A 57263-nucleotide genomic window follows, 5' to 3' on the forward strand; every position below is an offset into this window, starting at 1 on the left:
TTGAACCAGGGTTTAGCTCTGGCCTGCTGCAAGAACTGGCCGATCGCGTAATCGGTGTACTTCACCGCGCCTTCACGACCCTCGCCGGACGGGATGTCGATGCGCCCATCGGGATAGGTATAAGGCCGGTGGTTGGAGGTGGTCATCAGTTGCAGGAAGAAGGGTTTGCCCTGAGCATGGTCTGCATCGGCGACCTTGAGGGTTTGCTGATAAAGATCCTCATCGGACATGCCCCAGGCGTTCTTGAAGGTCATATCGCCTTCCGCCACGCTGCTCTGGTCGACAACGCGGTAACCATTGCCGCTGAAGAAGGCATTCATGTTGTCGAAGTAGCCGCGCCCGCCGTAGATAAACACGCTGTCATAACCGCGGGCATTGAACTGCTGACCCAGGCTGCCATAACCGGATTCACGGCCAATGCGCTTGACGATTGAACGGCCAGGCGTGGGCGGTATGGACAAGCTAATCGCTTCCAATCCGCGGTCGGTACGTGTGCCCGTGGCGTAGAAGTTACTGAAGCTCAGGCTCTGCTGACGCAGGGCATCCAGATTGGGCGTCAGGCCTCGCACATCGCCGAAGCTGCCCAGGTATTTGGCACTGAGGCTTTCGATGGTGACCAGCACCACGTTCATCACCTGTGGCTGACCGGGGTTATCGATCAACCGGCGAATGTCCTGAGGGTCGTGACCGATAAAGCGGGCATTGGCTTCGCTCACCTCCTCGCGCAACAGGCTGGCCACTTCCGGCGCCGGCAACGTTGCATAGAACTGCGGGTAGTCCAGTTCGTTATTACGAAAAGCCGCGAAGAACTGAAACGGCCCGTTGCTGGCCAGCTCCCGCTGATAGGTATTACCACCCAGGCCACGCGGGCTGTCCTGACCAACCGACAGACCATCCAACCCGACCAGCACGCACAGCGCTACCAGGGCTGCATAGGCACGGCCGCGGGGCATGAGTGGTGCTTGAAGCGCAGCTTCCACCGGCCGATACAATGCAACGCTGACCCCCATGGCGATCACCGCGAGCAACGCAATCAGCGGATAGATCGGGTACGACTCGAGGATGTTGTTGATCACCTCTTCCGAGTAAACCAAGTAGTCCACGGCGATAAAGTTGAACCGCACGCCGAACTCATCCCAAAACAGCCATTCGGCAACCGCCGTAAACAGCATCGCAAACACGCTGACGCCGACCAGGCCAAGCAGCAGGCGTTGATGCCAGCGCCGACACCATAGACGGGCCGGACACACCAGCAGGTAAAGCGCCAGAGGCAACGTGGCATACAGCAAAAAGCTCAGGTCGTAGACCAGACCAACCCCGAAGACACCGAACCATTGCAGCAGGCTGACATCCGCAGCGGCCAGGTGACTGAGCAGCAGTACACTGCGCGTCAGGACGAACACTGCCAGCCAGGCCAGCACGATGATGGACAGGTAGCGCAGTTGGGCGTAATGAAGCTGAGGCATCGTATGATCCTTGCTGGATGAACGAGCCGCAGTCTGTGGCGAGGCCTGTGAGCCAGGCGTCAACGGGATGTGAAGAAAGTGTCAAAACCAGAGAAAGAGTTCTATCTGTGCGCATCCTAGTGATCGAAGACAACCGCGACATCCTCGCCAACGTGCTCGACTACCTGCAGCTCAAGGGGTTCAGCGTTGACTGTGCACAAGACGGCCTGAGCGGTCTGCACCTTGCCAGTACCGGACACTATGACCTGATCGTGCTGGACATCATGCTGCCAGGCATTGACGGCTATCAGGTGTGCAAACGGCTGCGTGAGGACGGCCGCAATGAGGTACCGATCCTGATGCTCACCGCCCGCGACGCCCTGGATGATCGGCTACAAGGTTTGCAGGCCGGGGCTGACGATTACCTGATCAAACCGTTTGCGCTGTCTGAGCTGGTGGCACGGATTGAGGCGATCCTGAGGCGCAGCCAGGGCAGCCGCAAGCGCCAGTTGAAAGTCGCCGACCTTGTCTATGACCTCGACACCCTGCATGTCAGCCGGGCGGGACAGCCGCTCAAACTCAACCCACTGGGCCTCAAGTTACTGGCCGTACTGATGCAGAAAAGCCCCGCAGTGGTTCGTCGCGAAGCCTTGGAGGATGCACTGTGGGGCGATGATTGCCCGGACAGCGACAGCCTGCGTAGCCACATTCATCAGCTGCGTCAGGTCCTCGATAAACCGTTCGCGTCCCCATTGCTACACACCCTGCATGGCGTCGGTTATCGACTGGCGGAGCAGACCGATGGTGTCTAAACAGCCTTTTTCCAGGCGCATTCTGATTGCCTTCGTGCTGATGACCACCTTGGTCAGCGGCCTGTTTTCGCTGAGCATCGTGGCCGTGGTGCACTTCATTGAAGAGAACCTGGTTTCCGAGGAGTTGAACCGAGAACTGGGCAAGGTGCTTGAGGAAGATATTCAGCATGGGCGCCCGCCCAGGCTCGACTCCATGACCCATTTTTTCAGCTCCGAACAGCCGCAGTACCCGATACCCGCGCGGTTCGCCGATTTGCCGGCCGGCTTTACCGAAGTGGTTGATGGCACCGCCGCGTTCTACGTCTACAGCCGCAAAATGAATGGCCAGACCCATCTCCTGGCGCAGGAACAGCACGAATTCGAAGCCCATGAGCAAGCCCTGTTCGACGTCGTGTTAGCGGGTTTTCTGCTCACCGTGGTCGGTGCTTGGGGGCTTGGGTTGATCATGGCTCGAAAGGTGATGGCCCCGGTGAGTCGGCTGGCACAGCAGGTGCGCCACCGCGACCAGCTGCATGTGCTGGCACCACCACTGGCTCCCGAATACCCCGACGATGAAGTGGGTCAACTGGCGGCGGCCTTCGACAGCACCCTGGGCCAGGTGCGCCAATCGCTGGAGCGCGAGCGGCTGTTCACCAGTGATGTCAGCCACGAACTGCGCACTCCCTTGATGATCATTGCTACCTCCTGCGAATTGTTGGCCGAAGGCCATTTGCCGCCGCGTGAGCGCGAGCAGATTGAGCGCATCAGCCGGGCCAGTGAAGAAATGCGCGACCTGGTGCAGACCTTCCTGCAACTGGCGCGCGATAAAGCCAACGCAAGTGCCTTTGTGGCGAACAGCAGCCTGACCGATGTGGCGACGGAACAAGCCAACCGCTGGGGACCGCTGCTCACTGAAAAGGGCCTGGATTTCCAATGCCTACAGGAGGGGCCGGATTCGGGCCTCTACAACCCGGTTTTGCTCAACACAGTCATGGCTAACCTGCTGCGCAATGCCCTGCATTACACCGAGCGAGGCTTTGTGCACCTGGTGCTGACCACCGGCGGTTTTCGCGTGGAAGACAGCGGCATGGGCATTGCCCCGGAGCAACATGAGCAGATCTTTCAGCCTTTTGTACGGGGTGCAGAGGCGCGCGGGGAAGGACTTGGCCTGGGCCTCTCTCTGGTGAAACGAATCTGCAGCAAACAGGGCTGGATGATCTCGGTACGCAACCTGGAGGAAGGCGGCAGCTGTTTTACGGTGGCATTCAACCCTGACGCCTAAACCCGACCATCGGGCGCACGACTGCTTCGTGCGCCTTACGGCATCAATGCCACAGCCACAGCCTTGGCTGCATCCTCAATGGCGCGCTCATCGTAAGGCGTAAAATCCAGCACCCGCCCCGCGGGCATCAGCCAACAGCGGGGCAGCGGAATTGGCTGACCACGTGCGGGAACGGCCTTATCAAGCGGCCATCAGGCCCAATGCGCCGATGCAGACAAATACGGCAATCACGGGGATCAGTACCGTCACCACAAAGATGTCCTTGTAAGCCTGTTTATGGTTCAGCCCCATGATCATCAACATGGCAATCACCGCGCCACAATGTGGCAGCGAGTCCAGGCCGCCAGCGGCAATGGTGGCGATACGGTGCAGCACCTCAGGCTCCACGCCCATTTCCAGATATTTGGGGGCCAGGGTTTGCATGAAGATCTGCAGGCCGCCGGAAGACGAGCCGACAATGCCTGACACCACGCTGACCGAGGCGAAAATGGACAACAGCGGCGGCATGTCCACCGACAGTACCCAGTTAACGAACTGGCCGAAGCCCGCGGTCTGGGTGACCACGCCCCCAAAGCCGATCACTGCAGCGGTATTGAGCAGCGGCATGATGGAGTCATCGGCGCCCTGCCCCAGCATCGCCACTGTATTACGCCGTAACGCCGGGAACAGCAGAATGGCCGTCAGCGTGGCGATTGTCAGGGCCAGGCTTGGCCAGATAATGGGCTGACGCTGACTGAAGTTCAGCACTTGGCCGAGCATGCCCTCACCCGCCGTCACCCCGCCGCTGAGCAACAGCAAACGTGGCAACATGATGACGCCCAGCACCACGAGAATCGGCAGCAAAGCCATGCCCCAATGCGGGCCTGTACCGGGTTCCCCTGCCAACTGCTGCATGCGCAGATCCTGAGCATTGCTCTCAAAGCCCTCGCCCCGGGCACGGGCCATACGCCACTCACGCTGCACATAAGCCATACCCAGGATAATCATCACCGCGCTGGCCAACAGGCCAAGCCAGGCACCGGCGAACAGATCGGTGCCAAGTGCGCTGGAGGCGATCACGTTGTGGATCGAGGGCGAACCCGGCAATGCGGTCATGGTAAATGTGCCGGAGCCCAAAGCCGTCGCCGCGCAGAACAGCCGTTTGGGTAAGTTGGCCTCGCGCATCAAGGTAATGCCCAGTGGGTACATGGTGAAAATCACCACAAACACCACCACACCGCCATAGGTCAGCAGAGCACAGACCACCATACTCACCCATAGGGTGCGTTGAATTCCCAGGCTCCGGGTAATCGCTTGAGCAATGCTGCTGGCCGCTTGGCTGGCAGCCATGACTTTGCCGAAGATCGCGCCACAAAGAAAAAGTACAAAGAACTTGCCGGCGAAAGTGAACGCCCCTAACGGCCCGAAGGGAAAATATTCGAGCAAAGCCTTGGGGGCTTCCAGCTCGTTGGTCAACGCCACCACCAACGAACACAGCAGCGCGGCAATTAAAATATTGACGCCGCGCAACGCCATCCAGATGAGCAACGCAAGCCCAACAAACAGCCCTAAATCCCCCAACATAACTGCGCTCCTTATTATTTATTGTTGTCGTGCCACAGCATCACACAGTAAGCAGCGCGAGTAACAGTGCCGTTAAATCAATAGCGATAGCGCTGCCTATTTTTCAGCAGGTCACGTTTACGGCTGTATATAGCGCTGCACAATCCGCTCATAACGGCCATCCGCTACCAATTCGCGCAGCGCATCGGCATAGGCCTGGACAAAATCAGGCCCGATTGAGCGCTTGCTGAATGCAATCTCGGCGGCATCGCTGGACACCACCACAGCCGTGGGCTTGATCCGCTCGCTGAGGCCCAGTTGCTGGATTTCGTAGGCGCCGGTGTTTTCGTCGGCAATCACCCCATCGATACGGCCCTTGCCAACCATGCGCCAAAGGTTGTTGCGGTTGGCCACCTGCACCACCCGCGCGGCAAACGCCGGATCATCCATCAGTTGTGCGTAGTCTGCGCCGTAGACCACGTTGATCTGTGCGCCCAGGCGGAATTCGCTGTGCTGCAGTTCCAGCAGCTGAGTGATGGGCCAGCGCTGCAGTGCTGGGGCATGCATAAACAGAATATTGCGTGAGGGCGGCAGCACCGGGCCGGAGAAATGCGCATAAACCTCGCGCTCTGGCCGGCGAAAGGCGCCAGGCAGAATATCCAGGCGGCCCAGCTCCAGCTCCTTGAGCGCCCGCGCCCAGGGCAGTTTGCGCAGTTTGATCTGGCAGCCCAAACGGGCCAGCGCCGCACGATTGATTTCAACGTCGATGCCAACCACCGCGCCATCCGCCGTTTGCATGCTGAACGGCGGGTCATCGTCCCAGCGCAGCGTCTTCTCACAGGTGGCTGCCGCCAGACCCGGCCAACAGGCGAGCAGCAACAGGGCAAGCAAAAAGCGGAGGCGCAGTAAGGACGAGCGGCGTACATCGACTGCAATCAAGATCATCACTCACGCGGGCACGACGGGATGTGGCCTGAGTCTAGCAGTACCTTCCGGTGATCAAGCAAGCCGCCGATTCAGGCCAATGCTAGAGGGGCGCTTAAGCTTCGATGCTGCTCCACTGCTTGCTCAGACGCTTGTCGGAGACTGGCAGCTTGGTGCCCAGCTGCTGAGCGAACAGCGAAACGCGGTACTCCTCCAGCAGCCAGCGGTACAGCACCAGCTGCGGGTCGCGTTTGCCTTCCTGGCTGTGTTTGCCCAGGCGTGCCTGGTACTGCTCCCAGTAACCCGCCAGCTCGCTGCTCCACACGCGGTCGCGCTGCACCTGGCCGGCGATCTTGTCCAAGCGTTGTTCGATTGCCTTGAGGTAGCGCGGCACTTCTTTGAGCCACTGCGCCGGGGTTTCGCGGACGAAACCGGGATACACCAGATTGCTCAGCTGCAGCTTGATGTCATTCAGCGCCATGGCCTGAGCCAGGTCGATCTTGCCTTTGAAGCGCTTCTGCAGGCCGTGCCAGAGTTTGAGGATTTCCAGGGTCAGCTTGGCCAGGCGTTCGGCCTCGCCGGTCCAGTCGCCGCGCTTACGCTCGGCCAGAGCCGCCAGGCCCGCACCGTCGCGCGGCAGCGGCTCGCTGCCTTCAAGGATGCAGCTGTCGAGGCTGGCCAGCAGAATATCCTCAACCAGCGCATCGACCCGGCCCATGTCGCGGTAAAGCAATGCCAGCTCGGTCAGCCCCGGCAGCTTGCCGCGCAGGAACTTGGCTTGATCGCTCAGTTGTTGCAACAGCAAGCGCTGCAGCGCACGGCGATGCTGAAACTCGGCTTCGGCCAGGGTCGGGAAGCGCCCTTCCTTGACCACACCCGCCTCTTCCACCAGCGCCGGGTAGACGGTCATGGACAGGCCAGCGACCTGTTGCTGGGTCTTCGCCGCCACTTCACTAAAGGCCTTGGCCTCTACCGGTTGCTGGCTCTTGGCGGTTTTCGGCAAGGCCAGGCCCGCCTGGGTCGCTTCGCTGAAACGCGCGGTCAGCTCGGCCAGGTCGCGGCCCTCGCCCAGGGGCTTACCCTGGTTGTCGACGACTTCGATATTCATCCGTAGATGGCCTTCGAGCTGCGCAGCAGACTCGGCCCAGGCTTCCTCGCTGACCCGCGTACCGGTCATACGTGTCAGCTCGCGCCCCAGGGCCTCGGGCAGGCTGCCGTCGGCAAAGCTGATCTTGCCCAGGGCGGCACCGACAAAATCCGGCACCGGCACAAAGTTCTTGCGCAGCGCCTTGGGCAGGCCGCGTACCAGGGCCATGCACTTGGCTTCCAGCAGCCCCGGCACCAACCATTCCAGGCGCTCAGGCGGCAGTTGCGGCAACAGCGGCGCAGGCACACGCAGGGTCACGCCGTCACGCGGGTGATTAGGCTCGAAGTGATACGAGAGCGGCAGGGTCAGTTCGCCCAGGCGCAGGGTGTCCGGGTACTGCGCAGCGGTGACTTCCTTGGCATCGCGGGCGAGCACGTCTTCTGCGCGCATGATCAGCAGCTGCGGATTTTTTGCGCTCTCCGTTTTGTACCAGCTGTCGAAGGTGGCGCTTTGGTAGATGTTCGCCGGTAGGCGCGCCTCGTAGTAGGCGAACAGGGTTTCCTCGTCGGCGAGAATGTCGCGACGACGTGCCTTGGCTTCCAGTTCGTCGAGTTTTTCCAGCAGCTGACGGTTGGCAGTCAGGCACTTGGCGCGCGAGTTGATTTCGCCACCGACCAGGCCCTCGCGGACAAACAGCTCACGCGAGGCCACCGGATCAATAGGACCGAAGTGCACCGCACGGCGGCCGACCACGATCAGGCCGTACAGGCTGATTTGTTCATAGGCCACGACCTGGCCGCGCTTCTTCTCCCAGTGCGGCTCCAGGTGGTTTTTCTTGATCAGGTGGCCGGCCAACGGCTCGATCCAGTCTGGCTCGATCTTCGCCACCATGCGCGCAAACAGCTTGGTGGTTTCCACCAGCTCGGCAGCCATTAGCCAGCTGGGTTTCTTGCGACCGATCACCGAGGACGGGTGCACCCAGAAGCGCCGCTGGCGGGCACCGAGGTAGTCGCCGTCTTCGGTCTTCTGGCCGATCTGGCTGAGCAAGCCAGCGAGAATCGCCTTGTGCACGGCGGCGTAGCCTTTGGCGCGCTGCGCGGCCTGGTCTTTTTCGGCCAGCTCTTTTTCTTTCTGGGCCGCTGATAGTTGTGGTCCGGCATTCCGGCGGTCCTGGGTAGTAGGCGTCTGCTCTTTAGCGCGCGGCTCGCCCCTACCCGCCTCGCTCGCCGGTTTGCCGAGCTGCAAATCACGGGTAATCAGGACCAACTGGCGATGCGCATCGCGCCACTCACGCAGGCGTAAGTAATTGAGGAAGTTCTTCCGGCACCAGCTGCGCAGCGCGCTTGACCCCAAAGCCTGGCGCTGTTCTTCAAAGCCGCGCCACAGGTTGATCAGCGCGGCGAAATCGGAATCGACGTCCTTCCACTGCGCATGGGCCTGGTCGGCAGCCTGCTGACGGTCGGACGGTCGCTCGCGCACATCCTGCACCGACAGCGCACTGGCGATGATCAGAATCTCGTCCAAGCTGCCCTGCTTCGCCCCTTCAAGCACCATGCGGCCCAGGCGTGGGTCCACCGGCAGGCGCGCCAACTGACGGCCCAGCGGCGTCAGCTGGCCTTCGCGGTTAACCGCCGAGAGTTCCTGCAGCAGGTTGAAACCGTCGCTGATGGCTTTGCCATCCGGCGGCTCGATAAAGGGGAAGGCGTCGATCTCACCGAGACGCAGATGCAGCATCTGCAAAATCACCGCCGCCAGGTTGGTACGCAGGATTTCCGGGTCGGTAAAGGCCGGACGGCCGTTGAAATCTTCCTCGCTGTACAGGCGAATGCAGATGCCCGGCTCGACGCGCCCACAACGGCCTTTACGCTGGTTGGCGCTGGCCTGGCTGATGGCCTCAATCGGTAAGCGCTGCACCTTGGCGCGGTAGCTGTAGCGGCTGATGCGCGCCGTGCCACTGTCGATCACATAACGGATGCCCGGCACGGTCAGCGAGGTTTCCGCAACGTTGGTGGCCAGGACGATCTTGCGCGCGCCCATGGGGGCAAAAATCTTCTGCTGCTCGGCCGGGGTCAGGCGCGCATACAGCGGCAGCACTTCGGTCAGGCGCAGGTTGGCCTTGCGCAGCACTTCGGCGGCATCGCGAATTTCACGCTCACCGGGCAGGAACACCAGAATGTCGCCAGGGCGTTTGCCTTCGCTCTTCTCGAAGGCGCTGATTTCATCCAGCGTGGCGAGAATCGCCTGATCCACAGACAGGTCTTCTTCGACGCGGTTGCCGTCTTCGTCCTGCTCAGCCGCCAGCGGCCGGTACCAAGTGTCCACCGGAAAGGTACGCCCGGACACTTCAACAATCGGCGCGCCGCCGAAGTGCTCGGAGAAGCGCTGCAGGTCGATGGTCGCCGAGGTGATGATCAGCTTCAGGTCAGGGCGACGCACCAGCAGGGTTTTCAGAAAGCCCAACAGGAAGTCGATGTTCAAACTGCGTTCGTGGGCTTCGTCGACGATGATCGTGTCGTACTTTTCCAGATAGCGGTCGTGCTGGGTTTCGGCCAGCAAGATGCCGTCGGTCATCAGCTTGATCAGGCTGCGTTCGTTGCTCTGGTCCTCAAAACGCACCTGATAGCCGACCAGCTCGCCCAGCGGCGTGCCAATTTCTTCCGCTACTCGGGTGGCCACGCTGCGCGCGGCCAGGCGCCGTGGTTGGGTGTGGCCGATCAGCCCATGTACGCCACGACCCAGTTCCAGGCAGATCTTCGGCAACTGAGTGGTCTTGCCTGAACCGGTTTCCCCGGCGATCACCACCACTTGGTGCGCGGCGATGGCGGCTTTGATTTCATCGCGCTTGGCGGCAATCGGCAATGCATCGTCGTAACGCATCGGCGGCACGCTCAAACGGCGCGCCTCGACCTTGGCCACCGAGGCTTCAAAGCGCTGCAGCCACTGCGCCAGCTTGGCTTCGTCCACCGGCGTCTGCTTGCGCAGCTCATGCAACTGGCGGCGCAGGCGATGACGGTCGCCCAGCAGGGTCTGGTCGAGGTTTTTCAGCAGTTGGTCAACGGCGGGCGTGGCGTCGGTCATCGTGTAATCGCGGGATGGGGTCAAGGGGACGAGCAGGAAGGCGGCGATTGTCGCATTTTTGCCTAGGGGAAAACGACCAAAGGACAGAAAGCAAAAAGCCCATCGGTGATGGGCTTTTCTACTGCGGGAGAGGGCTTAAACGGCGGACACGTCGTCAGCCTGCAAGCCTTTCTGGCCCTGGGTCACGGCGAACTCGACCTTCTGCCCTTCGAGCAGGGTGCGATGACCTTCGCCACGGATCGCACGGAAATGCACGAACACGTCCGCGCCGCTCTCGCGCTGAATAAAGCCATAACCCTTGGAATCATTGAACCACTTGACGGTGCCTGTCTCGCGCTCAGCCATTACCTGTATCTCCAGCGTGCAGTTTTTATTGTGTGGCGCGGCCTGCAGGCGAGTGCCCGGCCATCACCGAAGGCCGAGTATAAAACAGCGTTTATGCCTGAAAAGGACTTTTTGCCGGCAGGCTACAGGCCATACAGGACAAGCTATGCAGCGATATTTACGGAGAAGAAAGCAGGCAACAGGATGGGCTCACCGTGCAACGGATAACCCATCCCCGACTCAGGGCTAGTCGCGCTCAGACCACATCACGCCACCGGTGGCCCAGTCGCCCTTTTTCACTTCCTCGAAGATCACATCCACCGCGCTGGCGTCGCAGCCAAGCACCTTGGTCGAGGCGTCGGTCAGGGCTTTGGCGTACTCGCGTTTGATCTCATCGCTGCGACCTTCGAATATTTTCACCAGGAGGGTAGGCATCTAATTAATCCTCATAACGGATGAAACAGGACTGGTTAGATCGGTCACGGCGATCCGCTTGGCGCATAGGCGCGGGGCATTATCTGACCGGCAGGACAGAAATACAAAGGGCCGCATCAAGCGGCCCTTTGCAGGTACAGGCGAGATCAGCCGTGCTTGCGCCGACGCCACAACCACAGCGCCAGCACGCCGAGGGTCAGCACCAGCGGCACCAGAGCGATATTGAGGAACTTGAGCGTGCTGCCCAGGGCCTCGATATCGGCATTCAACTGGTAACGCACGTCGCGTAGCTCCTTGCGGATCGCCAGCTTCTGCTGCACGAACTGCTGCACGGCGGCCTGCTGCTCAGGCGTCAGTTCCAGGGCCTTGCTCGGATCCTGGTTCTGCTGCAGGGCGGCAAGCTTCTGCTCGGTGTCGGCCAGTTGGGTTTGCAGGGCTTGCTCCTTCTCGCGGAACTGCACCTCGGCGTCACGCTGAATGGCGTCCACCACCTCGAACGGCCGGGTGAAGCGACCGCGCGAACGCACGCTGATCAGCGCTTCGGAGCCGGCCAGGTTGTCCAGGGCGTTGATCGCGAAACCGGCGTTGTCCGCCCAGGGCTGCGGAATACGCTGACCGAAGAAGTCCTGCACCTGCACCCACATGCGGTCGGTGAGCATGTCGGTGTCGGCGACGACGATCACGTTGATATTGTCGGCCTGTTTGAGGCCGTCCTTCTGCCCTTCGATCCCCTCAGGGAAGGCCGTTTGCGCAGGACCGCTGATGCGCGCCGCCAGGGTGTAGCGCTCGCCGGTGGGTTTGAGTTCGCGAATCAGCTCTTCCGGGTTGGCCAGCATGCCGAAGCGCTTGACATCAAACGGCATGGCGTACTGCGAGCTGCGCACCAGCGGGATGAACTGGGTTTTCGCGCCGTCCAGCGGCTCCAGCATGCCGGCGGTGGCCACCGTAATGGTTTCCAGCGAGGCGGTGCTGATGTCGTCCTTGTCCAGGGCATTCTTCGGCAGGCTTAGCCAGGCTGCGTGGCGCACCGGGCGCTGGCCCTCGCCCATGCTTACCGACATGGCATACGAGCCGTCGCCAAGCACCTGATCCGGCACCATGCGCAGGCCCCAGGCCTTGAATAGCGCGGGCAGATCGGAGGCTTTGTCGATGACCATCTCGCCGGGCATTTCGGCCTGGGTATCGGCCTCGCTGAACGGGTCGACAAAGGTCAGCAACTTGCCGCCACGCAGGACGAACTGGTCAATCGCATACAAGGTCTGCTCGGGCAGCTGTTTGGGGTGGATCAGCAGCAGTACCGAAACCTTTTCAGGGATCAGGTCGACATCACGCTTGAGGCTTTCGATCTGGAACAGCTGACGAATTTCCTCGATCAGCATCCAGGCCGGTGTCGGCTGCCGCGCGGCCATGTCGAAACCACCGTTGACCTGTAAGCCAGAAAGCACACCGACCACCGGCCGCTCGGGCTTGGCCAGGCTCTGCACCAGACGGCTGAGTTCGTATTCGAGGAACTCTTCCTGATCCAGAGCGAAGAACGGGATCACCTGGGTCAGGCCTTCGGCATTCTTGCCGGCCAGGCCGAAGTAGATCGAGTCGCCGCCCTGCTGCAGCGGAATGCCCTGCAGGCCGAACTCGGCGGCTTTGTCTTCGTCCTCGGAAAACGGCGCCGGGTCGATAATCGTCAGCTTGAGCTTGTCGCCCGCCTCACGCTGATAAGCCTTAAGCATTTCCTCGACGCGCTTGGCGTAGGTGCGCAGCGCCGGCAGGTCCTTGGTGGCGGTGTCGGAGTAGAAGAAGTTCAGCTCCACCGGCTCATCCAGCTCGGCAAGAATCTGCTCGGTGCCGCTGGAGAGGGTGTAGAGCTTCTGCTCGGTCAGATCCAGACGTACGCCGCTAAGGCTGACGCTGGAGAACAGGTTGAAGGCGAGAAACGCCAGGGCAATGAGTGCAAGCCCGGCGCTGGAAACCATCAGCTTTTTCATGGGCGGCCTCAGTCAGCTTTCTTCAGGTCGATAACCACCGCTGTTGCCGCCAACCAGGCAGCAATCAGGGTGAGGAAATACAGCAGGTCGCGCAGGTCGATCACGCCCTTGCTGATCGCATCGAAACGGGTCAGGAAGCTCAGCGAAGCCACGGCATCCACCAGCCACTGCGGCGCCCAGCCACTGAAACCGTCGAGCACCATGGGGAAGCCGCTGACGATAAACAGGAAGCACACGCTGACCGCCAGGATAAAGGCGATCACCTGGTTCTTCGCCAGGGCCGACATGCACGAGCCAATCGCCAGGTAGGCACCCGCCAGCAGCCAGCTGCCGATATAGCCGGTGATGATCGCGCCATTATCCGGCTCACCCAGGTAGTTGACGGTGATGATCATCGGGAAGGTCAGCAGCAACGCCAAACCGGCAAACACCCAGGCGGCGAGAAACTTGCCAGTGACCGCGTCGAAACGGGTGATCGGCAGGGTCATCAGCAGCTCGATGGTGCCGCTCTTGCGCTCTTCGGCCCACAGGCGCATGGCAATTGCCGGCACCAGAAACAGATACAGCCAAGGGTGGAAGTTGAAGAACGGCGCGAGGTTGGCCTGGCCGCTCTCGAAGAAGCCGCCGAGGTAGAAGGTGAACACCCCGGACAGCACCAGGAAAATCAGGATAAACACGTAAGCCAGCGGCGTGGCGAAGTAGCTCGCCAGCTCGCGCTTGAAGATCACCGACAACTGACTCATACCACCTCCCCACGGGTCAGGCTGCGGAACACTTCGTCCAGCCGCCCGCGTTCGACATTCAATTCCTTGACCTGCCAACCGCGCTCCGCGATCAGCGCGTTGACCTGCGGGAAGATCACTTCACCCGGTTTGGCGAGGATGCTCAGGCTGTGTTCCAGGGTATTTTCTTCCACCCCGGCCACGCCCGGCAGCGCAGCCAGCGCGGCCTGATCGAGCGGCTCGGCAGCCACCAGGGTGACGGCCTGGTGATAACGCGAGCGGCTCTCCAGCTCCAGCGGCGTGCCGTCGGCCAGCAGCTTGCCGTGGGCGATTACCACCGCGCGGGTGCACACAGCGGACACTTCTTCGAGGATGTGGGTGGAAATGATCACGATCTTGTCGTGGGCCAGGCTCTGGATCAGCTTGCGCACTTGGTGCTTCTGGTTGGGGTCGAGGCCGTCGGTGGGTTCGTCGAGGATCAGCACCTTGGGATCATGCAGAATCGCCTGGGCCAGGCCGACGCGACGCTTGAAGCCTTTCGACAGGGTTTCGATCGACTGTTCCAGCACGGCGTCCAGCTCGACTTGAGCCACCGCTTTGGCCACCCGCTGACGCTTCTCGGCGCCTTTGAAACCTCGCACCTCGGCGATAAATTCGAGGAAGCTGCGCACCGTCATATCGCCGTAGCACGGCGCGCCTTCGGGCAGATAACCGATCTGCCGCTGGGCCTTGAGGGTGTCTTTCTGGATATCGAAACCGAGGATGCTGGCACTGCCTGAAGTCGGCGCCAGAAAGCCGGTGAGCATCTTCATGGTGGTGGATTTGCCGGCACCGTTAGGGCCGAGAAAGCCCAGCACTTCACCGGGCTTAACACTGAAGGACAGGTCGTCAACAGCCGTGTGCTGCGCAAAACGCTTGGTTAGGTTTTTTATTTCGATCATGGCCTCTCACCATTGCGGTAACAGACCCTGCTTGCAGCCGGGCAGGCGCAAGCCGGGCGCGCTTAAATGCCGGGGGAATATAAGGAGTCACGCGCAGGCAGCGCAAGCGAAGAACCGGCGGGTCATGTATCTGTTCGCTACAGCGCTGCTCGCCCAAGCGAGCAGCGCTGGTAAGGCCAGAGATTAGAGGGTGCCACGCAGGGCTTTTTCAAACAGCTGACTGTATTGCGCAGCGGTAAAGGCAATCGGGTTGGTGCCGGCAGAGGGGTCGACCTCAGCCATCTGTCCAACCTGCTCGATGCGCGCGTCATCAATGCCAATTTCGCTCAGGCTGTGCGGGATACCGACCTGCTCACGCAGCGCCATCACCCACTCCAGCACGCCCGTAAAACCTGGCTTGGCCAGGTTCAGATAGCGCACCATTTTCTCCATCTGCGGCTCGATACGTTCGCGGTTAGCAACCAGCACGTAAGGCATCAGTACTGCATTGAGCAGGCCGTGGTGGGCGTCGTACAGCGCACCGAGCGGATGGGCCAGCGCATGCATGGCGCCCAGGCCACGCTGGAATGCGGTGGCGCCCATGCTCGAGGCCACCAGCATCTGTAGCCGCGCTTCAACATCGCTGCCCTGCGCCACCGCGCGCGGCAAATACTGCTGCACCAGGCGCATGCCTTCCAGTGCAATACCTTCGGCCATGGGGTGGAACAGCGGTGAGCAGAACGCCTCCAGGTTATGCGACAGCGCATCCATACCGGTGGCGGCGGTGATCTTGGCTGGCAGGCCAAGGGTCAGTTCTGGATCAAGGATTACCAGCGCTGGCAGCATGCGCGCGTGGAAGATGATGCGTTTGATATGAGCATCATCATCGGTGATCACCGAGGCGCGGCCGACTTCCGAGCCGGTACCGGCAGTAGTCGGCACCGCCACCACCGGGGCCATGCCGGCAACATTGACGCGGTTGCAGTTGTCGCCGATGTCCTCGAAATCCCACAGCGGTCGGTCCTGACCGACCATCAGGGCGATGGCCTTGCCGGCATCCAGCGCCGAGCCGCCGCCAAAGGCGATCACCCCGTCATGCTTGCCGGCTTTGAATGCGGCCACCCCGTCCATCACATTCTGCCCGGTGGGGTTGCCCTTGATGCCATGGAACAAGCCGGCCTTGAGGCCATCGTCGCGGCAATGCAACAGCGCGCGGTCGATCATCGGCAAAGTGGCCAGGCCAGGGTCGGTGACCAGCAGCGGTGCGCTCATGCCCAGTTGCCGGCAAGCAGTCGCCAGCTCGCTGATGCGACCCACGCCGACGCGTACCGAGGTCGGGTAATTCCAGTTCATGCGGTAGTGATTCAGGTCCATGGCGCGCCTCACAACTGAGTCTTGAAGTGAAAGGATTTCGGCCGGGTAACGTGCTCGAAGCCGACGCTGGACAGGGTGCAGCCGCGCCCGGAATTCTTCACCCCGGTCCAGGCCAGCGCCGGGTCTAGGTAATCACAGCGGTTGAGAAACACCGTGCCTGCCTGCACCCGGTCAGCCAGGGCCATGGCGGCGTCGACATCACGGCTGAAGATCGCGGCCGTCAGGCCGAACTCGCTGTCGTTCATCAGCGCCAGGGCTTCTTCGTCATCTTTTACCTTCTGAACCCCAACCACCGGCCCGAAGGATTCTTCGGTCATCACGCGCATGCCATGGTGCACGTTGGTCAGCACCTGCGGCGCGAGGTACTGCGAGCCGGGATGGTCCAGGGCAAAGTCGGCCGGCACCAGATGGGCAGTGGCTCCCTGCTCAATGGCATCGTGAATCTGCCCACGGACGAAGTCCGCTGCTTCGGCACGCACCAGCGGGCCTAACGTGGTGTCCGGGTCATCGGAGCGGCCGAGTTTGTACTGTTTGACCAACGCCACCGCCTGCTCGACGAAGGCGTCGTAGAGCGATTCGTGCACATAAATGCGCTCGATGCCGCAGCAGGATTGTCCGGAGTTGAAGAACGCCCCATCAATGGTGGTTTCCACCGCGTGGGCCAGATCAGCGTCGGCCCGTACATAGGCCGGGTCCTTGCCACCCAGTTCCAGGCCGATGCTGAGAAAGCGCCCCACCGCCACCCGCTCCACCATGGTGCCGCCCGGTACCGAGCCGGTGAAGGCCACGTGGGCGATAGTCGGCGCCTGGATCAGCGCCTCGGTTTCACCGTGGCTCAAGTGCAGGTACTGGAATACTCCGTCCGGCAAGCCGGCTTCGTTAAAAGCTTCGACCATGCGTTCGGCACACAGCGGGGTTTGCGCGGAGTGCTTGAGCAGCACTGCATTGCCCGCCAGCAGCGCCGGCATCACCGCGTTCACTGCCGTCAGATAGGGGTAGTTCCAGGGGGCGATCACCAACGCCACACCCAGCGGTTCACGACGGATAAAACGGATAAAACCGGGCTTTTCCGGTACCTGGATATCGGCCAGGGCGCTCTCGGCAATGTCCGCCATATAGCTGGCCCGCTCGACAAAGCCACGCACTTCGCCTGCGGCATAGCGAATCGGCCGGCCCATCATCCAGCACAGCTCTTCAGCCAGCTGAGTTTCCTTGGCGGCGAAGGCGGCAATCGCCTTGCGACCGATGGCGATGCGCTCAGCCAGCGGGGTGGTCTTCCAGGCCTGCTGCGCCAACTCAGCCTTGGCCAGAGCAGCCTGAATTTCAGGATTGGAGGCCAGATGGCGCTCGACATACACCGAGCCGTCGATGGGAGAAATGCATTGCAGTTTGCTCATTGAAAAGACTCCATAAGCCCAATCAGCCGGGGCCGCGCGCTAGATAATTTCGAAGTAGCGATCCAGTTCCCAGTCGCTGACATGCCGGCGGTATTCGCGCTCTTCCCACTCGCGGCTGGCGGCAAAGTGCTCGACAAACTCATCGCCAAACAACTCCCGCGCCGCCGTCGAAGCCTTCAGCCGTTGCGCCGCATCCCACAGGGTGCGTGGCAGGGCCAGCTCCTCGGGGTGCTTCATGGCGTAGGCATTACCCACCACTGGCTCGGTCGGTTCCCACTGCTGCATCACCCCGTACAGACCAGAGCCGAGCGCCACCGACAGGGCCAGAAACGGATTGCCGTCGGCAGCGCCGAGGCGATATTCCTGACGCTGGGACTTGTCACTGCCGGGAATGACCCGCAACGCAGCAGTACGGTTTTCAACACCCCAGGTGGCATCGGTGGGCGCCCAGAAGCCGGGAATCAGCCGGCGGTAGCTGTTCAGCGTTGGCGCCACCATGCAGAGGAATTCCGGCATCAGACGCTGCTGCCCAGCAAGAAAGTGGCGCTGAATCTTGCTCATATTGTGCGCCTGGCTCGGGTCATAGAACGCCGACTTACCGCTGGCCAGATCACGCAGCGACACATGGATATGCCCGCTCTGCCCCGGATATTTGCCCGACCACTTGGCCATAAAGGTGGCCATCAGGCCGTTGCGCTGGGCCAGCACCTTCATAAAAGTCTTGAACAGCGCGCCCTTGTCGGCTGCGGCTTCGGCACGGTCATAGGCAATCGCCGCCTCCAGCACGCCGGGGCCGGTTTCGGTGTGCAGGCCTTCGATGGGAAAGTCCATGCGTTCGGCCATTTCCAGAATCTCGTGGTACAGCTCGGCGTGTACCGAGTTTCGAATCATCGAGTAGCCAAACCAGTCCGGGGTAAAGGGTTTGAGGTTGCGAAAACCCTTCTCGCGGGCCGACTCCGGGGTTTCATCGAACATGAAAAATTCATATTCCAGCGCAGCAAAGGCATCGAACCCCATGGCTTTGCAGCGCTCAATCACCCGGCGCAGGGTGCCGCGTGGGCAAACCTTTTCCGCTGCCTCGGCAAACTCACAGATAAACAGCAGCATGCCGTTCTCGAAGGGTAAGTCGCGGCAGGTATGCGGCAGAACCCGCACCGGCGCATCCGGGTAGCCGGTGTGCCAGCCGGTGTACTGGGCGTTGTCGTAGAGCTGGTCCTTCACGTCCCAGCCGAGCACCACATCGCAGAAGGCAAAGCCGCTGTCGAGCGCAGAGAAGAATTTGCTGCGGCTGAGGTATTTGCCGCGCATCACGCCATCGTTATCGAACACCCCAACCTTGATATGGCTGAGGCCGCGCTCTTCGACAATGCGCTTGGCATCCTGAACGGTTTTCACGTCTCGCGGATTGAGCATAAATGCACCTATCTATTGTTGTTATGGCCGACATCCGGTGTCAGTCTTGCAGGCAACAACAGCGTCTCAAGCGCATCCCAACAACCACTACACAACGCGCCCTGACGACTACCCAACGCCTGTTAGAACACCCGGCAAAAAGCTCCATCAGTGTGGTACAGGTTTGCCAAGTTGGCTGGTCAATTAGGCAAAACAACTCGCACGCGTTGCATCACAGGTGACGGCAGACACTGCTCTGCTGTAAAAGCACAGATCACCGTCCGCCGAACACTTGGCTGCATGCGCCAGGTGGCCGCCAGAAGCCATACCGGAGATTGTTTGAACCCGATGCCCCGCACCCTGCCAGCGCCCGGCCAGACTCGGCATCGCACAGCAGTTGCCGCCGCAGTGGCGCTGGTACTGGCTGCCTGGCTTGCGCCTACGGCCTGCTTGGCACGTGACTGGCTGATCTATACCCACAGCCTGGATAGCCAAGCCGTACTGATCGACGGCCAGTTACGCGGACGCGAACATGCCGGCAAGCGGGCGTTCTTTCTGGAGCTGGTGCGCGAGTTGCTGACTGATATGGCCGAGCAGCAGGCAATCCAGGAAGTGCCCTTGGCACGCGGTCTGGCGCAACTGCAACAGCGTGACGATGTGGTGCTCTTCAACCTTGCCAAAACCCCGGAACGCCTGCCGCTGGCGCACTGGGTCGGGCCCATCTGGGAAGAGACCGACTGGCTCTACGAAAACAGCCAACGGCCCACCGGTATCCACAGCCTGGAGGATGCCAAGAACCTGCCGGTGTGCGTACTCAACGGCAGCTCCCATGATGAACGCCTGACAGCCATGGCGTTCACCCAACTAAAGCGCAACAACACTTACAGCACCTGCTTCAGCATGCTCGCAGCCGGCCGGATCGCGCTGGTTGCCTCGGCTGACTCAGAGCTGGCGCAGAGGCTGCGCGAGGCGGGCGTCGCGGCCGACAAGGTGCGCCCAAGCGCCGTGCAACTGGGCCGCGATGAAGGCTTTATCGCCCTGTCCCGTGGCATGCCGGAGCAGGACATAGCGCGCTGGCGCGCTGCTTTGCAACGTGTGCAGCAGGATGGTCGCTTCCAGGCCCTGCACAATCGCTACGCGCACTGACCGAGCCGCCTGCCTGCCACGCAAAAAAATACGCCCGCATCTTGCGCTGCGGGCGTAGGTTGCAAGCAACACAGCACTAGCCGCGATAGGGCGCGCCGGCCTTGGCCATGAGTGCGTTGTACTTCTTGAAGATTTCCACCACACGGGCGCAGCGTGGGCTGGTCTTGGCGATTTCATCCCAGAACACCTGGGCTTCGGCCTCAACGGTGGCCCACTCCTCGGCCGGAATCGAGGTCAGCTGTAGCTTGCCGCCCTCAACCCGCAGTTGCGCTTCACCGCCCCAGTACCAGTGCTGGCGGTAGTAGTTGGAGCTGTCCATGCACAGTTTGAACAGGGTTTTCAGGTGCTCGGGCACCTCGGCCCATTTGTCCGAGTTGGCAAAGTAGGAACCGCACCAGGCGCCGGAGATATTGTTGGTGAGGAAGTATTTGGTCACGTTGGCCCAACCGACGGTGTAGTCCTCGGTAATGCCGGACCAGGCAATGCCGTCCAGCTCTCCGGTCTGGATCGCCACCTCGACATCTTCCCAAGGCAGGGTCACCGGGATCACGCCAAAGCGGGTGAGGAATTTACCGGCAGTGGGAAAGGTGAAAATGCGCTTGCCCTTGAGGTGCTCAAGCTTGGTGATCGGCTCGACCGTGGCGAAGTGGCACGGGTCCCAGGCGCCGGCACCGAGCCAGGTCACGCCTTTGACCTCGCCATAGGCTTCGGCCCAGATTTCATTGAGCCCGTACTGGTTGAACAGCACCGGAATATCCAGGCTGTAACGGGTGGCAAACGGAAAATAGCCACCGAACACCGAGATATCCACGGGCGCGGCGATGGAGTCGTCATCGCTTTGTACCGCATCGATGGTGCCCTTCTGCATGGCGCGGAACAGCTCGCCGGTGGGCACCAGTTGGTCGGCGTAATAGAGCTGGATTTCCATCTCGCCATTGGCGGCCTTGTTGAAGGCATCAATGGACGGTTTGATCACATGTTCGCCCAAGGCAGCGCCGGCATAGGTTTGCAGGCGCCAGACGATTTTCTTCGGCTCGGCGGCGTAGATATGCGCCGACCCTAGTGCCGTTGCCCCTGCTGCCCCGGTGGCCACCGCGGCGGTTTTCAGAAAACTGCGTCTCGTACTCATGCTGTTATCTCCAGGCTTGTCGATTCAGATGGCATACAACCGCACTGCCTGGCCCACTGGGCGCTGGCAGGGTTTTCAGAGGGGCAACCTGCACCTGATTGCTCAAAAGCCCTTGAGGATTGCGCACGGCATCAGCGGAACGGCGCCGTAGCAATCCTCACTGGCTTTGTCGGTACGACTGCGCTGGCCTACAGCTGAAATTCATGTGCTTATCCGCCGTAATGCCACTGCGGCAACCACAGGGCGATCTGCGGAAAGACCATGACCAGCACCAAGGCCAGGATCATGATCAGCACGAATGGAGTCACCGAAACGTAGATATCGCGCAGCGAGACTTCCGGCGGAGCCATGGCGCGCATCAGGAACAGGTTGTAGCCAAAGGGCGGGGTCATATAGGCGATCTGGCAGGTGATGGTGTAGAGAACGCCATACCAGACCAGATCAAAGCCCAGCGCACCGACCAGCGGGATATACAAAGGAGCGACGATTACCAGCATGGCGGTGTCATCAAGGAACATGCCCATCAGGATGAACGACAGCTGCATCAGGATCAGCACTTCCCATGGCCCCAGGCCGAGACTGTCGAGAAAGAACGCCTCAATCGCCTTGACCGCACCGAGGCCGTCGAACACCGCGCCGAAGCACAGGGCGGCGAGGATGATCCACATGAACATGCAGCTGATGCCGAGGGTCTTGCGCAGGGTTTCTTCCATCACGCTGCGGGTCAAACGCCCCTTGACCAATGCCATCAGGGTGGCCGCCGCCGCACCAACTGCCGAGCTTTCCACCAGACTGGTGATGCCCATGAGAAACAGGCCGGTCATGCAGAAGAAGATAAACAGTGGCGCAAATCCGGCTTTGAGCAGCAGCAGCTTTTCACGCCGACTGATCTGACTGCGCTCCTGCTCAGACAGCGCCGGCCCCAACTCCGGCTGTAAACGGCAGCGAATAGCGATATACAGGATAAACAGCCCGGCCATCAGCAGACCGGGAAACACTCCGGCCAGCCACAACTGGCCAACCGGCTGGCGGGCGATCATGCCGTACAGCACCAGTACCACGCTCGGTGGAATCAGAATGCCGAGGGAGCTTCCGGCCTGAATCACCCCGGTGACCATGATCTTGTCGTAACCGCGGCGCAGCAGCTCCGGCAGAGCGATACTGGCGCCGATGGCCATGCCCGCCACGCTCAGGCCATTCATCGCCGAGATCGCCACCATCAGGCCAATGGTGCCGATGGCCAGGCCGCCATTGAGCGGGCCCATCCAGACATGGAACATTTTGTAGAGGTCTTCGGCCAGCCCCGATTCGGAGAGCATATAGCCCATAAACACGAACAACGGCAGGGTCAGCAGCGGGTACCACTTCATCAGTTTCATGGCCGCACTGAAGGCCATTTCCGAACCACCATCGCCCCATAACAGCAGGGCCGCCGCCACTGCGACAAAACCAATCGCGCCAAATACCCGTTTGCCGGTAAGCAGCAGCAACATCATCGAGGAGAACATCAGCAGGGCGATCAGCTCGTAATCCATTACAGCGGTTCCCCCCGCGCAGCGGCGATGTCCTTGAACAGGGTGGCGATGGCCTGCAGCAGCATCAGGGCGATACCGATGCACATGATGATCTTGATCGGCGCCATGGGTGGCGACCACGACGAGTAACTGGTTTCGTTGTACTCAAGGGCGTACTGAGTTGAAGAAATACCGCCATAGAGCAAAAACACCAGGTAGAAAATCAGAAAGACTATGGTGATCACATCGACGACTGCACGAGTACGTGGCGACCAGTTGCAATAGAACAGGTCCATGCGCACATGAGCATCGAGCTGCATGGAATAGGCGCCGCCAAGCAGGAAGTAGGCGACCATCAGAAACTGCGCCGACTCCAGCGTCCAGGCGGCCGGCACAAAGAAGGTCTTGCTGATGGAGGAGTACAGCAGCACGCCGAGAATGGCGAAGATCAGGTACATGGCGAAGCGCCCGACAACGCGGTTGAGCGCCTCCACTGCGTGCACAAACAGCCTGATGGCCTTGGGCATACTGCACCTGCCGAATAATTGTTATTCCGAGAGCCTAGACCAAGATGGCGCAAAGCCAACCAGCGCTGACAGCGTTAGCACAAAGCACGCCAGCTCTTTTATGCAAGCAATCTCTCTCGAAATATCAGCAGCTTAGTGCGCAGCAGAAAGCCGTCCTAAACCCCGGTTAGCCCTCTAGAAAGCCCATCAGCACCGCCACGGTGCGCGCGGGGTCCTCTTCTTGGGGCACATGCCCCAGGTCGTCGAACAGCACCAGACGGCTGCCCTGGATATCGCGCTTGAAGCGCTCGGCGTTGTCCGGCGGGATCAATTCATCGCGGCCGCCCCAGATAATCAAGGTCGGCACCTTGAGCTCAGCGATGCGCGTGAAGCCCTGCCCGGCTTCGGCCTGGATAAAACGCTGACGCAAGGCTTCACGGTTGCCGGCACGCAAGGTCAGTTCGTAATACCGGTCGATCAGTTCATCGCTGACCTTGCTCGGGTCGCCATAGACGTTGCGAATGCTCGCCTCGATCATCTGCCGGGGCAGCAGGTTGGCCATCAGCGATGCAAGCGCGGGAATCTGCGCCAGGCGAAAACCGATGGGAATGGAGGTGGCATTGCGCGGGTAACCGGCGGCATCCACCAATACCAACCGTTCGACCCGCTGCGGATGGTCCAGGGCAAACTGCCAGGCCAGTTGCCCGCCAAAACTGTTGCCCGCCACCACCGCTCGCGGCACCTGCAACTGATCCAGCACATGGCCGAGAAAGGCGCTGTAGTGGCCCATGCGGTAATCACCATCGGGGAATGGCCCGGTCAAGCCAAAGCCCGGCAGGTCGAGGCTGATTACCCGACGCTTAGTCTGCAGCGCCGCCACCCAGCCTTCCCAGGTGTGCAGGCTGGCCGAGGTGCCATGCAGCAGCACAATCGGCGCGGGATCATCGCGCGGGCCCTGGTCACGCAGGTGCACCAGCATGCCGTCAACCGCCACAAACTGCGACGGTGGCAAAGCCCAGCGCGGCTTGAGGTCGGCCACGGGGCGATCAGGCGCCCAGTTCCAGGCAACCGCAGCGGCCAGGCTGATCAGCACCAACAAGACAACGGATACAGCAATCTGTGCAACACGCTTCATGGTCGATACCTGGTGACGGGGCACTGGCAATACTAGCCAACGACGCGGCGCTTGCCTGCTGAGCGCTCTGCATCAATGCGGGGTGCCCGCGTACAAGCCAAAGCGCAGACGAAAAAAAGCCCCGATGTGCCGGGGCTTGAGGAGTGTTGCGCCGTTTTACGACGCACACGATAAAACGGATATTTAGACCAGGCTGGTCAGCGCATCACGACTAAACGGCAGAATGTCCTGCTCGCGGCCATCGCGTACTTTTACCGCCCAATCCGGATCGACCAGCAGCGCGCGGCCTACGGCTACCAGGTCGAACTCCTGCTTGTTCAGGCGCTCCAGCAGGTTTTCCAGGCTGGCCGGCTGGGCCACCTTGTCGGTGTTGACCATAAACTGGAGGAACTCGCCATCCAGGCCGACGCTGCCGACGGTGATGGTTGGCTTGCCAGTCAGCTTGCGTGTCCAGCCCGCCAGGTTCAGCTCGGAGCCGTCGAACTCTGGCTCCCAGAAGCGGCGAGTCGAGCAGTGGAAGATGTCCACGCCAGCATCGCTCAGCGGCTTGAGGAACGCCCCCAGCTCTTCCGGGGTTTGCACCAGGCGTGCGGTGTAGTCCTGCTGCTTCCACTGCGAGAAGCGGAAGATGATCGGAAATTCCGGGCCCACTGCGGCGCGTACAGCCTGGATCAGTTCGATGGCAAAGCGCGAGCGCTGAGCCAGGTCACCGCCGTATTCATCGGTGCGCTGGTTGCTGCCGGCCCAGAAGAACTGATCAACCAGATAGCCGTGAGCACCATGGATTTCCACGCCGTCCATACCAATGGCTTTGGCATCCTTGGCGGCTTGGGCGAAGGCGGCGATCACTTCCTTGATGTCGTCCTGAGTCATGCCGTGCACAACCACGTTGCCTTCTTTAATCTTCTCACTCGGGCCGTAGCCTGGGACGCTGGCGTCCGGCTCGGTGCCCAGCTTGCGCACATTGCCCACGTGCCACAGTTGCGGAACGATCTTGCCGCCTTCGGCGTGTACGGCCTCGACTACTTTCTTCCAGCCGGCCAGGGCGTCTTCACCATAAAAACGCGGCACGTTCGGGTAACCGTTGGCAGCCTTGTGACCGACGGTGGTGCCTTCAGTAACGATCAAGCCAACACCGGCAGCGGCGCGGCGACGGTAATACTCGATAACCTTGCTGTTCGGCACGCCACCTGGGGAAAAGGAACGGGTCATCGGCGCCATGACCACACGGGTCGGCAGCGCCAGGTTGCCCAGGGTAAAGGGTTGGAACAGCGCTTTAACGGGATCGGTCATCATCATTCCTCTGGGCGGCGAGAGCGCCGCAACTGGTTAAAGGGAGCTTGGGATCAGGCCTGCAACAGCAGCTGCAGGCGTTGGATAAAGTCAGTCAGGGCACGAGTGTTGTTCGCCACCTTGAGCCGGGTCAGCGCGCCTTGCCAGGCATTGGCGATAAAGCTCGCCAGGTTGCGGCAATCTTCATCGGCCGGCAGCTCACCTGCCGCCTGCGCCTGTTCCAGGCAGGCCTGCAGGGTGTCCGCCGAGGCTTGCAAAATCGCATCAACCTGCGCGCCCAACGTCGGCGACAACTCGGCCATCTCGAAACTCAGGCTGCCAATAAAGCAGTGGTATTCCAGGCGTTCCTGGCGAGCGAAGTGCTCCACCAGCTCGGCGTAATAACCGAGGATGCGCTCGCGCGGACTCAATGCAGGATTGGCCAGGGCTTCGGCATAACGCGCCAGGCGTGGCTGATAGACCTGCTGCAAGGCCTGCAGGGCAAAGTCTTCCTTGCTGGCGAAGTAGTGATAGAAGGAGCCTTTCGGCACACCCGCGGCCTGGACGATTTCCTGCACACCGGCGCCGTGATAACCCCGACGGGTCATCACCTCGGCGCCTTTGGCGAGGATCAGGTCACGCTTGTCGAGTCGGATGCTGGAGTTCATGCCGGCAAGAATATGACCGGTCGTCTCGCCTCGCCCAGCACTATTGATTTGCGTGATTATTAGCAAGAAGCACAGTGGGTTTTAGAAACGACAAAGCCGCGAACAGGTCGCGGCTTTGTGGGCAGGCGTAAGCCTTAAATCAGTGCTGTACGGGCTGACTCGATGTTAGCTGCGCGCGGCTTTGATCACTTCGATATAGGGTTCGGCAAAGCGTTGATCCTGGATCAGCGCGATAAAGTCATTGCCCTGAGCATCCTTGGCATTCAGGTCGTAGCCGGCAGCGACGAAGAAGCCGACAAAGCGCTCGAAATCGTCGATACGCAGGCCGCGGTAGGCCTTGACCAGCTTGTGCAGCGACGGCGGCGTGGCATCGGCCGGTTCTACGCTGAGGAACAGCTTGATCGGCTCGTCACCAATCTCTTCGCCAATCACCTGTTTCTTGTCTTTACGCATCACTCACTCCAGCTAACCAGGCCACACGGGGGCGGCAGTGTACCTCCGGGGCGGGCAAGGGCTCAACGGATGCCGGGCAACCACAGGGTTTAACACGCGTTAAGGCTGGCGCACAGCCGACTTAGATCAACACAGCCCACCGTACTCAAACCCTATACTGCACCTATCGAGTTGGGAGTCATTATGTCGCTGCCCTTACCGCCGCTGTTCTCCGCCTGGCGCCAGACCCTACGCGCCGGCTATGGCTGGAAAAACCTGCGCAGCGACCTGAGCGCCGGGGTAACGGTGGGCATCATCGCCATTCCGCTGGCCATGGCCCTGGCAATTGCCGTCGGTGTAGCGCCGCAGCATGGTCTGTATACGGTGCTGGTGGCCGGCACGCTGATCGCTCTGTTTGGCGGCTCGCGCTTTAACGTCTCCGGGCCGACCGCCGCCTTTGTGGTGATTCTGCTGCCGGTCACCCAGCAGTTCGGCCTCGGCGGGTTGCTGCTATGCACGTTGATGGCTGGATTGATCCTGATTGCCCTGGGATTGATGCGCGCCGGGCGGCTGATCGAATTTATCCCCTACCCGGTGACGCTGGGCTTTACCGCCGGCATTGGCATTGTCATCGCTACCCTGCAGATCAAAGACCTGTTCGGCCTGCAACTCAGCAGCCAGCCGAACAACTACATCGAACAGCTCAACGGCCTGCTGCACGCCCTGCCGACCCTGCAACTGGGCGACAGCCTGGTGGCGTTGGTATGCCTGGCGACGCTGCTGATCTGGCCGCGCTGGGTGCCGAAAATACCCGGGCATCTGGTGGCGCTGACTGTCGGCGCATTGCTCGGATTGTTGCTGGAAAGCCTGCAGATTCCTGTGGCAACCATTGGCGAGCGCTTTAGCTACAACCTGGATGGCGTCGAGCACCCGGGTATTCCGCCGTTTCTGCCGAGCTTTATCTGGCCCTGGCACTTACCGGGGGCCGATGGCCAACCATTGGTGGTGAGCTTTGAGCTGTTTCGCCAACTGCTCGCCCCGGCCTTTGCCATCGCCATGCTCGGCGCGATTGAGTCGCTGCTGTGCGCGGTGGTCGCCGATGGCATGACCGGCAGCAAGCACGACCCCAATGGCGAGTTGATCGGCCAGGGCATCGGTAATCTGGTTGCGCCGTTCTTCGGTGGTATCACCGCCACCGCCGCGATTGCCCGCAGCGCCGCCAACGTGCGCGCGGGCGCTTACTCACCACTGGCGGCGATTACCCATGCCGGCGTGGTGCTGATTGCCATCCTGTTTCTCGCGCCCCTGCTCAGCTACCTGCCGATGGCGGCGCTGGCGGCCTTGCTGCTGGTGGTGGCGTGGAACATGAGCGAGCCGCGGCATGTGCGGCATACCCTGCGCATCGCCCCACGCAGTGATGTACTGGTGCTGCTGACCTGCCTGATTCTCACCGTGCTGTTCGATATGGTGCTGGCCGTGGGCGTCGGCCTGCTGTTGGCCGCCGGGCTGTTTATCAAACGCATGAGCGACCTGACAGATACCGAAGCGCTGCCCAAGCATTTTCACCAGGCGCTTAATGACCTGCCCGAACACGTGCTGGCCTACGCCATTCGCGGCCCGCTGTTCTTCGGCGCAGCAGAAAAAGCCCTGAGCGTGCTCAGACGCTTTACCCCTGGAGTGAAGGTGGTGATCGTCGATATCAGCGCCGTGCCGTTGTTGGACATGACCGCCATCGCCGCCCTGGACAATGTGCTGCGCGACTACCGCGAACAGGACGTCGCCCTGGTGCTGAGCGGACCGACGCCACAGGTACGCCTGCAATTGCGCCGCGCCGGCATCGTACGCGTCGAGGGTGAGCTGGCGTATGTACGCGACCTGGCCCAAGCCAGAGAGAAAGCGTTGCGCTGGCTAACGTCCAAGGCCGATGGGGAAAGCACGGACTAAGTAAATTGTGCGCGCATCCAGACCTGGTAGTCGGCAACGCCAGGTTCGCCTTCACGCGGTGCCCAACTGGCCTGCTCGCCCTCCCCCACTGGTTTGTAAGGTCCGGCTTTGCATTCGAAGAGAATGCTGTTGGCTTCCAGCACCACCAGAGCATGAAACACCCCAGGTGGCAGGTCGACGCCGACACACTCGCCAGCGGCCTGTAGCACGCGCTTATCCAACACCTCACCGGCGTCATCAAAGATCAGCAGCCCCAGGCGGCCTTTAAGCACCAGCAGCGCTTCGGCCTTATCCGCCGAGAGATGACGGTGCGGCGGGATGTAGGTGTCCGGCTGCAGCCCCACCGCCATGCGATGGCAAGGCTCTTCCATCTGGTGGAAGTTGTGGTGCTGGCGTTGCCGTGGGCTGGCCGCCGCTTGCTCGGCCAGAGCACCGAACAGGGTCTGATCAAGAAAGCGCGGCCCAGTCATACGTCTTACAACCCTTTAACTGCATAGATACCCGGCGCATTGCGCCAGTAGCCTTTGTAATCCATGCCATAACCAAACACATAGCGATCAACGCAGGACATACCGACGTAATCGGCTTTGAGGTCCGGGCGTGCTTTACGGTCGTGGGTTTTATCTACCAGCACGGCGATGCGCACGTTCTTGGCGCCAGCGTGACGGCAAAAATCGATGATTGCACCGAGCGTGTGCCCTTCATCGAGGATGTCGTCGATGATCAGCACGTCGCGGTCAATAAAGGAGATTTCCGGCTTGGCTTTCCAGAACAGCTCGCCGCCACTGGTTTCATTGCGGTAGCGGGTGGCGTGCAGGTAGGACAGTTCCAGCGGGAAGTTGAGCTTGGGCAGCAGCTTGCCGGAGAAGATCAGCCCGCCGTTCATCACGCAGAACACCACAGGGTTGCTGTCGGCCATCTCGCTGTTGATAGCGGCCGCCATGCTGTCGATGGCCACCTCAACCTCGGCATTGCTGTGCAGGCAATCGGCTTCGGCCATGACTTGGCGGATATGCGCGAGATCGACGGACATGCTGTTTCCTCTTGGGAGCGGGACACTCAGACCAGAAAGCTGATCGATGCGTCAAAATAAAAGCCGGCAAAGGTACGCATCTGCGTCATGCAGAGCAAGCCCCGGGAGACCAACTGCGGCAATTACCCGCAAGCCACGACACGTTAGGCGCTATTTAGCGATATTAGGCCATCTTGGCCCAGCACTTGGCATAGCCAATGCTTTAATCTAGGCCAGTTTTTTACCCGTCCTGCCGGAGACCCCGCCATGCCCATCCTCGAGATCCGCCATCCGCTGATCCGTCACAAACTCGGCCTGATGCGCCGCGCCGATATCAGCACGAAGAACTTTCGGGAGCTGGCTCAGGAAGTCGGTGCACTGCTGACCTATGAAGCGACCAAGGATCTGCCCCTGGAAAACTACGAGATCGAGGGCTGGTGCGGCACCGTGCAGGTTGAAAAAATCTCTGGCAAAAAAATCACTGTGGTGCCGATCCTGCGCGCCGGCATCGGCATGCTTGAAGGCGTGCTCAGTCTGATTCCAGGGGCCAAGGTCAGCGCGGTCGGCGTAGCACGCAACGAGGAGACGCTGCAGGCGCACACCTACCTGGAAAAACTGGTACCGGAAATCGACGAGCGCCTGGCGATGATCATCGATCCCATGCTCGCCACCGGCGGCTCGATGGTCGCCACCATCGACCTGCTGAAAAAAGCCGGCTGCAAGGAAATCCGCGCCATGGTCCTGGTCGCGGCGCCGGAAGGCATCAAAGTGGTCAACGATGCGCACCCCGATGTGACCATCTATACCGCCTCCATCGACCAGCGCCTGAACGAACACGGCTACATCATTCCCGGCCTCGGTGATGCCGGCGACAAGATCTTCGGCACCAAACAGAAGGATGCGTAAGCATGCAGGATGAGTACAACGATCCACTCTGGCGTCAGGGTATTTCCGGCGCGCAGATGCTGTTTGTGGCCTTTGGCGCCCTGGTGCTGATGCCGCTGATCACCGGCATGGACCCCAACGTGGCGCTGTTCACCGCGGGTATCGGCACCCTGCTGTTCCAACTGGTAACCGGTCGTCAGGTGCCGGTATTCCTGGCCTCCAGCTTTGCCTTTATCGCACCGATTCTCGCTGCCAAAGGCGAATTTGGACTACCTGCCGTGCTCGGCGGCATCGTTGCATCGGGCCTGGTGTATATCCTGCTCAGCGCCGTGGTGCGGGTTAAAGGCGCGGGCTTTATTGACCGCCTGCTGCCGCCGGTGGTGATTGCCCCGGTGATCATTTCCATCGGCCTGGCACTGTCGCCAGTAGCAGTGAACATGGCCATGGGCAAAGCCGGCGATGGCAGCGCGCAGTTGGTGCCGTATGAAACCGCCATGCTGATTTCCATGTCGGCGCTAATAACCACCGTACTGGTGGCGGCCATGGGGCGCGGCTTGCTGCGTCTGGTGCCGATCCTCGCGGGGATCATCGTCGGCTGCATCGTCGCGGCGTTCTGCGGGGTGATCGACACCAGCAATATCGCGGCCGCACCCTGGCTGGCGATTCCGGCGTTCGTGACGCCTGAGCTGCACTGGGGCGCGATCCTCTACATCGTCCCGGTCGCTTTGGCTCCGGCGATCGAGCATATCGGTGGCGTGGTAGCGATCGGCAGCGTGACCGGCAAAAACTTTATCAAGAAGCCTGGCCTGCACCGTACCCTGCTTGGCGACGGCCTGGCCACCTCGGCCGCTGGCATGTTCGGCGGCCCGCCCAACACCACCTATGCGGAAGTGACCGGCGCGGTGATGCTGACCAAGAACTACAACCCGAAGATCATGACCTGGGCGGCCTGCTTCGCCATCGGTCTGGCCTTTGTCGGCAAGTTCGGCACCGCGCTGCAGAGCATTCCGGTACCGGTGATGGGCGGCATTCTCTGCCTGCTGTTCGGCTCCATCGCGGTGGTAGGCCTGAATACCCTGATCCGCCATCAGGTCGACCTGTCGGAGGCGCGCAACCTGATCATCGTGTCGGTGACTCTGGTGTTCGGCATCGGCGGCATGGTAATCGGCAACAGCGACTTTGCCCTCTCCGGCATCTCGCTGTGCGCCATCTGCGCCCTGGTGCTTAACCTGGTGCTGCCAGGCGGCCAAGGCTGGCGCAGCAAGACCGTGCTGGAAGAGCCAGACCTGTAACTCGCACCCACTAAAAAGCCCCGCAACTGCGGGGCTTTTTTATTTTTGGGGTACGTCAGGCGGACTGAGCTGACCACTGCTGCAACCGCACCACGCTCTCGCGGTAAGGCTTGAGGCTCATGCTCAGCAGCACAATCGAACTGAACACGGCAATGCTGGTGACGATCAGCAGCGAGTAACGCAGCGCCATGTCATCGGCAAACACATAGTCGGTCACCAGCGCCACCGCCGTCGGGCCGATGCCCAAGCCGATCAGGGTGATGACAAACAGGTAGATTGCCGAGGCTTGGCCGCGCATCGAGTTGGGCATAATTTCCTGAATCGCAGCTGGTGCGACGCCAAATGGCATGCTCAGGAAGAACACCGTCGGCGCTGTCAGAACCGCCGCCCATAGCGCCGTTTCCATAAGCGGGAAGGCCAGCACAAAAGGCACCGCGCCAACGGCCGCATACAGGCCGACGCGCATATTGGCGTCGCTGCTGCCGCGCTTGGCCATCCAGTCCGCCAGACGGCCACCGAAAACAATGCCCAAACAACCGAACACCGCCACGATGCTGCCGTAAACAATACCGACCTGGCCGGCATCCCAACCGTACGTACGAATAAAGAAAGTCGGAATCCAGGCTGCGCTGCCATAACCGGCAAACGCCAGGCCGGCAAAGCCGAAGTTGTGGCAGAGCACGGTACGCCGGTTGGCGCGGATATACCGGCCAACATCCGCCAGCGGTACCGCGACACCAGCCCCGACGCCCCGACGTGCAGGCTCCTTGACCGCCAGCAGGAGCAGGGTGAAAAGAATCCCCGCGCCGCCAAGAATCAGAAAGATCAATTGCCAAGGCCGTACTTCACCCAATACCGGCAGCACCACATCGCCTTGAGCCGAGGCGAACTGAATCACCAGACCACCGAGCAGAAAGGCCAGCCCGGAACCGAGGTAAACCCCCATGGAATATACGCTGATGGCGGTAGCGCGGCGTTCAGCCGGAAAACTGTCGGCAATCAGCGAGTAGGCCGCTGGCGACAACGCCGCCTCGCCAACGCCCACGCCAATGCGGCAGAGCAGAAATTGCCAGTACAGCTTGGCCATGCCGCAGGCGGCGGTGGCGGCACTCCAGAACAGCACGCCAAAAGCAATCAAGCCACGACGGCTCTTGGTATCGGCCAGACGGCCCAGGGGAATCCCGCAAACGGTGTAGAACAACGCAAAGGACAGGCCCATCAACAGGCTCATCTGCGTGTCGCTGATCATCAGGTCACGGCGGATTGGGCCGACCAGCAGATTGAGAATCTGCCGGTCGATAAACGACAGCACATACGCCACCATCAGGATGGCGACAGTCACCCAGGCACGGGTGGAAGAGGGATAGCCGTTATTGTTGTTGAGCACTGGCAGTCTCCTCGGCACCGTTGGTGCGGTGCACGACGGTTGAAAGAACTGCCAGCTTAGGCTGAGTTGCAGGGCGCTGAGTATCGCTCGTAGGTGTTATTAGCCAGGCGAATGCGCAGCATCCTTTCGGGCGAATAACCGTCACAGCATATTTCTCTAGAGCTGAAGCGGTGCACGCTCGCTGAGGGTTTTAAGGGCAGTGACCCAGCTGGGATGATCATTCAGACACGACACCAGCTGCAGGCTTTCGCCGCCAGCCTCAACAAACTGCTCGCGGCCACGATCGCCGATTTCCTCCAGAGTTTCGATGCAGTCGGCGACAAAGGCCGGGCACATCACCAGCAACTTCTTCACGCCCTGCTTGGCCAACTCATCGAGACGTGCCTCGGTGTAGGGTTCGATCCATTTGGCGCGGCCCAAGCGCGACTGAAACGACACCGACCACTGTTCAGGTTTAAGCCCCATGCGCTGGGCAAATAGCTCGGCGCTGCGCAGGCACTGAGCGCGGTAACAACTGGCCAACACCTCAGGTGAGGCCATACGGCAGCAGTCGTCGCCCTTCAGGCAATGGCCAGTGGCGTCCAGCTTGTGCAAGTGCCGCTCCGGCAGGCCGTGAAAGCTTAGGAGCAAATGGTCAAAGTCCTGCTCCAGATAGGGCTTGGCGCTATCCACCAAGGCATCCAGGTATTCCGGCTGATCGTAGAACGGCGGCAGGATGGAAAAGCGAATCGGCAGCTGCTGCTCACGCACCACACGCTTGGCTTCTTCGATCACCGTGGTGGTGGTGCTGTCAGCAAACTGCGGGTACAGCGGCGCCAACGTGACCTGCTTGATGCCCTGAGCAGCCAGGCGAGTCAGCACGGTTTGCAGCGACGGCTCGCCATAACGCATGGCCAGCTCCACCGGACCGTGGGTCCAGGACGCCTTCATCGCCTGATGCAGGCGCTTGCTCAGCACCACTAACGGCGAGCCGTCTTCCCACCAGATCGAGGCATAAGCATGCGCCGAGGCGGCTGGACGCTTGATCAGAATCAGCGAAACCAGCAGCCTCCGCAGCGGCCAAGGCAGGTCAATGACATAGGGGTCCATCAGGAACTGGTTGAGGTAACGACGCACGTCGGCCACATCAGTGGAGGCCGGCGAGCCCAGGTTTACCAACAGCAAGGCGTGATCGGTCATGCAAAGTCCTAATCAGTGGTGGCCGAGCAAATCTGCCAGGGCCACATCCAAATGAGTAAAACGAAAACTGAAGCCAGCCTCCTGCAAGCGCGTCGGCATCGCGCGCTGGCCACCGAGCAGCAGCACCGACAGCTCACCCAGCAGCATGCGCAGGGCAAATGCAGGGGCCGGCATAAAGGCCGGGCGATGCAGCTCGCGGCCTAGGGCCTGGCTGAAGGCGCGGTTACGCTCCGGCGTCGGCGCGCAGGCATTATAAGGACCGCGCGCAGAGTCCTGCTGCAGGAGAAAATCAATCAGGGCGATTTGGTCGCTGAGATGTATCCACGGCATCCACTGCCGGCCATTGCCGAGCGGGCCACCCAGGCCAAGCTTGAACGGCAACAGCAGGCGCTTGAGCAGCCCGCCGTCAGCAGCCAGCACCAGCCCCGTGCGCAGCAACACCACACGGATGCCTAAGTCCTCAGCGCGCAGGGCGGTTTCTTCCCAGGCACCGCACAGTTGGGCGGCGAAATCCTTGCTGACGGGCGGCGAATCTTCATGCAATTCACGCTCGCCACCGTCGCCATACCAGCCAACTGCCGAACCGGACAACAACACCTGCGGCTTGTGCGCGCGGCTTTCCAGCCAGGCCAGCAATTGTTCGGTCAGGCCAATCCGGCTGGCCCATAGCAGTGCCTTGCGTTTACGCGTCCAGGGCCGGTCGGCAATCGGTGCGCCGGCCAGGTTGACCACGGCATCCAGCGGTTCTTCACCCAGTTCTTCGAGCCGACCAATACCGCGCACCGCGTTCCCGCAGAGCGCCGCGACCTGCTCGGGCCTTCGGCTCCACACCGTCAGCTGGTGGCCTTGCTGCAACCAGTGTCGGCACAGCGCCTGCCCGATCAAACCGGTCCCGCCCGTCAGAAGAATGTGCATAGAAATGCCCTCGTATGACCGTGCTCAATAGGTGACCACCGACGGATTAATCGCGTTTGTGGCTTCAATCCGGCTGCAGGTTGTCTTAACTATAGAAAGGCAGGATCGACTTTGGCATAGCTTATACACAAAAACGATATTGTATAGCTTTTGTCTAAAGCGTAGCCTAACGCTTGAAAACACGAGGTAGACCATGACCGCTCTTCACCCCATCGCCATCATCGGCACCGGCATCGCCGGGCTGTCTGCCGCGCAGGCGCTGCATGCCGCCGGGCACCCCGTACAACTGTTCGACAAGAGCCGCGGCAGCGGTGGCCGTATGGCCAGTAAGCGTAGCGATGCCGGCGCACTGGACTTGGGCGCGCAGTACTTCACCGCCCGCGACCGCCGGTTTGTCGAGCTGGTGCAGCAGTGGCAAGCGCGTGGCTGGGTCGCCGAGTGGACCCCCAGTCTCTACAACTTCAACAACGGCCAGCTCAGCGCCTCGCCGGATGAACAAGTGCGCTGGGTCGGCAGCCCACGCATGAGTGCAATTACTCGCGCAATGCTTGGCGCCTTGCCAGTGGCCTTCTCCTGCCGCATTACCGAAGTATTCCGCGGCGAACAGCATTGGCATCTGCAGGACGCCGAAGGCAACAGCCATGGACCGTTCAGCCATGTAATCGTCGCCACCCCCGCGCCTCAGGCCACAGCGCTGCTGTCGAGCGCGCCGAAATTGGCTGGCGCGGCGGCCAGCGTGGCCATGGACCCAACCTGGGCAGTGGCCCTGGCCTTCGACACCCCGCTGGAAACCCGCGTCGAAGGCTGCTTCGTGCAAGACAGCCCGCTCGACTGGTTGGCACGTAACCGCAGCAAACCCAGCCGCGACACCCATCTCGACACCTGGGTGCTGCACGCCACCAGCCAGTGGACCAAACAGCACCTGGATCTGCCCAAGGAAGCCGTCACCGAACACTTGCTAGGCGCCTTCGCCGAGTTGATCGGCTGCGCCGTGCCCGCCCCCGCCTTTAGCCTGGCGCACCGCTGGCTTTATGCGCGCCCAGCCAGCGCGCACCAGTGGGGCGTACTGGCCGATGCTGACCTGGGCATTTATGCCTGCGGCGACTGGTGCCTGTCCGGCCGGGTTGAAGGCGCCTGGCTCAGCGGCCAGGAAGCTGCCCGCCGCCTGCTTGAGCACCTGCAATGACCCCTCACGCGCACAATGCACCGGCGAAGCACCGGCTCAATCCGCGCAAGCTGCTGTTGTCGAAATGGACAGCGGTGCTGCCGCAGAACCGTGAGAAGCACTTTCTTGTCACCGAGCTTTTCTGCGACGAGGAGGGCACGGTGCTGCAGATAGAACTGCAAGCGGTGCTCAATCAACGCTGTCAACGGCTGGACTGGCGCGTGTTGGAAAACCCCGAACACTGGCGCATGGGCTGGACGTAACAGCCTTACACACAAAACCCTACAGTAGTTGTACAAAGATATTGACTTGTACAATTACAAACCTATGATGAAGACAAGTTGTACATCCAACAGGATCTGTACAAGTCGCACATCAGAGGTTGCCCATGAGCCCATCACCACACGCCACTGGCAAACCCAAACTGGGCATTAGCGCTTGCCTGCTCGGCACCGAGGTACGCTACAACGGCGGCCACAAGGAATCACGCCTGTGCAGCCGCACGCTCAGTGAGTACTTCGACTTTGCCCCGCTCTGCCCAGAAGTGGCGATCGGCATGGGCGTACCCCGCGAGCCCATCCGCCTGGTCGGTGATCCTCAGGCGCCACGCGCCGTGGGCACGGTCAGTCGTGAGGTGGATGTCACCGCACCGCTGGCTGCCTACGGTGAACGCATGGCCGGTGAGTTGACCGATATCTGCGGCTACATCTTTATGCAGCAGTCGCCGTCTTGCGGCTTGCACCGGGTCAAGGTTTACCAGGAAAACGGTCGCCCCAGTGAACCGGGGCGCGGCATCTTTGCCCAGGCATTTTGTGCGCGGCACCCTAACCTGCCGGTGGAAGAAGATGGTCGCCTGAATGATCCAATCCTGCGCGAGAATTTCATCACACGCGTGTTTGCTTACTCCGAATGGCAACAGCTGTTACGCGATGGCCTGACGCGCAAAAGCCTGATCGACTTCCACTCGCGCTACAAATACCTGCTTATGGCCACCAACCCGGTGCAGTACAAACACCTGGGTCGCATGCTCGGCAACCTTGGCCAGCAAGACCTCAATGAACTGGCACCGCGCTACTTCAGCGATTTGATGAGCGCTCTGAAAAGCTGCGCCACCCGCCGCACCCACAGCAACGTGCTGCAGCACCTCAGTGGCTACCTCAAGCAATCACTGAGCAGCGACGAAAAGCAGGAAATGCAGCAGCTGATCGGTCAATACCGTCATGGCGTCGTGCCGCTGGTAGTGCCCATGACCCTGCTCAAGCACCACTTCCGTCGCCATCCTGATACCTATATTGCGCAGCAGGTGTACCTGCAGCCACACCCGGAAAACCTCAGCCTGCGTAATGCGCTATGAGCCTTGAACCCATGAATGACGGCGCAGCCGCCGACGACTACCAGGCGGCCATTGCCCAAGGCTTTATGCCGATCCGCGATGTGGCGCGTATCACCGGTGTTAACGCCGTTACCTTACGTGCCTGGGAGCGGCGCTATGGCCTGATCGTGCCGCACCGCACTCCCAAAGGGCATCGCCTGTATGCCGATGAGCACGTCACACGCATCCAGGCGATTCTGACCTGGCTGAATCGTGGCGTGTCGGTCAGCCAAGTCAAAGGCTTGCTACGCGCTGGCCAACCGGCGTTTGCCGAGGCCAGCTCGCAATGGGACGCGCGGCGCCAGCAGCTGCAGGAAGCGATCTGCAACCTCAACGAGCGCCGCCTGGACGACTGTTTCAACAGCGAGTTGGCGCTGTATCCGCCCCATACCCTATGCCAACAGCTGCTTCTGCCGTTGTTTGAGGAACTGGAACTGCGTTGGCGCAACCAGTTCGGCGCACAGGCCGAGCGCGTGTTTTTCTATTCCTGGCTGCGCAGCAAACTTGGCGCGCGCCTGTACCACAACAACCGCCAGTACAACGGCGCGTCGCTGTTGCTGATCAACGTCTCTGACCTGCCGATGGCCCCTGGCCTGTGGCTGACCGCCTGGCTGGCAAGCAGCGCCGGCTGCCCAGTAGAGGTCTTTGACTGGCCACTGCCACCCACCGAACTTGCCCTGGCGGTTGAGCACATTCAACCGCGTGCGGTGTTGCTGTATTCCAGTCAGGCGCTGAACAGTACCCACCTGCAACGCCTGCTCGGCGGTTACGACTGCCCCTGCTTGCTGGTCGGCCAGGTGGTACAGATTCACGCCGAGGAGCTGGTGGCGATCACCGCGCAGAATGCTGAGCTGAGCCTGGCAGCGGACCCTCTGGCTGCACTGCACAGCCTTACCGATCTCAACCTGCTGCACAGCTGATGGGAAATACCATGCTGCAACTGATGTGGTTTCGTACCGACCTGCGCGTGCAGGACAACAGCGCCCTGGCCGCCGCCATGAGCAGTGGGCCAACCGTGGCGCTGTTCCTGATCAGCCCCAGCCAATGGCTGGCGCACGATGACGCACCGAGCAAAGTCGACTTCTGGCTGCGCAACCTAAACGAACTGGCCACCGAGCTGAGCAAACTCAATGTGCCATTGCTGGTGCGTGAGGCTGACGACTGGAGTGCCGCGCCGCAGGTGATCGGTGAACTGTGCCAACAGCTGCAAATTGGCAGCGTGCAGGTCAATGAAGAGTACGGCGTGCATGAAAGCCGCCGCGATCAGGCCGTAGCGAAGACGCTTGATGGCTTGGGTATAAATTTCCGCAGCCACCTGGATCAACTGTTCTTTAAGCCTGGCAGTGTACTGACCAAATCCGGTGGCTACTTCCAGGTGTACAGCCAGTTCCGCAAGGTCTGCTATCAACGCCTGCACACGGCCCTGCCGGCACTGGTCGCCACGCCCAAGGCGCAGGCGCCGCTGGCGATCCAACAGGATGCGATCCCTGAGCACGTTACCGGCTTCGCCCTGCCCCCGACGGCCTTGCGTGACCTATGGCCCGCCGGAGAAGCCGAGGCCGCGCGGCGTCTGGATGCGTTTGCCGCGCAGCAGATCGACTTCTACCAAAGCGCCCGCGACTTCCCCGCACAGCCCGGCACCAGCCAGCTGTCCGCTTACCTGGCTGCTGGCGTAATCTCGCCACGCCAATGCCTGCATGCAGCCTTGCAGGTTAATCAGGGCGAGTTCGACAGCGGCAACGTGGGGGTGATTACCTGGATCAACGAACTGCTCTGGCGCGAGTTCTACAAGCACATCCTGGTGGGCTACCCGCGCGTGTCCATGCACCGAGCCTTCCGCCCGGAAACCGAGGCCGTAGCCTGGCGTGATGCACCGCTGGAGCTGAAAGCCTGGCAGGAAGGGCGCACCGGCTTTCCGATCATTGATGCAGCCATGCGCCAACTATTGGCTACTGGCTGGATGCACAACCGCCTGCGTATGATCGTGGCCATGTTTCTCACCAAAAACCTGCTGATCGACTGGCGCGAGGGCGAGCGATTCTTTATGCGCCACCTGATTGACGGCGACCTGGCGGCCAATAACGGCGGCTGGCAATGGAGCTCCTCCACCGGCACCGATTCGGCGCCGTATTTCCGCATCTTCAACCCGCTGAGCCAGTCACAGAAATTCGATCCAGATGGCCGCTTTATCCGCCAATGGCTGCCTGAGCTGGTGGGGCTTAATAAAACCAATATCCACAACCCTGCTGGGATGGGCGGTTTGTTTGGTATCGCCGACTATTCGACGCCAATTGTCGACCTGAGCAAGAGCCGCGCGCGCGCGCTGGCCGCATTCAAAAGCCTGCCGCACTTTGCCGGCGAGGAGGCCCTGTGAGCGACTTTCTGCGTCAGTTCGCCCAAGACTTTGCCGGGCTGAACAAAGACAATCTCGATCGGCTGGGCCAGCTGTACAGCGACGACGCGCTGTTCTGCGACCCGCTGCATGAGGTGCGCGGCCTGGCCAATATGCAGCGTTACTTCGGCGACATGTACGCTAACGTCAGCGAACTGCGCTTTGACTTCTACGGTTTTGACCAGGTGCGCGACGGTGAAGGCTACCTGCGCTGGACCATGAGTTACCGCCACCCACGCCTCGCTGGCGGCCAACTGATCCGCGTGGAAGGTTGCTCGCACCTGCTGTGGCAGGACAAGGTCTATCGTCACCGTGACTATTTCGACGCCGGCAGCCTGCTCTACGAGCATCTGCCCTTACTCGGCTCGGCAATTCGCTGGCTGAAACGGAGGTTGGCATGAACGCGAACGCACGGCGCATCTGGCTCACCGGCGCCAGCAGTGGCATCGGCGCCGCACTGGCAGAACAACTGCTCGAACAAGGCCACCGCCTCGCTCTCAGTGCGCGCAGCCTTGAGCCTTTGCAGGCACTGGCCAAGCGCTATCCGCAGCAAGTACTGGTGGTGGCCGGCGACCTCAGCGATGCCGCGCAAGTACGCGCCATCGGCGAGCACATTGCCCAGGTATGGGGGGCGCTGGACTGCGCCATCCTTAATGCCGGCACCTGCGAATATGTCGAGGTCAGCGCCTTCGAGGCGGCGATGGTCGAACGCGTGATGCGCGCCAACCTGCTCTCGGCCAGTTACTGCATCGAAGCCGCCCTGCCCTTGTTGCGCCTGGGTAACCGCGCTCAGCTGGTAGGGGTGGGCAGCTCGGTGACGTTCATGCCACTGCCACGTGCAGAAGCCTACGGTGCCTCCAAGGCCGCCATGCGCTACCTGATGGAAGCGTTGCGCATCGACCTGCACGCCGAGCACATAGCCGTCACCCTAGTCAGCCCCGGGTTTGTCGACACCCCGCTGACGCAGAAAAACGATTTCCCCATGCCGATGCGCTGGCCGGTTGAAAAAGCCGCCCGCTATATCGCCGAGCGCCTGCACCAGCAGCCGTTTGAAATCAATTTCCCGGGCCCGTTTATCGCCATGCTCAAACTGCTGGGCCATTTGCCCAAGCGTGTGCAGGTGGCCATCGGCGCCCGTATGGCCCGCACTGAAGCCAAGACTAAGGACAGCCAATGAAGATCGCCATTATCGGCAGCGGTATCGCCGGTTTGACCAGCGCTTACCTGCTCAACCGTAACCACGCCATCACGGTGTTTGAAGCCAGTGACTGGATTGGCGGTCACACCCATACCGTGGACGTACAAGTCGATGGCCAGAGCTATGCCGTGGACACTGGTTTTATCGTGTTTAACGACTGGACCTACCCCAACTTCATCCGCCTACTGAGTCAGCTCGGCGTGGGCTTCAAGGCTACCGAGATGAGCTTCTCGGTCAGCGACCCCATCAGCGGCGTGGAATACAACGGCCACAACCTCAACAGCCTGTTCGCTCAGCGTCGTAACCTGCTGTCGCCGAAATTCTGGGGCATGGTGCGCGACATCCTGCGCTTCAACCGCGAGGCGCTGAACGACCTTAATCAGCAACGTATCGCCAGTGACATGACCCTGGGCGATTACCTCAAGGCCAATGGCTACAGCGAGCGCTTTATCCAGCATTACATCGTGCCGATGGGCGCCGCGATCTGGTCGATGTCGCTGAATGACATGCTCGGTTTCCCGCTGCAGTTCTTTGTGCGCTTCTTCAAAAACCACGGTTTGCTATCTGTCAGCGACCGCCCGCAGTGGTGCGTGATCGAAGGCGGCTCCAGCAGCTATGTGGCGCCGTTGACCGCATCGTTCAAGCAACACATCCGCCTGAACTGCGCAGTCACCCGGGTTGAACGCGATGGCGACGGTGTGACCGTGCACAGCGCTGCCGGCAGCGAGCGGTTCGACAAAGTGGTGTTTGCCTGCCACAGCGACCAGGCACTGGCGTTGCTGGCTGCACCGACACCGACCGAACAGGCCATCCTCGGTGCGCTGCCCTATGCCGACAACGACGTGGTGCTGCACACCGACACCCGCCTGTTGCCGAAACGGCCACTGGCCTGGGCCAGCTGGAACTACCGCCTCGGCGGCCCAGTGGATCAGCCAGCCGCCGTCACCTATGACATGAACATCCTGCAAGGTATCCAGAGCGACACCACCTTCTGCGTCAGCCTGAACCAGACCGCCGCCATCGACCCAAGCAAAATCCTGGCGCGCTACACCTACGCCCACCCGCAATACAGCCTGGCCGGCATGGCCGCACAGGCGCGCTGGGAAGAGCTGCTCGGTGCCAACCACAGCTACTTTTGCGGTGCTTACTGGGCCAATGGTTTCCACGAAGATGGCGTGGTCAGTGCGCTTCGCGTGGCTCGTGAATTCGGCGAAGCACTCTAGTGAACAGCACCACGGCACTGAACAGCGCCCTGTACAGCGGCTGGGTGCAGCACCGGCGCTTTGCCCCGCGGCTGCATAACTTCCGCTATCGTATGGGCCTGCTCTACCTCGACCTGAGTGAGCAGGAGGCCGTGCTTGCGCTGTCGCCCTTGGCCGGGCGCGGTCGCTTTGCGCCCTTTGCCTTTCGCGAAACTGACTACTTGCCGCAGTTCACCGGTGCTGGTGCCAGCCTCATCGACGCCGTGCGCCAACGCGTCACTGAAGCGCTGGGCCGCACGCCCCTAGGCCGCATTTGCCTGCTAACCCAGCCGCGCAGTTGGGGGTTGAGTTTCAACCCGGCGAGTTTTTTCTACTGCCATGAAGCCGATGGCCGCCTGGCAGCGATTCTCTGCGAAGTGAGCAACACGCCCTTCCGTGAGCGTTATCACTACGTGCTGCCGGCCGAGGGTGAGGGGCACCTGCATGTTGCTGTGGCCAAGGCGTTTCACGTCTCGCCCTTTCTGCCGCGCGAGCTGGAATACCGCATGAGTTTCAGCCCGGCCGGTGAGCGCTTGGGCATTCATATGGCCGACTGGCAAGGCGAGGAAAAACTCTTCGACGCCAGCCTCAGCCTGCAACGCACTGAACTCAACCGCGCCAGCCTGCACCGCTATTTGCTGCACTTTCCCTGGATGACTGGCAAGACCGTGGCCGCCATTTACTGGCAAGCCCTGCGTCTGCTGCTCAAACGTATTCCCCTGTTCACCCACCGGGCCGCTGAAGGTGATTTCCGCGTCGCCCGCCCCGCATCAAAGGACGCCCTCCATGAAAAGCTCTAGCCTGACCTCCGCCAAACATGTGGTGCGTGCCGGCAGCGGCATTGGTGCCAGCCTGCTGCGCCGTGCGGTACTGCGCCAGCTGAAACAACTGCGCCATGGCCAGCTGGTGATCGTTGAAGGTGATGAACGCATGGAATTCGGCGATGCCCATTCCAGCCTCAGTGCCGAGATCCAGGTGCAGGATGGTGCGGTTTGGGGGTTGGTGGCCGGCAATGGCTCGATCGGCTCGGGTGAGGCCTATATCCACGGTTACTGGACCACTCCGGACCTGACCGCGGTGATCCGTGTATTCGTCAGCAACCTCGACGTCCTCGACGCCATGGAAAGCGGCCTGGCTCAGCTGGGTCGTCCGCTGATCCAGGGCCTGCACTGGCTCAACCGCAATACCCGCAAGGGCTCGCGCAAGAACATCTCGGCGCATTACGACCTGGGTAACGACCTGTTCGAGCAGTTCCTCGACCCGACCATGATGTATTCGGCGGCCATGTTTCGCAGCGCCGATGACAGCCTTGAGCAGGCGCAACTGAACAAGCTAGAGCGTATCTGCCAGAAGCTTGCCCTCAAGCCCAGCGACCACCTGCTGGAAATCGGCACGGGCTGGGGCAGCATGGCGATCTACGCCGCGACCCATTACGGCTGCAAGGTGACCACCACCACCTTATCGCGTGAGCAGTACGCCTACACCGAACGACGCATTCAGGAGCAAGGCCTGCAAGGGCAGATCACGCTGCTACTAGAGGATTACCGCGACCTGAGCGGGCAGTTCGATAAGCTGGTGTCGATCGAGATGATCGAGGCCGTTGGCCATCGTTTCCTGCCCACCTACTTCCAGCAATGCGCCAACCTGCTCAAGCCCGACGGCCTGATGCTGCTGCAGGCCATCACCATCCGTGACCAGCGCTATGAGCAGGCGAAAAACGCGGTGGACTTCATTCAACGCTACATCTTCCCCGGTGGTGCCTTGCCGTCGGTGAATAAAATGCTGGAAATCATCAGCGCCAAAACCGACATGAACCTGCACCACATGGAAGATTTCGGCCTGCACTATGCGCGCACCCTGCGCATCTGGCACGACAACCTGCGCCAGGCACGGCACAAGCTGGAGCAGCAGGGTTATGACGACTACTTCTTCCGCCTGTGGGAGTTCTACCTGTGCTACTGCGAGGGCGGCTTTATCGAGCGCACCATCGGCACCGCACAGCTGTTGCTGGCCAAGCCGGCGGCACGTCCAGCTCCGCTACTGGGAAACTTCAATGCCTAAATTGATTGTCAACACCCTGCTATTTCAGCTTGGCTGGTTTGCCTGCGTCTTCGGCGGCGACAGCCTGTGGCTGCTGAGTGTGGCAGCGATGCTGGCGGTGCACCTGCTGTGGACCAGCAGCTGGGCAGCAGAAGGCAAGCTGGTGATCACGGTGTTTCTCGCTGGCAGCGCGCTGGACAGCTTCCTGCTCAACCTCGGTGTGTTCGATTTCGGCGAGCCGCGCACATTGATCCCGCTGTGGCTGGCCAGCCTGTGGCTGCTGATGGCCACCACGCTCAACCACTGCCTGGCCTGGACCGCGCAACCCTGGTGGCGCGGCAGCCTGCTCGGTGCGATTGGCGCACCGCTGTCCTACTACGGCGGCGCTCAGATCGCCGGCGTCAGCCTGCCCTACGGCACCTGGCAAAGCCTGCTGCTGATCGGCGCGATCTGGGCCGTGGTGATGCCCGTGCTGCATGGCTTCGCCAAACTTTATCGCAGCCAGTACGAACAGAGCCTGCGCACACGCCAGTCGGCGTAGCCGGCAAGCGCTACAAAACGCCGACGGACAACGCCCTACGTCGGCCTTAAGCGCCGGCGTAATGCTGATGGCGTACACTGCCCGGCATGAGTCAACACATCCCGCATACCCAACTCGCCGACGAGCCGGCCGTCAGCTGCAGCAACTGCGCGGCCTGCTGCTGCCAGCTGGAAGTCATGCTAATCACCGAAACCGGCGTGCCGCCCCGCTATATCGACACCGATGACTGGGGCGGCGAAGTCATGCTGCGCCTGGACGACGGCTGGTGCGCCGCACTGGACCGCGACAGCATGCGCTGCACCATTTACGAAGTGCGCCCACTGATCTGCCGCGAATTCGAAACCGCCTCCCCCGAATGCCTGGACGAGCGCAAGGGCATGAGCAGCATCTACCGCTGAGTGCGCGGTTTACTGCAGGCACAAAATATCGTCAGGAACGTTTTTAACGTCGCACAGCGATGGCCCCGAAGGGGTGCCCGCCATGGGCGGCAGGCCAGAAAAAAGCCGGATAACAATCCGGCTTTTTAACAGTTCAAACCGCTAGAAACTCATGCGGTAATGCAGGCTATAGCTCTCAACGCCGTCGTTAGGTTGTTTAAGCCCGGCGTTGGAATAATGCAGTGCACGCACGCCGACTTCCTGCCCGGCGAAACGCACACCGAAACCGATGCGGTCTTCAAACTGGAAGGACGAGCCCAGGTCGTTGTCTTCCAGCTCGGTGCTGCTGAACGCAGCAATGCCAATACCGGCCTCGATATAGGGTTTGACGCGCTCGCCAGCAAACTCGTAGACGAACACCGGACTGAGCGAAAGGCTGTGGTTGCTGGAGGCTTCGTCACCGTCCCAGTAGGTGTACGCCGCATCCCAGTAACCGGTCAGACGACCGACATCACTGACAAACCAGCTCTGGTTGAAATCGAACTGGGTGCCCAGGCGGTAGGTCATGGTCGAGTCGCCCGTCTGGCCAACCGCCACACTCAGATCCATCGCCTGCACTGCACTGACTTGCCCCCAAGTCAAGGCTGCCAACGCAGCCAGAGTCATGACTTTTCTCATGGTAATAATCCTTATCCACCCAAGTAGAAGCTTGCTGACGCTGCTTGAGAGTATAGAAATCTTTAGCTACAGAGAAAGCCGACTCATGGCTAAACCGTGCCAGGCAGACCGCTGACCAGCGCCGCATCGCCCCACAGCAGCGGCAACACCCGCTGCATGGCCGCTGGATCACCACTCGACCAGAACTGCGCAGGCTGCGCCGGACCGCTGGCGAGCAGATCATGGCTGGTCAGCAGGCGCTGGACTTGCCGCGCCACCGCCGCGCCCGTGTCGATCAGGCTGATCGAATCTGGCACCAGGCTGCGCAGCAGCGGTTTGATAAAGGGGTAATGGGTGCAGCCGAGAATCAGCGTGTCACAGCCTTCAGCCAGTAGCGGCGCGACAAAACCCTGCAGCAGCTCGCGGGTGGCAAGGCTATCCAGCTCGCCGGCCTCGATACGCTCGACCAACCCCGGACAAGGCTGGGTAATCACCCGCACATCGCTGGCAAAACGGTCGAGCAAGGCGGCGAACTTGGCGCTTTTTAGCGTGCCTGTGGTGGCCAGCACACCGACCACGCCACTCTGCGTGGCGGCAGCTGCAGGTTTGACCGCCGGCTCCATGCCCACCAACGGCAGCTGCGGATACAGCTCACGCAACTCGGCCACTCCCGCCACCGTGGCAGTGTTGCAGGCCAGCACCAGCGCCTTGGCGCCCTGGGCAAGCAGAAACTCGGCCAGCACCCGGCAGCGCTCGCGAATAAATTCCGGGCTCTTCTCGCCGTAGGGCACATGGCCGCTGTCGGCCACATAGAGCAGCGACTCATTCGGCAGCAACGCGCGAATCTCGCCCAGCACCGACAGGCCGCCGACGCCGGAGTCGAACACACCAATCGGCGCGTTACTCACCGCTGGCCACTCCACACACGCTGCAGCCCGGATCGCGTTTGACCCGCAGCTCGCGGAAACGGCTACCAAGCGCATCGATCAGCAGCAGACGCCCTACCAGCGGCTCGCCAAATTGCGCCAGCAGCTTCAAGGCTTCCAGCGCCTGCAAACTACCGACCAGGCCGACCAACGGGCCAACCACGCCGGCTTCGCTGCAGGTCAGCTCGGCTTCGCTGCCATGGCCATAGATGCAGTGGTAGCAGGGACTGTCATCGCGCCGCGGATCGAAGACCGAGAGCTGGCCTTCCAGACGAATCGCCGCGCCACTGACCAGCGGCACCTTGGCCGCCACACACGCGGCGTTGACCGCCTCGCGGGTGCTGAAGTTGTCCGAGCAATCCAGCACCAGATCGACTGCCGCCACCGCTGCGGCCAGCGAATCGCTGTCCAGGCCCTGCCGATGGGCTTGCAATCGCAGCTGCGGGTTGATCGCCAGCAGGCGCTTGCTCGCCGAGTCGACCTTGCTCAGGCCGATGCTCGCTGTGTCGTGGACGATCTGCCGCTGCAGGTTGGTCAGGTCGACCGTATCAAAGTCCGCCAGATGCAACTCACCGACCCCAGCGGCGGCCAGGTAAAGCGCCACCGGCGAACCCAGGCCGCCGAGGCCGATAATCAGCGCACGGCTGTTTTTCAGGCGCAGCTGGCCGGCGATATCGATCTGTTGCAGGAGAATCTGCCGGCTATAGCGCAGCAACTCCTCGTCATTCAGCATGTCCTGCGCACTCATGGCGTCACTCATTATCGAAGCGTCCCAGACTGATGCGCTCATGGCCACCCAGGTCACGCCGGCTTTCCACCGCGCTAAACCCGCGCGCGCTGAGTAGCTCGCGCACCGCCGCTGCCTGATCAAAGCCATGCTCCAGTAACAGCCAGCCACCCGCTTCAAGATACTCCGGCGCCTGTGCAATGATCAGGCGAATATCGTCCAGCCCATCCGCACCCGCCACCAGCGCGCTGCTCGGCTCGAAGCGCACATCGCCTTCGGCCAGGTGGCGATCATCGGCGGCGATATACGGCGGGTTGCTGACAATCAGCTGATAACGCTGACCAGCAAGGGCGCTAAACCAGTGGCTTTCAATAAAGCTGGCATTGTTCAGGCCGAGCCGCGCTCGGTTGCGTTCGGCCAGGGCCACCGCCTCCGCCACGCGATCAACCCCGGTTAGTCGCCAGGCCGGGCGCTCGCTGGCCAAGGCCAGAGCAATCGCACCGGTGCCGGTGCCGAGATCAAGCAGCGCAGCAGGCGTAGCTGGCAGCAGCGCGAGAACAGTTTCCACCAGCAGCTCGGTATCCGGGCGCGGAATCAGGGTATGCGAGGCAACTTCCAGATCCAGGCTCCAGAAACCTTGCTGACCGAGGATATAGGCCACCGGCTCGCCAGCCTGACGCCGAACGATTGCGGCCTGATAACGCTCAAGCTGCTCGGCCTCAAGTTCGCGCTCCGGCCAGGTATGCAGATAGCTGCGCGACTTACCTAGGGCGTTGGCGAGCAATAGCTCGGCGTCCAGCCTCGGGGTTGGCGAGTCGGGTAGTTCGGCGTGGCTAAGCAGGGATTCGATAGTGGCCATGGGCTTTATTTCCGTAGCCCGGATGCAATTCCGGGGCGTGCTCAAACCCGCATCAATCGCCCAGCGCGGCCAGCTGATCGGCCTGATACTCGACCAGCAGCGGCTCGATAATCGCCTCGACGCCGCCGGCAATCACTTCGTTGAGCGAATACAAGGTCAGGTTGATGCGGTGATCGGTGACCCGCCCTTGCGGGAAGTTATAGGTGCGAATGCGCTCGGAACGGTCACCGGAGCCCACCAGCAATTTGCGCGAATCGGAAATTTCCTTGTGCGCAGCTGCTTCCTGTTGGTCTTTCAATTTTGCCGCGAGCCAGGCCATGGCCTTGGCGCGGTTCTTGTGCTGCGAGCGCTCTTCCTGACATTCCACCACGGTGCCGGTGGGGATGTGGGTAATACGGATCGCCGAATCAGTGGTGTTGACGTGCTGACCACCCGCGCCGGAGCTGCGGTAAGTATCAACGCGCAGATCGGCCGGGTTGATGTCGATGGCCATCTGCTCATCCGGCTCGGGCAGCACGGCGACGGTACAGGCCGAGGTGTGGATACGGCCCTGGGATTCTGTTTCCGGCACGCGCTGCACGCGGTGCGCACCGGACTCGAATTTGAGTTTGCCGTAAACGTTGTCGCCCTCGACCCGGGCAATGACCTCTTTGTAGCCGCCATGCTCGCCTTCGCTGGCCGACAGCACTTCCACACGCCAGCCCTGCTTCTCGGCATAACGCGAGTACATACGGAACAGGTCGCCGGAGAAGATCGCCGCCTCGTCGCCACCGGTACCGGCGCGCACTTCGAGGAACACGTTACGGCCGTCATTCGGGTCTTTCGGCAGCAGCATGCGCTGCAGCGTAGCTTCCAGCTCGATCAGTTGCTCCTTGGCCTCGGCGACTTCCTCTTCGGCCATCTCGCGCATGTCCGGGTCGCTGTCTTTCAACAGTGCCTGGGCGCCTTCGAGGTCGGACTGGACTTTACGGAACGCACTGAATGCCTGGTACACAGGCTCAAGTTCGGCGTATTCCTTGGAATAGGCGCGAAACTGCGGCTGGTTGCTAATCACTTCGGCATCGCCGAGCAACGCGGTCAGCTCTTCGAAACGATCCTGCAACAGGTCGAGTTTGTTGATCAGTGACGCTTTCATTGCAGACCTTTATTTATTAGCCGAACTGCTATGGGTAGATGCAGGCGGCGCGCCCTCGTCGAGGGCAAACAGTTCTTGGGCCACGCCCAGCGCATCGACGCGGCCGTCAGCAGAGAATTTTTTCAGCTGCACACTGGGCGCATGCAGCAGCTTGTTAGTCAGACCGCGGGCCAGCAGCGCCAGTACATCCTCGGCCGAACTGCCATTGTTGAGCAGACGCAGGGCCTTGTTCAGCTCCTCATCACGCAAACGCTCAGCCTGCTGACGGTAGGCCTTAAGCACATCCACTGCCGCCAGCTCGCGCAGACGCTGCATAAAGTCGCGGGCGCCAACGCTGACCAACTCTTCGGCGGCCTGGGCCGCGCCCTGGCGGCTCTTGAGGTTCTCCGCGATCACTTCGTGCAGGTCATCGACGGTGTAGAGGTAAACGTCGTCCAACTCGCCGACTTCCGGCTCGATATCACGCGGTACGGCGATGTCGACCATAAAGATCGGCTTGTGCTTGCGCTGCTTCAGCGCCCGCTCGACCGCGCCCTTGCCGAGAATCGGCAGCTGGCTGGCAGTGGAACTGATCACGATATCGCTGTTGACCAGCTCATCAGGGATTTCCGAGAGCAGCACGGCATGCGCGCCAAATTGTTCGGCCAGGCTGCTGGCGCGTTCCAGGGTGCGATTGGCGACGACGATGCGCTTGATGCCCTGATCGTGTAGATGGCGGGCGACCAGGCTGATGGTTTCACCGGCGCCGATCAGCAGCGCCTGGCTGCGGTGCAGGTCAGCGAAAATCTGCTTGGCCAGGCTGACGGCGGCAAAAGCCACGGACACCGGGTTCTCGCCAATCGCGGTATCCGTGCGCACGGTCTTGGCGGTGCTGAAGGTGGCCTGGAACAAGCGCCCGAGCAGCGGGCCGAGGGTGCCGGCTTCCCGGGCCACAGCAAATGCCGATTTCATCTGACCGAGAATCTGCGGCTCGCCAAGCACCATGGAGTCCAGCCCCGAGGCCACGCGCATCATATGACGCACGGCTTCATCATCGGCATGGATATAGGCGCAGGCACGCAGTTCTTCGAGGCTCAAGCGATGGTAGTTGGCCAACCAGGCCAGCACTTCGTCTGCGCTCAGCTCATCCTGCTCGAGATACAGCTCACTGCGATTGCAGGTCGAAAGAATCGCCGCCTCCCGGCTGCTGGTGCGCTGACAGAGTTGCTGCAACGCCTCAACCAACTGCTCAGGAGTGAAAGCCACGCGTTCGCGGACGTCCACCGAGGCGGTCTTGTGGTTGATACCGAGGGCAATAAAGGCCATGCACGTCGCTGACAGGGAGTGGAAGCCGGCAATTGTCCTACTTCGGCAAAGCGAGAACAACCACTGCGGCCGATTGTCCCAATAGCCAGCTTTATCTCTTAATCCGCATCATTGCAGCCCATGGGCTTGCCCCAGCGCTTGTGTCATGATGCCCAAACCGCAGGTTGGCCACATACTCTTCCTATGAATAGATCCTTCGCGTTGCTGACTGCCGCTGCCTTTTTAAGTGGCTGCCAGACCTTTACCCCCTCTGCTCCGGATGGCACGCCACCGGTGGAAGAGCCCGCTGTTGTCGCCGCAGAAACACAGCCGCAGGTTTACCGCAACTTCAGCCAAGAAACCCTGCTGTCGCTGCTGGTCGCGGAACTGGCAGGCCAGCGCAACCGCTTCGACATTGCCCTGGAAAACTATGTAGAGCAGGCCAATGCCACCCAGGATGCTGGCGTCGCCGAGCGCGGCTTTCGCATAGCCGAGTACCTGGGGGCCGAACAGCCCGCGCTGGAAACCAGCCTGCTGTGGGCCAAGACCGCTCCCGAGAATATCGACGCGCAGCGCGCCGCCGCCGTGCAACTGGCACGTGCCGGCCGCTATGACGAATCCATGACCTTTATGGAGCAGGTGCTGCAGCGTCAGGGCGATACGCATTTCGACTTCCTCGCCCTATCCGCCGCTGAAACTGACCCGGACACCCGCGCCGGCCTGCTGCAAAGCTTCAACCGCCTGCAGTCAAAGTATCCGGACAACAGCCAGCTGCAATTTGGCAAAGCCCTGCTGCTGCAACAGAATGGCCAGCCGCAGGAGGCCCTGGAGCTACTGGAGCAGCAACCCAGTAAAGACCGCCCCATCGCCTCAATCCTGTTGCATGCCCGCCTACTGCAAAGCCTTGAGCGCAACGATGAGGCCCTGCCGCTGCTGGAAAAAGGCATCGAGCAATACCCGGACGACAAGCGCCTGCGCCTCACCTATGCACGTCTGCTGGTGGCCGAAGACCGCCTGGACGAAGCCAAAGGCGAGTTTGCCTCACTGCTGCAACAGAACCCTGATGATGATGACCTGCGCTTTTCGCTGGCACTGGTCTGCCTTGAAGCCAAAGCCTGGAAAGAGGCCATCGTCTATCTCGAAGAACTGGTCGAACGCGACAGCCACAGTGAAGCCGCGCATTACAACCTGGCCCGCGCCTATGAAGAACTCGGTGATACCGCCAGCGCATTGATCGAGTACGCCCTGGTCGGCCCCGGCAACGATTACCTGCCGGCCCAAGCCCGGCAGAGCGAACTGCTGTTCAAGGCACAGCGTGCTGAAGAAGCCGCCGAGCGACTGCGTCAAGCTCGCGAAAGCCAGCCTGACTACGCCATCCAGCTGTACCTGATCGAAGCCGAAGCCTGGTCCAAGCAGCAGGACACCGAACGCGCCTGGCAGCTGATCCAACAAGGATTGGAACAGTTCCCCGAAGACCTCAACTTGCTCTACACCCGCGCCATGCTCGCGGAAAAGCGCGATGATCTCGCACTGCTGGAGCGTGACCTGCGCTTTATACTCGAGCGCGAACCAGACAACGCCATGGCACTCAATGCACTGGGCTACACCCTCGCCGACCGCACCACGCGCTACGCCGAAGCCAAACAGTTGATCGAGCAGGCGCACCAACTCAACCCTGAAGACCCTGCAGTACTCGACAGCCTCGGCTGGGTGAATTACCGCCTGGGCAATTTGGATGAAGCTGAACGCCTACTGCGCAGAGCACTGCAGGAATTTCCCGACCACGAAGTCGCCGCCCACCTGGGTGAAGTGCTGTGGGCACAAGGGAAACAGAAAGAAGCGCGCAAACTCTGGCGTGAAGCCCTGAAACAACAACCCGACAGCCCAATCCTGCGCAGCACCCTGCTGCGCCTGACCGGAGCAGAGACGCTTTGATGCTTGCGCGCCACCTGATAGTTTTCAGCCTGATTACATTACTGGCAGGCTGCGCAGGCCTGACCTCCCGCGAAGCCCTTGAAGGCCAGGGCAACGCGCAAAGCTGGCAAGCGCACAAGCAACAGATCAGCGGCCTGGATGCCTGGCAGATCAATGGCAAAGTCGGTATCCGTGCACCGAAAGACTCCGGTAGCGGCACTCTTTTCTGGCTACAACGCCAAGACTATTACGACATCCGCCTGTCCGGCCCACTGGGTCGCGGTGCCGCACGTCTGACCGGCCGCCCAGGCGCCATTCAACTGGAAGTGGCCAACCAAGGCCGCTACCAGGCTGAGTCACCCGAACAACTGCTGCGCGACCAACTGGGCCTGAACCTGCCCGTTTCACACCTCTTCTGGTGGATTCGCGGCCTGCCTTCGCCAGACAGCAAAAGCCGCCTGAACCTCGACAGCCAAAGCCACCTGGCGCAATTGAGCCAAGACGGCTGGCATGTCGAGTACCTCAGCTATGCCGAGCAGAATGGTTTCTGGCTGCCGGAGCGCATCAAGCTCAGCGGCTTTGACCTGCAGGTCACCTTGGTAATCAAGGACTGGCAACCGCGCCAGCTCGGCCAATGACCACACCGGCAATACCCGCCGCTGCCAAACTGACTCTGCCGGCACCGGCCAAGCTCAACCTGATGCTGCATATCCTCGGCCGCCGCACCGACGGCTATCACGAGCTGCAAACCCTGTTTCAGTTTCTCGACTTCGGTGACGAGCTGGGCTTTGCCCTGCGCCCCGACGGTGAAATTCACCTGCATACGCCCATCGACGGCGTACCCCACGACAGCAACCTGATCGTGCGTGCCGCGCGCATGCTGCAACAGCACGCAAACTGCACCCTGGGTGCCGACATCTGGCTGGACAAGCGCCTGCCCATGGGCGGCGGCATTGGCGGCGGCAGTTCGGATGCTGCTACTACCCTACTCGGCCTCAACCATCTGTGGCAGCTGAACTATAGCGAAGACCAACTGGCTTCCCTGGGCCTCAGCCTGGGCGCAGACGTACCGGTATTCGTGCGTGGTCACGCGGCATTTGCCGAAGGCGTCGGTGAAAAGCTGCAACCGGTGACCCTGAGCGAACCCTGGTTTCTTGTCGCCATTCCGCAAGTACTTGTCAGCACAGCGGAAATTTTCTCCGACCCCGAGTTGACACGGGATACGCCGCCCATTAAAGTTCGCAGCCTTCTTGAGGGGGGTGGTCGTAATGACTGCCAGCCGGTAGTACAGAAGCGTTATCCTGAAGTACATAACGCTTTGATCTTGTTGAACAAATTTGTTCCAACTAGACTAACCGGCACTGGAGCTTGTGTGTTTGGGAGCTTCCCAAACCAGGACGATGCTGATAAAGTCGCCCGCCAACTTCCAGCCACATTGCCAAGTTTTATTGCCCAAGGCCGTAACATTTCGATGTTGCACCGCAAGCTCGAAACATTGGTCAGGAAGTGAATGTTCGCTCTTAGTAATTAAGAGCATAGAGTTGTACGGTAATAGGGGCGTCGCCAAGCGGTAAGGCACCAGGTTTTGATCCTGGCATGCGTTGGTTCGAATCCAGCCGCCCCTGCCATTTCCGCCCTGGAGCGGATAGACAACTCAAAGCATTCGGTTACACAGGATACAGGGGCGTCGCCAAGCGGTAAGGCACCAGGTTTTGATCCTGGCATGCGTTGGTTCGAATCCAGCCGCCCCTGCCATTTCTGTACTCATCCAGGTATACCCCCAGCCGGCAGGTACTGCGCGTGTCCAAGATGATGGTTTTTACGGGGAACGCTAACCCCGATCTGGCGCGACGTATCGTACGTCAGCTGCACATTCCCCTCGGTGATGCTTCTGTCGGTAAGTTCTCCGACGGCGAGATCATGATTGAAATCAACGAAAACGTCCGCGGTAAAGACGTCTTCCTGATTCAACCGACGTGCGCGCCAACCAACGATAACCTGATGGAACTGGTAGTGATGGCCGATGCCTTCCGCCGTTCATCAGCGACCCGAATTACTGCAGTTATCCCCTACTTCGGCTATGCCCGCCAGGATCGCCGTCCGCGCTCCGCCCGCGTGGCAATCAGTGCCAAAGTTGTGGCTGACATGCTCACCGTTGTAGGCATCGACCGGGTTCTCACCGTCGACCTGCACGCTGATCAGATCCAGGGCTTCTTCGATATTCCGGTAGATAACATCTACGGCTCCCCAGTACTGGTGGACGACATCGAAGACCAGCGCTTTGAAAACCTGATGATTGTCTCCCCGGATATCGGCGGCGTAGTGCGTGCACGCGCTGTGGCCAAGTCCCTGGGTGTTGATCTGGCGATCATCGACAAGCGCCGCGAAAAAGCCAACCACTCCGAAGTGATGCACATCATCGGTGATGTTGAAGGCCGTACCTGCATCCTGGTCGACGACATGGTGGATACCGCTGGCACGCTGTGCCACGCCGCCAAAGCGCTGAAAGAACACGGCGCCTCGAAAGTCTTCGCTTACGCCACACACGCTGTACTGTCTGGCCGGGCAATCGAAAACATTGAAAAATCCGTACTCGACGAGCTGGTGGTGACTAACACCATCCCGCTGTCCGCCGCCGCGCAATCCTGTTCGCGTATTCGCCAACTGGACATCGCACCGGTAGTCGCTGAAGCGGTTCGCCGCATCAGCAATGAAGAATCGATCAGCGCGATGTTCCGTTAATTCGGTATACGCCCTGAGCGCAAACGCCCTGCCCTGACGGCAAGGCTTTTCAACCAACCGTCCCGTCGCTGGTCGCAAGCGTAACGGACGGTTTGGTTATTTTGGAGAAGTGAAATGACTGAATTTGCCCTGAATGCCGAAGTGCGTTCCGACCTGGGGAAAGGTGCGAGCCGCCGCCTGCGTCGTAACGTTGCCATGGTTCCTGCCGTAATTTACGGTGGCGAAAAAGCTCCACAATCGATTAGCCTGCTGGCCAAAGAACTGGCCAAACTGCTGGAAAACGAAGCAGCCTACAGCCACGTGCTGAGCCTGAACGTAGCCGGCAGCAACGAAAGCGTGATCATCAAAGCCCTGCAGCGCCATCCAGCCAAAGGCTACGTGCTGCACGCTGACTTCGTTCGCGTAGTCGCTGGCCAGAAACTGACCGCTATCGTTCCCCTGCACTTCATCAACCAAGAAACTTCGGTTGGCGTTAAGCAGCAAGGCGGCGAAGTCTCCCACGTCCTGGCTGAAGTAGAAGTTTCCTGCCTGCCGAAAGACCTGCCTGAATTCATCGAAGTCGACATGGCTGCCGTTGAAGTGGGTCAGATCGTTCACCTGGCCGACCTGAAACTGCCGAAAGGCGTTGAGCTGGTTGCACTGGCTCACGGTAACGACCTGGCAGTGGCTAACATCCACGCCTCCCGCGTTGCTAAAGACGAAGGCGCTGCCGAGTAATCCTCGCAGTGTCGGAAACCAGCTCGGTATGCGATTCTGCCGAGCTATTTCCACAAAAGGGCTCCTGACATGACTGCCGTACAACTGATCGTTGGCCTGGGTAACCCCGGCCCTGAATACGACCAGACTCGGCATAATGCAGGGGCCCTTTTCGTTGAGCGCCTGGCTGACAGCCAGCGCATCAACCTGAGCCTCGACAAAAAGTATTTTGGCCTGGTTGGCAAATTCAGCCATCAGGGCCGCGATGTTCGCCTGCTGATCCCCACCACCTTTATGAATCGCAGCGGCCAGGCCGTAGCGGCATTGGCGAATTTCTTCCGCATCCCGCCGGAAGCCATTCTGGTGGCCCACGACGAACTCGATATGCCTCCCGGCGTCGCCAAACTCAAACTGGGTGGCGGGCACGGCGGACATAACGGGCTGCGCGACATCATCGCCCAGCTCGGTAATCAGAATAATTTTTACCGCCTGCGGCTTGGTATCGGCCATCCCGGGCACAGCAGCATGGTTTCCAACTTCGTCCTCGGCCGCGCACCACGCAGCGAACAGGAACTGCTGGACACCAGCATCGACTTTGCCCTGGGCACCCTGCCGGAAATACTCGCAGGCGACTGGAGCAAAGCCATGCACAAGCTGCACAGCCAGAAAGCCACCTCCTAACTCTTTACCGCAATTCGCGCGAGGGACAACACCATGGGATTCAACTGCGGCATCGTCGGCCTGCCCAACGTCGGCAAGTCCACCCTGTTTAACGCCCTCACCAAATCCGGTATAGCGGCCGAGAACTTTCCGTTCTGCACCATCGAGCCCAACAGCGGCATCGTGCCGATGCCTGACCCGCGCCTCGCGGAGCTGGCAGCCATCG

At 61.0% G+C, this 57263-nt stretch carries 55 protein-coding genes and 2 tRNA genes (2 of these 57 cut by a window edge); 27 read left to right on the forward strand and 30 right to left on the reverse strand.

The window, feature by feature from the left end:
• Positions 1–1466: the 5' portion of an LTA synthase family protein gene (locus tag HCI85_RS15125; RefSeq protein ID WP_167145617.1), read on the reverse strand. Its footprint begins 493 nt before the window's first position; the window shows 1466 of its 1959 coding nt (coding positions 1–1466); the start codon lies at positions 1464–1466; its stop codon lies off the left edge, out of view.
• Between the two features lie 107 nt (positions 1467–1573).
• On the opposite strand from HCI85_RS15125, the gene HCI85_RS15130 reads away from it, so the two are divergent.
• Both HCI85_RS15130 and HCI85_RS15135 read left to right on the forward strand, forming a co-directional pair.
• Positions 1574–2257 (forward strand): response regulator transcription factor, encoded by a 684-nt coding sequence (locus HCI85_RS15130; protein ID WP_160088265.1) that lies wholly within the window; start codon positions 1574–1576, stop codon positions 2255–2257.
• Positions 2247–3518, forward strand: coding sequence for a sensor histidine kinase (locus HCI85_RS15135; RefSeq protein WP_167145619.1), 1272 nt, complete (start codon positions 2247–2249; stop codon positions 3516–3518). The genes HCI85_RS15130 and HCI85_RS15135 overlap by 11 nt, the downstream gene beginning before the upstream one ends.
• A 180-nt stretch (positions 3519–3698) precedes the next feature.
• Here HCI85_RS15135 and HCI85_RS15140 read toward each other — a convergent pair whose 3' ends face one another.
• The 11 genes from HCI85_RS15140 to HCI85_RS15190 form a co-directional block, all read right to left on the reverse strand.
• A complete protein-coding gene (locus tag HCI85_RS15140; RefSeq protein ID WP_167145621.1) occupies positions 3699–5081 on the reverse strand; it encodes a GntP family permease in 1383 nt (460 codons plus the stop codon).
• A gap of 117 nt (positions 5082–5198) precedes the next feature.
• Positions 5199–6005 (reverse strand): substrate-binding periplasmic protein, encoded by an 807-nt coding sequence (locus tag HCI85_RS15145; protein WP_167145623.1) that lies wholly within the window; start codon positions 6003–6005, stop codon positions 5199–5201.
• A gap of 94 nt (positions 6006–6099) precedes the next feature.
• The gene (gene hrpA, locus HCI85_RS15150) at positions 6100–10149 is read right to left on the reverse strand and encodes an ATP-dependent RNA helicase HrpA (protein WP_167145626.1); all 4050 of its coding nucleotides are present in this window, start codon (positions 10147–10149) and stop codon (positions 6100–6102) included.
• Between the two features lie 135 nt (positions 10150–10284).
• Entirely contained in the window at positions 10285–10494 is a 210-nt protein-coding gene (locus tag HCI85_RS15155) for a cold-shock protein (protein WP_090251540.1), read from the reverse strand.
• Positions 10495–10719: 225 nt separating this feature from the next.
• Positions 10720–10908: a 4-oxalocrotonate tautomerase gene (locus tag HCI85_RS15160; protein ID WP_090251538.1), complete on the reverse strand. Its 189-nt coding sequence runs from the start codon at positions 10906–10908 to the stop codon at positions 10720–10722.
• 146 nt (positions 10909–11054) lie between these two features.
• Positions 11055–12890 carry a GldG family protein gene (locus tag HCI85_RS15165; protein ID WP_090251535.1) on the reverse strand — a complete coding sequence of 612 codons (1836 nt, stop codon included), beginning with the start codon at positions 12888–12890 and terminating at the stop codon, positions 11055–11057.
• Between the two features lie 8 nt (positions 12891–12898).
• Positions 12899–13633, reverse strand: coding sequence for an ABC transporter permease subunit (locus HCI85_RS15170; protein ID WP_167145628.1), 735 nt, complete (start codon positions 13631–13633; stop codon positions 12899–12901).
• Entirely contained in the window at positions 13630–14553 is a 924-nt protein-coding gene (locus HCI85_RS15175) for an ABC transporter ATP-binding protein (protein WP_090251530.1), read from the reverse strand. The genes HCI85_RS15170 and HCI85_RS15175 overlap by 4 nt, the downstream gene beginning before the upstream one ends.
• 183 nt (positions 14554–14736) lie before the next feature.
• Positions 14737–15906, reverse strand: coding sequence for an iron-containing alcohol dehydrogenase (locus HCI85_RS15180; protein ID WP_167145630.1), 1170 nt, complete (start codon positions 15904–15906; stop codon positions 14737–14739).
• An 8-nt stretch (positions 15907–15914) separates the two neighbouring features.
• A complete protein-coding gene (locus HCI85_RS15185) occupies positions 15915–17303 on the reverse strand; it encodes an aldehyde dehydrogenase family protein (RefSeq protein WP_167145632.1) in 1389 nt (462 codons plus the stop codon).
• Positions 17304–17342: 39 nt separating this feature from the next.
• Positions 17343–18716 (reverse strand): glutamine synthetase family protein, encoded by a 1374-nt coding sequence (locus HCI85_RS15190; RefSeq protein ID WP_090251523.1) that lies wholly within the window; start codon positions 18714–18716, stop codon positions 17343–17345.
• Positions 18717–19043: 327 nt separating this feature from the next.
• Here HCI85_RS15190 and HCI85_RS15195 point away from each other — a divergent pair, with 327 nt between their 5' ends.
• Positions 19044–19841 carry a substrate-binding periplasmic protein gene (locus tag HCI85_RS15195; protein WP_167145635.1) on the forward strand — a complete coding sequence of 266 codons (798 nt, stop codon included), beginning with the start codon at positions 19044–19046 and terminating at the stop codon, positions 19839–19841.
• A 76-nt stretch (positions 19842–19917) separates the two neighbouring features.
• Here the strand turns inward: HCI85_RS15195 and HCI85_RS15200 are convergent, their stop codons facing one another.
• The 7 genes from HCI85_RS15200 to HCI85_RS15230 all read right to left on the reverse strand — a co-directional run bounded on the left by HCI85_RS15200 (position 19918) and on the right by HCI85_RS15230 (position 26518).
• The gene (locus HCI85_RS15200) at positions 19918–20970 is read right to left on the reverse strand and encodes a TRAP transporter substrate-binding protein (protein ID WP_160088285.1); all 1053 of its coding nucleotides are present in this window, start codon (positions 20968–20970) and stop codon (positions 19918–19920) included.
• 209 nt (positions 20971–21179) lie between these two features.
• Positions 21180–22505: a TRAP transporter large permease gene (locus tag HCI85_RS15205; RefSeq protein ID WP_167145637.1), complete on the reverse strand. Its 1326-nt coding sequence runs from the start codon at positions 22503–22505 to the stop codon at positions 21180–21182.
• Complete coding sequence (locus tag HCI85_RS15210; RefSeq protein ID WP_167145639.1) at positions 22505–23011, reverse strand: TRAP transporter small permease subunit; 507 nt, start codon at positions 23009–23011, stop codon at positions 22505–22507. The genes HCI85_RS15205 and HCI85_RS15210 overlap by 1 nt, the downstream gene beginning before the upstream one ends.
• 166 nt (positions 23012–23177) lie before the next feature.
• Positions 23178–24125 carry an alpha/beta fold hydrolase gene (locus HCI85_RS15215; protein WP_167145641.1) on the reverse strand — a complete coding sequence of 316 codons (948 nt, stop codon included), beginning with the start codon at positions 24123–24125 and terminating at the stop codon, positions 23178–23180.
• Positions 24126–24308: 183 nt separating this feature from the next.
• Positions 24309–25418 (reverse strand): NADH:flavin oxidoreductase, encoded by a 1110-nt coding sequence (locus HCI85_RS15220; RefSeq protein ID WP_167145642.1) that lies wholly within the window; start codon positions 25416–25418, stop codon positions 24309–24311.
• A gap of 53 nt (positions 25419–25471) precedes the next feature.
• Entirely contained in the window at positions 25472–26065 is a 594-nt protein-coding gene (locus HCI85_RS15225; protein WP_167145643.1) for a TetR/AcrR family transcriptional regulator, read from the reverse strand.
• Between the two features lie 165 nt (positions 26066–26230).
• On the reverse strand, positions 26231–26518 hold the full coding sequence (locus HCI85_RS15230) for a PA4642 family protein (protein WP_167145644.1): 288 nt from the start codon (positions 26516–26518) through the stop codon (positions 26231–26233).
• A gap of 183 nt (positions 26519–26701) precedes the next feature.
• Here HCI85_RS15230 and dauA point away from each other — a divergent pair, with 183 nt between their 5' ends.
• Positions 26702–28441, forward strand: a complete 1740-nt coding sequence (dauA, locus tag HCI85_RS15235; protein WP_176600643.1) for a C4-dicarboxylic acid transporter DauA — start codon at positions 26702–26704, stop codon at positions 28439–28441.
• Here the strand turns inward: dauA and HCI85_RS15240 are convergent.
• Both HCI85_RS15240 and HCI85_RS15245 read right to left on the reverse strand, forming a co-directional pair.
• A complete protein-coding gene (locus HCI85_RS15240; RefSeq protein WP_167145645.1) occupies positions 28438–28911 on the reverse strand; it encodes a WbuC family cupin fold metalloprotein in 474 nt (157 codons plus the stop codon). The genes dauA and HCI85_RS15240 overlap by 4 nt on opposite strands.
• Before the next feature lie 5 nt (positions 28912–28916).
• Complete coding sequence (locus HCI85_RS15245) at positions 28917–29474, reverse strand: hypoxanthine-guanine phosphoribosyltransferase (protein ID WP_160088301.1); 558 nt, start codon at positions 29472–29474, stop codon at positions 28917–28919.
• A gap of 246 nt (positions 29475–29720) precedes the next feature.
• Between HCI85_RS15245 and upp the strand changes: the two genes are divergently transcribed.
• Together upp and HCI85_RS15255 are read left to right on the forward strand one after the other, a co-directional pair.
• Positions 29721–30359 (forward strand): uracil phosphoribosyltransferase, encoded by a 639-nt coding sequence (upp, locus tag HCI85_RS15250; protein ID WP_108487097.1) that lies wholly within the window; start codon positions 29721–29723, stop codon positions 30357–30359.
• Between the two features lie 2 nt (positions 30360–30361).
• A complete protein-coding gene (locus tag HCI85_RS15255; protein WP_160088305.1) occupies positions 30362–31630 on the forward strand; it encodes a uracil-xanthine permease family protein in 1269 nt (422 codons plus the stop codon).
• A 55-nt stretch (positions 31631–31685) separates the two neighbouring features.
• On the opposite strand, the gene HCI85_RS15260 is transcribed toward HCI85_RS15255, so the two are convergent.
• From HCI85_RS15260 to HCI85_RS15270, 3 genes are all read right to left on the reverse strand, one after another.
• On the reverse strand, positions 31686–33017 hold the full coding sequence (locus tag HCI85_RS15260) for a spinster family MFS transporter (protein WP_167145646.1): 1332 nt from the start codon (positions 33015–33017) through the stop codon (positions 31686–31688).
• A gap of 156 nt (positions 33018–33173) precedes the next feature.
• Complete coding sequence (hemH, locus tag HCI85_RS15265) at positions 33174–34196, reverse strand: ferrochelatase (RefSeq protein WP_167145647.1); 1023 nt, start codon at positions 34194–34196, stop codon at positions 33174–33176.
• Positions 34197–34208: 12 nt separating this feature from the next.
• Positions 34209–35111 (reverse strand): TIGR01777 family oxidoreductase, encoded by a 903-nt coding sequence (locus HCI85_RS15270; protein ID WP_167145650.1) that lies wholly within the window; start codon positions 35109–35111, stop codon positions 34209–34211.
• A 193-nt stretch (positions 35112–35304) separates the two neighbouring features.
• Between HCI85_RS15270 and HCI85_RS15275 the strand changes: the two genes are divergently transcribed.
• The 12 genes from HCI85_RS15275 to HCI85_RS15330 all read left to right on the forward strand — a co-directional run bounded on the left by HCI85_RS15275 (position 35305) and on the right by HCI85_RS15330 (position 45458).
• Positions 35305–36297 carry an NAD(P)/FAD-dependent oxidoreductase gene (locus tag HCI85_RS15275; RefSeq protein WP_167145652.1) on the forward strand — a complete coding sequence of 331 codons (993 nt, stop codon included), beginning with the start codon at positions 35305–35307 and terminating at the stop codon, positions 36295–36297.
• The gene (locus HCI85_RS15280) at positions 36294–36539 is read left to right on the forward strand and encodes a TIGR02450 family Trp-rich protein (protein ID WP_167145654.1); all 246 of its coding nucleotides are present in this window, start codon (positions 36294–36296) and stop codon (positions 36537–36539) included. Before HCI85_RS15275 ends, HCI85_RS15280 begins: the two co-directional genes overlap by 4 nt.
• 125 nt (positions 36540–36664) lie before the next feature.
• A complete protein-coding gene (locus HCI85_RS15285; RefSeq protein WP_090251478.1) occupies positions 36665–37630 on the forward strand; it encodes a YbgA family protein in 966 nt (321 codons plus the stop codon).
• Complete coding sequence (locus tag HCI85_RS15290; protein WP_420875455.1) at positions 37627–38568, forward strand: MerR family transcriptional regulator; 942 nt, start codon at positions 37627–37629, stop codon at positions 38566–38568. Before HCI85_RS15285 ends, HCI85_RS15290 begins: the two co-directional genes overlap by 4 nt.
• A 14-nt stretch (positions 38569–38582) precedes the next feature.
• Positions 38583–40022, forward strand: a complete 1440-nt coding sequence (gene phrB, locus HCI85_RS15295) for a deoxyribodipyrimidine photo-lyase (RefSeq protein ID WP_167145798.1) — start codon at positions 38583–38585, stop codon at positions 40020–40022.
• A complete protein-coding gene (locus tag HCI85_RS15300; RefSeq protein WP_090251474.1) occupies positions 40019–40441 on the forward strand; it encodes a nuclear transport factor 2 family protein in 423 nt (140 codons plus the stop codon). The genes phrB and HCI85_RS15300 overlap by 4 nt, the downstream gene beginning before the upstream one ends.
• Entirely contained in the window at positions 40438–41217 is a 780-nt protein-coding gene (locus tag HCI85_RS15305; protein ID WP_167145656.1) for an SDR family NAD(P)-dependent oxidoreductase, read from the forward strand. Before HCI85_RS15300 ends, HCI85_RS15305 begins: the two co-directional genes overlap by 4 nt.
• Positions 41214–42461 (forward strand): NAD(P)/FAD-dependent oxidoreductase, encoded by a 1248-nt coding sequence (locus HCI85_RS15310; protein ID WP_167145658.1) that lies wholly within the window; start codon positions 41214–41216, stop codon positions 42459–42461. The genes HCI85_RS15305 and HCI85_RS15310 overlap by 4 nt, the downstream gene beginning before the upstream one ends.
• A gap of 17 nt (positions 42462–42478) precedes the next feature.
• A complete protein-coding gene (locus HCI85_RS15315) occupies positions 42479–43279 on the forward strand; it encodes a DUF1365 domain-containing protein (RefSeq protein WP_167145801.1) in 801 nt (266 codons plus the stop codon).
• Positions 43266–44540: an SAM-dependent methyltransferase gene (locus HCI85_RS15320; RefSeq protein ID WP_160088322.1), complete on the forward strand. Its 1275-nt coding sequence runs from the start codon at positions 43266–43268 to the stop codon at positions 44538–44540. The genes HCI85_RS15315 and HCI85_RS15320 overlap by 14 nt, the downstream gene beginning before the upstream one ends.
• Positions 44533–45060: a DUF2878 domain-containing protein gene (locus tag HCI85_RS15325; RefSeq protein ID WP_167145660.1), complete on the forward strand. Its 528-nt coding sequence runs from the start codon at positions 44533–44535 to the stop codon at positions 45058–45060. Before HCI85_RS15320 ends, HCI85_RS15325 begins: the two co-directional genes overlap by 8 nt.
• A gap of 86 nt (positions 45061–45146) precedes the next feature.
• Entirely contained in the window at positions 45147–45458 is a 312-nt protein-coding gene (locus HCI85_RS15330) for a YkgJ family cysteine cluster protein (protein ID WP_167145662.1), read from the forward strand.
• Positions 45459–45599: 141 nt separating this feature from the next.
• Here the strand turns inward: HCI85_RS15330 and HCI85_RS15335 are convergent, their stop codons facing one another.
• The 6 genes from HCI85_RS15335 to hemA all read right to left on the reverse strand — a co-directional run bounded on the left by HCI85_RS15335 (position 45600) and on the right by hemA (position 51046).
• Complete coding sequence (locus tag HCI85_RS15335; RefSeq protein ID WP_167145664.1) at positions 45600–46115, reverse strand: acyloxyacyl hydrolase; 516 nt, start codon at positions 46113–46115, stop codon at positions 45600–45602.
• A gap of 89 nt (positions 46116–46204) precedes the next feature.
• Positions 46205–47002, reverse strand: a complete 798-nt coding sequence (gene murI / locus HCI85_RS15340) for a glutamate racemase (RefSeq protein WP_241693786.1) — start codon at positions 47000–47002, stop codon at positions 46205–46207.
• Entirely contained in the window at positions 46995–47753 is a 759-nt protein-coding gene (locus HCI85_RS15345) for a molybdopterin-synthase adenylyltransferase MoeB (RefSeq protein WP_167145803.1), read from the reverse strand. The genes murI and HCI85_RS15345 overlap by 8 nt, the downstream gene beginning before the upstream one ends.
• Positions 47754–47772: 19 nt before the next feature.
• Complete coding sequence (prmC, locus tag HCI85_RS15350; RefSeq protein WP_167145668.1) at positions 47773–48606, reverse strand: peptide chain release factor N(5)-glutamine methyltransferase; 834 nt, start codon at positions 48604–48606, stop codon at positions 47773–47775.
• 52 nt (positions 48607–48658) lie between these two features.
• Positions 48659–49741, reverse strand: a complete 1083-nt coding sequence (gene prfA, locus HCI85_RS15355) for a peptide chain release factor 1 (protein ID WP_167145670.1) — start codon at positions 49739–49741, stop codon at positions 48659–48661.
• A 9-nt stretch (positions 49742–49750) separates the two neighbouring features.
• A complete protein-coding gene (hemA, locus tag HCI85_RS15360) occupies positions 49751–51046 on the reverse strand; it encodes a glutamyl-tRNA reductase (RefSeq protein WP_090251448.1) in 1296 nt (431 codons plus the stop codon).
• A 183-nt stretch (positions 51047–51229) separates the two neighbouring features.
• Here hemA and HCI85_RS15365 point away from each other — a divergent pair, with 183 nt between their 5' ends.
• The 9 genes from HCI85_RS15365 to ychF all read left to right on the forward strand — a co-directional run.
• Positions 51230–52960 carry a tetratricopeptide repeat protein gene (locus HCI85_RS15365; RefSeq protein WP_167145672.1) on the forward strand — a complete coding sequence of 577 codons (1731 nt, stop codon included), beginning with the start codon at positions 51230–51232 and terminating at the stop codon, positions 52958–52960.
• Positions 52960–53577, forward strand: coding sequence for a lipoprotein insertase outer membrane protein LolB (gene lolB, locus HCI85_RS15370; protein ID WP_090251442.1), 618 nt, complete (start codon positions 52960–52962; stop codon positions 53575–53577). Before HCI85_RS15365 ends, lolB begins: the two co-directional genes overlap by 1 nt.
• Entirely contained in the window at positions 53574–54449 is an 876-nt protein-coding gene (gene ispE / locus HCI85_RS15375; RefSeq protein ID WP_167145674.1) for a 4-(cytidine 5'-diphospho)-2-C-methyl-D-erythritol kinase, read from the forward strand. The genes lolB and ispE overlap by 4 nt, the downstream gene beginning before the upstream one ends.
• Positions 54450–54492: 43 nt before the next feature.
• Positions 54493–54567, forward strand: a tRNA-Gln gene (locus HCI85_RS15380).
• 52 nt (positions 54568–54619) lie between these two features.
• Positions 54620–54694, forward strand: a tRNA-Gln gene (locus HCI85_RS15385).
• Positions 54695–54739: 45 nt separating this feature from the next.
• The gene (locus HCI85_RS15390; protein WP_090251437.1) at positions 54740–55681 is read left to right on the forward strand and encodes a ribose-phosphate pyrophosphokinase; all 942 of its coding nucleotides are present in this window, start codon (positions 54740–54742) and stop codon (positions 55679–55681) included.
• Between the two features lie 114 nt (positions 55682–55795).
• Positions 55796–56398, forward strand: coding sequence for a 50S ribosomal protein L25/general stress protein Ctc (locus HCI85_RS15395; protein ID WP_090251434.1), 603 nt, complete (start codon positions 55796–55798; stop codon positions 56396–56398).
• 69 nt (positions 56399–56467) lie between these two features.
• Entirely contained in the window at positions 56468–57058 is a 591-nt protein-coding gene (gene pth, locus HCI85_RS15400) for an aminoacyl-tRNA hydrolase (RefSeq protein ID WP_160088333.1), read from the forward strand.
• 33 nt (positions 57059–57091) lie between these two features.
• Positions 57092–57263: the 5' end (the start) of a redox-regulated ATPase YchF gene (gene ychF, locus HCI85_RS15405; protein ID WP_090251429.1), read on the forward strand. 929 nt of this gene lie beyond the right edge of the window; the window shows 172 of its 1101 coding nt (coding positions 1–172); its start codon is at positions 57092–57094; the stop codon falls past the right edge of the window.

This window comes from Pseudomonas sp. OTU750018 (genome assembly GCF_011636575.1).
Lineage (GTDB): Bacteria > Pseudomonadota > Gammaproteobacteria > Pseudomonadales > Pseudomonadaceae > Aquipseudomonas > Aquipseudomonas peli.

Bases quoted from the DNA above. Each gene is read 5' to 3' on its own strand.
- HCI85_RS15240 (WP_167145645.1), bottom strand. From the start codon at position 28,911: ATGACTGGGCCGCGCTTTCTTGATCAGACCCTGTTCGGTGCTCTGGCC.
- hemH (WP_167145647.1), bottom strand. From the start codon at position 34,196: ATGACCGATCACGCCTTGCTGTTGGTAAACCTGGGCTCGCCGGCCTCC.
- lolB (WP_090251442.1), top strand. From the start codon at position 52,960: ATGCTTGCGCGCCACCTGATAGTTTTCAGCCTGATTACATTACTGGCA.
- pth (WP_160088333.1), top strand. From the start codon at position 56,468: ATGACTGCCGTACAACTGATCGTTGGCCTGGGTAACCCCGGCCCTGAA.
- HCI85_RS15220 (WP_167145642.1), bottom strand. From the start codon at position 25,418: ATGACCGATCCCGTTAAAGCGCTGTTCCAACCCTTTACCCTGGGCAAC.
- HCI85_RS15210 (WP_167145639.1), bottom strand. From the start codon at position 23,011: ATGCCCAAGGCCATCAGGCTGTTTGTGCACGCAGTGGAGGCGCTCAAC.
- HCI85_RS15225 (WP_167145643.1), bottom strand. From the start codon at position 26,065: ATGAACTCCAGCATCCGACTCGACAAGCGTGACCTGATCCTCGCCAAA.
- HCI85_RS15230 (WP_167145644.1), bottom strand. From the start codon at position 26,518: ATGCGTAAAGACAAGAAACAGGTGATTGGCGAAGAGATTGGTGACGAG.
- HCI85_RS15285 (WP_090251478.1), top strand. From the start codon at position 36,665: ATGAGCCCATCACCACACGCCACTGGCAAACCCAAACTGGGCATTAGC.
- HCI85_RS15245 (WP_160088301.1), bottom strand. From the start codon at position 29,474: ATGTCCGTCGATCTCGCGCATATCCGCCAAGTCATGGCCGAAGCCGAT.
- prfA (WP_167145670.1), bottom strand. From the start codon at position 49,741: ATGAAAGCGTCACTGATCAACAAACTCGACCTGTTGCAGGATCGTTTC.
- HCI85_RS15395 (WP_090251434.1), top strand. From the start codon at position 55,796: ATGACTGAATTTGCCCTGAATGCCGAAGTGCGTTCCGACCTGGGGAAA.
- HCI85_RS15195 (WP_167145635.1), top strand. From the start codon at position 19,044: ATGCCCCGCACCCTGCCAGCGCCCGGCCAGACTCGGCATCGCACAGCA.
- HCI85_RS15215 (WP_167145641.1), bottom strand. From the start codon at position 24,125: ATGAAGCGTGTTGCACAGATTGCTGTATCCGTTGTCTTGTTGGTGCTG.
- hemA (WP_090251448.1), bottom strand. From the start codon at position 51,046: ATGGCCTTTATTGCCCTCGGTATCAACCACAAGACCGCCTCGGTGGAC.
- hrpA (WP_167145626.1), bottom strand. From the start codon at position 10,149: ATGACCGACGCCACGCCCGCCGTTGACCAACTGCTGAAAAACCTCGAC.
- HCI85_RS15200 (WP_160088285.1), bottom strand. From the start codon at position 20,970: ATGAGTACGAGACGCAGTTTTCTGAAAACCGCCGCGGTGGCCACCGGG.
- HCI85_RS15140 (WP_167145621.1), bottom strand. From the start codon at position 5,081: ATGTTGGGGGATTTAGGGCTGTTTGTTGGGCTTGCGTTGCTCATCTGG.
- HCI85_RS15325 (WP_167145660.1), top strand. From the start codon at position 44,533: ATGCCTAAATTGATTGTCAACACCCTGCTATTTCAGCTTGGCTGGTTT.
- HCI85_RS15365 (WP_167145672.1), top strand. From the start codon at position 51,230: ATGAATAGATCCTTCGCGTTGCTGACTGCCGCTGCCTTTTTAAGTGGC.
- HCI85_RS15270 (WP_167145650.1), bottom strand. From the start codon at position 35,111: ATGCACATTCTTCTGACGGGCGGGACCGGTTTGATCGGGCAGGCGCTG.
- upp (WP_108487097.1), top strand. From the start codon at position 29,721: ATGCCCATCCTCGAGATCCGCCATCCGCTGATCCGTCACAAACTCGGC.
- HCI85_RS15205 (WP_167145637.1), bottom strand. From the start codon at position 22,505: ATGGATTACGAGCTGATCGCCCTGCTGATGTTCTCCTCGATGATGTTG.
- HCI85_RS15155 (WP_090251540.1), bottom strand. From the start codon at position 10,494: ATGGCTGAGCGCGAGACAGGCACCGTCAAGTGGTTCAATGATTCCAAG.
- HCI85_RS15275 (WP_167145652.1), top strand. From the start codon at position 35,305: ATGACCGCTCTTCACCCCATCGCCATCATCGGCACCGGCATCGCCGGG.
- HCI85_RS15255 (WP_160088305.1), top strand. From the start codon at position 30,362: ATGCAGGATGAGTACAACGATCCACTCTGGCGTCAGGGTATTTCCGGC.
- HCI85_RS15175 (WP_090251530.1), bottom strand. From the start codon at position 14,553: ATGATCGAAATAAAAAACCTAACCAAGCGTTTTGCGCAGCACACGGCT.
- HCI85_RS15165 (WP_090251535.1), bottom strand. From the start codon at position 12,890: ATGAAAAAGCTGATGGTTTCCAGCGCCGGGCTTGCACTCATTGCCCTG.
- HCI85_RS15305 (WP_167145656.1), top strand. From the start codon at position 40,438: ATGAACGCGAACGCACGGCGCATCTGGCTCACCGGCGCCAGCAGTGGC.
- HCI85_RS15170 (WP_167145628.1), bottom strand. From the start codon at position 13,633: ATGAGTCAGTTGTCGGTGATCTTCAAGCGCGAGCTGGCGAGCTACTTC.
- HCI85_RS15145 (WP_167145623.1), bottom strand. From the start codon at position 6,005: ATGATCTTGATTGCAGTCGATGTACGCCGCTCGTCCTTACTGCGCCTC.
- HCI85_RS15310 (WP_167145658.1), top strand. From the start codon at position 41,214: ATGAAGATCGCCATTATCGGCAGCGGTATCGCCGGTTTGACCAGCGCT.
- HCI85_RS15290 (WP_420875455.1), top strand. From the start codon at position 37,627: ATGAGCCTTGAACCCATGAATGACGGCGCAGCCGCCGACGACTACCAG.
- HCI85_RS15335 (WP_167145664.1), bottom strand. From the start codon at position 46,115: ATGAGAAAAGTCATGACTCTGGCTGCGTTGGCAGCCTTGACTTGGGGG.
- HCI85_RS15330 (WP_167145662.1), top strand. From the start codon at position 45,147: ATGAGTCAACACATCCCGCATACCCAACTCGCCGACGAGCCGGCCGTC.
- HCI85_RS15135 (WP_167145619.1), top strand. From the start codon at position 2,247: ATGGTGTCTAAACAGCCTTTTTCCAGGCGCATTCTGATTGCCTTCGTG.
- HCI85_RS15320 (WP_160088322.1), top strand. From the start codon at position 43,266: ATGAAAAGCTCTAGCCTGACCTCCGCCAAACATGTGGTGCGTGCCGGC.
- HCI85_RS15280 (WP_167145654.1), top strand. From the start codon at position 36,294: ATGACCCCTCACGCGCACAATGCACCGGCGAAGCACCGGCTCAATCCG.
- HCI85_RS15190 (WP_090251523.1), bottom strand. From the start codon at position 18,716: ATGCTCAATCCGCGAGACGTGAAAACCGTTCAGGATGCCAAGCGCATT.
- HCI85_RS15160 (WP_090251538.1), bottom strand. From the start codon at position 10,908: ATGCCTACCCTCCTGGTGAAAATATTCGAAGGTCGCAGCGATGAGATC.
- HCI85_RS15345 (WP_167145803.1), bottom strand. From the start codon at position 47,753: ATGCTGAATGACGAGGAGTTGCTGCGCTATAGCCGGCAGATTCTCCTG.
- HCI85_RS15180 (WP_167145630.1), bottom strand. From the start codon at position 15,906: ATGGACCTGAATCACTACCGCATGAACTGGAATTACCCGACCTCGGTA.
- dauA (WP_176600643.1), top strand. From the start codon at position 26,702: ATGTCGCTGCCCTTACCGCCGCTGTTCTCCGCCTGGCGCCAGACCCTA.
- HCI85_RS15185 (WP_167145632.1), bottom strand. From the start codon at position 17,303: ATGAGCAAACTGCAATGCATTTCTCCCATCGACGGCTCGGTGTATGTC.
- ispE (WP_167145674.1), top strand. From the start codon at position 53,574: ATGACCACACCGGCAATACCCGCCGCTGCCAAACTGACTCTGCCGGCA.
- prmC (WP_167145668.1), bottom strand. From the start codon at position 48,606: ATGGCCACTATCGAATCCCTGCTTAGCCACGCCGAACTACCCGACTCG.